This is a genomic window from Thalassotalea loyana, assembly GCF_030161435.1.
Classification (GTDB): Bacteria; Pseudomonadota; Gammaproteobacteria; order Enterobacterales; family Alteromonadaceae; genus Thalassotalea_G; species Thalassotalea_G loyana.
The window spans coordinates 57,672-115,342 of the sequence record NZ_BSSV01000007.1; the positions used below are offsets into that span (position 1 = coordinate 57,672).

Annotated in this window: 49 protein-coding genes (2 of these 49 cut by a window edge); 20 read left to right on the forward strand and 29 right to left on the reverse strand. The window is 39.8% G+C overall.

What is annotated here, in order from left to right; all coding sequences use genetic code 11:
* The 5 genes from QQK05_RS14640 to rfbB form a co-directional block, all read left to right on the forward strand.
* On the forward strand, positions 1-749 hold the 3' portion of the coding sequence (locus tag QQK05_RS14640) for a polysaccharide deacetylase family protein (protein ID WP_284299896.1). The gene continues 103 nt to the left of window position 1, outside the view; only the last 749 of its 852 coding nucleotides appear in the window; its start codon lies beyond the left edge, outside the window; the stop codon is at positions 747-749.
* 5 nt (positions 750-754) lie between these two features.
* Positions 755-1,633: a glucose-1-phosphate thymidylyltransferase RfbA gene (gene rfbA, locus QQK05_RS14645; protein WP_284299898.1), complete on the forward strand. Its 879-nt coding sequence runs from the start codon at positions 755-757 to the stop codon at positions 1,631-1,633.
* A 161-nt stretch (positions 1,634-1,794) separates the two neighbouring features.
* Entirely contained in the window at positions 1,795-2,340 is a 546-nt protein-coding gene (gene rfbC / locus QQK05_RS14650) for a dTDP-4-dehydrorhamnose 3,5-epimerase (RefSeq protein ID WP_284299900.1), read from the forward strand.
* A 9-nt stretch (positions 2,341-2,349) separates the two neighbouring features.
* On the forward strand, positions 2,350-3,225 hold the full coding sequence (gene rfbD, locus QQK05_RS14655; protein WP_284299902.1) for a dTDP-4-dehydrorhamnose reductase: 876 nt from the start codon (positions 2,350-2,352) through the stop codon (positions 3,223-3,225).
* Complete coding sequence (gene rfbB, locus QQK05_RS14660) at positions 3,222-4,325, forward strand: dTDP-glucose 4,6-dehydratase (protein WP_284299904.1); 1,104 nt, start codon at positions 3,222-3,224, stop codon at positions 4,323-4,325. Before rfbD ends, rfbB begins: the two co-directional genes overlap by 4 nt.
* 29 nt (positions 4,326-4,354) lie before the next feature.
* Here the strand turns inward: rfbB and QQK05_RS14665 are convergent, their stop codons facing one another.
* Positions 4,355-5,014, reverse strand: coding sequence for a cyclase family protein (locus QQK05_RS14665; RefSeq protein ID WP_284299906.1), 660 nt, complete (start codon positions 5,012-5,014; stop codon positions 4,355-4,357).
* 147 nt (positions 5,015-5,161) lie between these two features.
* On the opposite strand from QQK05_RS14665, the gene galU reads away from it, so the two are divergent.
* The 7 genes from galU (at position 5,162) to galE (ending at position 13,568) form a co-directional block, all read left to right on the forward strand.
* Positions 5,162-6,061 (forward strand): UTP--glucose-1-phosphate uridylyltransferase GalU, encoded by a 900-nt coding sequence (galU, locus tag QQK05_RS14670; protein WP_284299909.1) that lies wholly within the window; start codon positions 5,162-5,164, stop codon positions 6,059-6,061.
* Between the two features lie 510 nt (positions 6,062-6,571).
* Positions 6,572-7,471, forward strand: a complete 900-nt coding sequence (cysD, locus tag QQK05_RS14675; protein ID WP_284299911.1) for a sulfate adenylyltransferase subunit CysD — start codon at positions 6,572-6,574, stop codon at positions 7,469-7,471.
* Entirely contained in the window at positions 7,471-8,883 is a 1,413-nt protein-coding gene (cysN, locus tag QQK05_RS14680; protein WP_284299913.1) for a sulfate adenylyltransferase subunit CysN, read from the forward strand. Before cysD ends, cysN begins: the two co-directional genes overlap by 1 nt.
* Before the next feature lie 95 nt (positions 8,884-8,978).
* Positions 8,979-10,727, forward strand: coding sequence for an SLC13 family permease (locus QQK05_RS14685; protein WP_284299915.1), 1,749 nt, complete (start codon positions 8,979-8,981; stop codon positions 10,725-10,727).
* A gap of 49 nt (positions 10,728-10,776) precedes the next feature.
* The gene (cysC, locus tag QQK05_RS14690; RefSeq protein ID WP_284299917.1) at positions 10,777-11,385 is read left to right on the forward strand and encodes an adenylyl-sulfate kinase; all 609 of its coding nucleotides are present in this window, start codon (positions 10,777-10,779) and stop codon (positions 11,383-11,385) included.
* 1 nt (position 11,386) lies between these two features.
* Positions 11,387-12,343, forward strand: a complete 957-nt coding sequence (locus QQK05_RS14695; RefSeq protein WP_284299919.1) for a DHH family phosphoesterase — start codon at positions 11,387-11,389, stop codon at positions 12,341-12,343.
* A gap of 214 nt (positions 12,344-12,557) precedes the next feature.
* On the forward strand, positions 12,558-13,568 hold the full coding sequence (gene galE / locus QQK05_RS14700; RefSeq protein ID WP_284299922.1) for a UDP-glucose 4-epimerase GalE: 1,011 nt from the start codon (positions 12,558-12,560) through the stop codon (positions 13,566-13,568).
* Between the two features lie 31 nt (positions 13,569-13,599).
* Here galE and QQK05_RS14705 read toward each other — a convergent pair whose 3' ends face one another.
* From QQK05_RS14705 to QQK05_RS14755, 11 genes are all read right to left on the reverse strand, one after another.
* Positions 13,600-14,502 carry a DMT family transporter gene (locus tag QQK05_RS14705; protein WP_284299925.1) on the reverse strand — a complete coding sequence of 301 codons (903 nt, stop codon included), beginning with the start codon at positions 14,500-14,502 and terminating at the stop codon, positions 13,600-13,602.
* Positions 14,503-14,529: 27 nt separating this feature from the next.
* Positions 14,530-15,756, reverse strand: coding sequence for an EAL and HDOD domain-containing protein (locus QQK05_RS14710; RefSeq protein ID WP_284299927.1), 1,227 nt, complete (start codon positions 15,754-15,756; stop codon positions 14,530-14,532).
* 100 nt (positions 15,757-15,856) lie between these two features.
* The gene (gene putP, locus QQK05_RS14715) at positions 15,857-17,320 is read right to left on the reverse strand and encodes a sodium/proline symporter PutP (RefSeq protein WP_284299929.1); all 1,464 of its coding nucleotides are present in this window, start codon (positions 17,318-17,320) and stop codon (positions 15,857-15,859) included.
* Between the two features lie 95 nt (positions 17,321-17,415).
* Positions 17,416-18,129, reverse strand: coding sequence for a DUF3379 family protein (locus QQK05_RS14720; RefSeq protein ID WP_284299931.1), 714 nt, complete (start codon positions 18,127-18,129; stop codon positions 17,416-17,418).
* Positions 18,122-18,637 carry a sigma-70 family RNA polymerase sigma factor gene (locus QQK05_RS14725; protein ID WP_284299933.1) on the reverse strand — a complete coding sequence of 172 codons (516 nt, stop codon included), beginning with the start codon at positions 18,635-18,637 and terminating at the stop codon, positions 18,122-18,124. The genes QQK05_RS14720 and QQK05_RS14725 overlap by 8 nt, the downstream gene beginning before the upstream one ends.
* Before the next feature lie 102 nt (positions 18,638-18,739).
* Positions 18,740-20,437: a BatD family protein gene (locus QQK05_RS14730; RefSeq protein ID WP_284299935.1), complete on the reverse strand. Its 1,698-nt coding sequence runs from the start codon at positions 20,435-20,437 to the stop codon at positions 18,740-18,742.
* Positions 20,431-22,332: a vWA domain-containing protein gene (locus QQK05_RS14735; RefSeq protein WP_284299937.1), complete on the reverse strand. Its 1,902-nt coding sequence runs from the start codon at positions 22,330-22,332 to the stop codon at positions 20,431-20,433. The genes QQK05_RS14730 and QQK05_RS14735 overlap by 7 nt, the downstream gene beginning before the upstream one ends.
* Entirely contained in the window at positions 22,325-23,332 is a 1,008-nt protein-coding gene (locus QQK05_RS14740; RefSeq protein ID WP_284299939.1) for a vWA domain-containing protein, read from the reverse strand. Before QQK05_RS14740 ends, QQK05_RS14735 begins: the two co-directional genes overlap by 8 nt.
* A complete protein-coding gene (locus QQK05_RS14745; protein WP_284299941.1) occupies positions 23,325-23,783 on the reverse strand; it encodes a DUF4381 domain-containing protein in 459 nt (152 codons plus the stop codon). Before QQK05_RS14745 ends, QQK05_RS14740 begins: the two co-directional genes overlap by 8 nt.
* On the reverse strand, positions 23,771-24,757 hold the full coding sequence (locus QQK05_RS14750; RefSeq protein ID WP_284299943.1) for a DUF58 domain-containing protein: 987 nt from the start codon (positions 24,755-24,757) through the stop codon (positions 23,771-23,773). Before QQK05_RS14750 ends, QQK05_RS14745 begins: the two co-directional genes overlap by 13 nt.
* 26 nt (positions 24,758-24,783) lie before the next feature.
* The gene (locus QQK05_RS14755; protein ID WP_284299945.1) at positions 24,784-25,740 is read right to left on the reverse strand and encodes an AAA family ATPase; all 957 of its coding nucleotides are present in this window, start codon (positions 25,738-25,740) and stop codon (positions 24,784-24,786) included.
* Positions 25,741-26,004: 264 nt separating this feature from the next.
* On the opposite strand from QQK05_RS14755, the gene fadI reads away from it, so the two are divergent.
* The 3 genes from fadI to QQK05_RS14770 all read left to right on the forward strand — a co-directional run bounded on the left by fadI (position 26,005) and on the right by QQK05_RS14770 (position 29,823).
* Positions 26,005-27,312 (forward strand): acetyl-CoA C-acyltransferase FadI, encoded by a 1,308-nt coding sequence (gene fadI, locus QQK05_RS14760; protein WP_284299947.1) that lies wholly within the window; start codon positions 26,005-26,007, stop codon positions 27,310-27,312.
* Entirely contained in the window at positions 27,312-29,441 is a 2,130-nt protein-coding gene (gene fadJ / locus QQK05_RS14765; RefSeq protein WP_284299951.1) for a fatty acid oxidation complex subunit alpha FadJ, read from the forward strand. The genes fadI and fadJ overlap by 1 nt, the downstream gene beginning before the upstream one ends.
* Positions 29,442-29,622: 181 nt before the next feature.
* A complete protein-coding gene (locus QQK05_RS14770) occupies positions 29,623-29,823 on the forward strand; it encodes a hypothetical protein (RefSeq protein ID WP_284299953.1) in 201 nt (66 codons plus the stop codon).
* 243 nt (positions 29,824-30,066) lie between these two features.
* Here the strand turns inward: QQK05_RS14770 and QQK05_RS14775 are convergent, their stop codons facing one another.
* The 3 genes from QQK05_RS14775 to QQK05_RS14785 form a co-directional block, all read right to left on the reverse strand.
* The gene (locus tag QQK05_RS14775; protein WP_284299955.1) at positions 30,067-30,402 is read right to left on the reverse strand and encodes a hypothetical protein; all 336 of its coding nucleotides are present in this window, start codon (positions 30,400-30,402) and stop codon (positions 30,067-30,069) included.
* 204 nt (positions 30,403-30,606) lie between these two features.
* Entirely contained in the window at positions 30,607-35,094 is a 4,488-nt protein-coding gene (locus QQK05_RS14780) for an EAL domain-containing protein (protein WP_284299957.1), read from the reverse strand.
* Positions 35,095-35,225: 131 nt separating this feature from the next.
* Positions 35,226-38,012 carry an insulinase family protein gene (locus tag QQK05_RS14785; protein WP_284299959.1) on the reverse strand — a complete coding sequence of 929 codons (2,787 nt, stop codon included), beginning with the start codon at positions 38,010-38,012 and terminating at the stop codon, positions 35,226-35,228.
* Positions 38,013-38,395: 383 nt separating this feature from the next.
* On the opposite strand from QQK05_RS14785, the gene sixA reads away from it, so the two are divergent.
* Positions 38,396-38,872: a phosphohistidine phosphatase SixA gene (gene sixA / locus QQK05_RS14790; protein WP_284299961.1), complete on the forward strand. Its 477-nt coding sequence runs from the start codon at positions 38,396-38,398 to the stop codon at positions 38,870-38,872.
* Here the strand turns inward: sixA and smrB are convergent, their stop codons facing one another.
* Positions 38,873-39,412 (reverse strand): endonuclease SmrB, encoded by a 540-nt coding sequence (smrB, locus tag QQK05_RS14795; RefSeq protein ID WP_284299963.1) that lies wholly within the window; start codon positions 39,410-39,412, stop codon positions 38,873-38,875.
* Between the two features lie 83 nt (positions 39,413-39,495).
* Between smrB and prmB the strand changes: the two genes are divergently transcribed.
* Positions 39,496-40,431 (forward strand): 50S ribosomal protein L3 N(5)-glutamine methyltransferase, encoded by a 936-nt coding sequence (gene prmB / locus QQK05_RS14800; RefSeq protein WP_284299966.1) that lies wholly within the window; start codon positions 39,496-39,498, stop codon positions 40,429-40,431.
* Between the two features lie 3 nt (positions 40,432-40,434).
* Positions 40,435-41,520, forward strand: coding sequence for a chorismate synthase (gene aroC, locus QQK05_RS14805; protein ID WP_284299968.1), 1,086 nt, complete (start codon positions 40,435-40,437; stop codon positions 41,518-41,520).
* Between the two features lie 63 nt (positions 41,521-41,583).
* Here the strand turns inward: aroC and lipA are convergent, their stop codons facing one another.
* The 13 genes from lipA to leuS all read right to left on the reverse strand — a co-directional run bounded on the left by lipA (position 41,584) and on the right by leuS (position 54,823).
* Positions 41,584-42,552 (reverse strand): lipoyl synthase, encoded by a 969-nt coding sequence (gene lipA / locus QQK05_RS14810; RefSeq protein WP_284299970.1) that lies wholly within the window; start codon positions 42,550-42,552, stop codon positions 41,584-41,586.
* On the reverse strand, positions 42,542-43,165 hold the full coding sequence (gene lipB / locus QQK05_RS14815) for a lipoyl(octanoyl) transferase LipB (protein ID WP_407704899.1): 624 nt from the start codon (positions 43,163-43,165) through the stop codon (positions 42,542-42,544). Before lipB ends, lipA begins: the two co-directional genes overlap by 11 nt.
* Before the next feature lie 118 nt (positions 43,166-43,283).
* A complete protein-coding gene (ybeD, locus tag QQK05_RS14820; protein ID WP_284299974.1) occupies positions 43,284-43,547 on the reverse strand; it encodes a DUF493 family protein YbeD in 264 nt (87 codons plus the stop codon).
* Positions 43,548-43,750: 203 nt separating this feature from the next.
* Positions 43,751-44,938 carry a serine hydrolase gene (locus QQK05_RS14825; RefSeq protein WP_284299976.1) on the reverse strand — a complete coding sequence of 396 codons (1,188 nt, stop codon included), beginning with the start codon at positions 44,936-44,938 and terminating at the stop codon, positions 43,751-43,753.
* Between the two features lie 98 nt (positions 44,939-45,036).
* The gene (locus QQK05_RS14830) at positions 45,037-45,867 is read right to left on the reverse strand and encodes a septal ring lytic transglycosylase RlpA family protein (RefSeq protein ID WP_284299978.1); all 831 of its coding nucleotides are present in this window, start codon (positions 45,865-45,867) and stop codon (positions 45,037-45,039) included.
* Positions 45,868-45,925: 58 nt separating this feature from the next.
* Positions 45,926-47,044: a rod shape-determining protein RodA gene (rodA, locus tag QQK05_RS14835; RefSeq protein ID WP_284299980.1), complete on the reverse strand. Its 1,119-nt coding sequence runs from the start codon at positions 47,042-47,044 to the stop codon at positions 45,926-45,928.
* A complete protein-coding gene (gene mrdA / locus QQK05_RS14840) occupies positions 47,044-49,011 on the reverse strand; it encodes a penicillin-binding protein 2 (protein WP_284299981.1) in 1,968 nt (655 codons plus the stop codon). Before mrdA ends, rodA begins: the two co-directional genes overlap by 1 nt.
* A 1-nt stretch (position 49,012) precedes the next feature.
* Positions 49,013-49,483 (reverse strand): 23S rRNA (pseudouridine(1915)-N(3))-methyltransferase RlmH, encoded by a 471-nt coding sequence (gene rlmH, locus QQK05_RS14845; protein WP_284299983.1) that lies wholly within the window; start codon positions 49,481-49,483, stop codon positions 49,013-49,015.
* Between the two features lie 45 nt (positions 49,484-49,528).
* The gene (gene rsfS / locus QQK05_RS14850) at positions 49,529-49,846 is read right to left on the reverse strand and encodes a ribosome silencing factor (protein ID WP_284299985.1); all 318 of its coding nucleotides are present in this window, start codon (positions 49,844-49,846) and stop codon (positions 49,529-49,531) included.
* Between the two features lie 81 nt (positions 49,847-49,927).
* Positions 49,928-50,566 (reverse strand): nicotinate-nucleotide adenylyltransferase, encoded by a 639-nt coding sequence (gene nadD, locus QQK05_RS14855; RefSeq protein WP_284299987.1) that lies wholly within the window; start codon positions 50,564-50,566, stop codon positions 49,928-49,930.
* Between the two features lie 26 nt (positions 50,567-50,592).
* The gene (gene holA / locus QQK05_RS14860) at positions 50,593-51,633 is read right to left on the reverse strand and encodes a DNA polymerase III subunit delta (RefSeq protein ID WP_284299989.1); all 1,041 of its coding nucleotides are present in this window, start codon (positions 51,631-51,633) and stop codon (positions 50,593-50,595) included.
* Between the two features lie 2 nt (positions 51,634-51,635).
* Positions 51,636-52,160: an LPS-assembly lipoprotein LptE gene (locus QQK05_RS14865; protein ID WP_284299991.1), complete on the reverse strand. Its 525-nt coding sequence runs from the start codon at positions 52,158-52,160 to the stop codon at positions 51,636-51,638.
* Positions 52,161-52,243: 83 nt separating this feature from the next.
* Positions 52,244-54,823, reverse strand: a complete 2,580-nt coding sequence (leuS, locus tag QQK05_RS14870; RefSeq protein ID WP_284299993.1) for a leucine--tRNA ligase — start codon at positions 54,821-54,823, stop codon at positions 52,244-52,246.
* A gap of 198 nt (positions 54,824-55,021) precedes the next feature.
* Between leuS and QQK05_RS14875 the strand changes: the two genes are divergently transcribed.
* Positions 55,022-55,507, forward strand: coding sequence for a zinc ribbon-containing protein (locus QQK05_RS14875; RefSeq protein ID WP_284299996.1), 486 nt, complete (start codon positions 55,022-55,024; stop codon positions 55,505-55,507).
* Between the two features lie 290 nt (positions 55,508-55,797).
* A protein-coding gene (locus QQK05_RS14880) for a Lon protease family protein (protein ID WP_284299998.1) crosses the window boundary here: on the forward strand, positions 55,798-57,671 show its 5' portion. Its footprint extends 520 nt past the window's final position; the window shows 1,874 of its 2,394 coding nt (coding positions 1-1,874); its start codon is at positions 55,798-55,800; the stop codon falls past the right edge of the window.

A 57,671-nucleotide genomic window follows, 5' to 3' on the forward strand; every position in this document is an offset into this window, starting at 1 on the left:
ACAGTGTAGAGGTAATACTTCATACGCTAGAGAAACGTAACTTAAGAGCGACATTTTTTATCTTGGGATGGGTGGCTGATAAGTATCCAGATATAGTCAAAAAAATTGATAAATCAGGGCATCATATAGGGACTCATTCTTATGCACACCAATTAGCATATAAGCAATCTCCTCGGGAATTTGAAGATGATCTTAGACGCTCTATTGGTGCTTTGGAAGAGTTAACAAGTAAACCTATAAATTGTTATAGGGCACCAGGTTTTTCAATAGTTGAAGAAAATTTATGGGCATTTGATATTTTAGTAAAAAATGGAATCGAAATAGACTGCAGTATATTTCCTGCAAGTCGCGCACACGGTGGGCTGCCAAACATCGAAATAAAAGGACCTAGTGTAGGCATTGTTGGGAAGGACGAATTAAAACTTTTTCCTATAAACTCTAAGAACATTTTTGGTAAAGACTTTATTTATTCTGGTGGCGGCTATTTCCGTCTACTCCCTAAAGCATTATTGAAAAACTGGTTTCGCAATTCAACTTATGTAATGACATACTTTCATCCAAGAGATTTCGATGTAAATCAGCCTGTACTAGAGGGGCTTAGCCTCAGCAGGCGATTTAAGAGTTATGTGGGCATATCTGGCTGTTTAAATAAGCTGGAAAGTATGTTAGATGACAATCAATTTATATCGTTAGAGTCAGCAACGAATAATGTTGATTGGGCTATTGCACCAAGACTCAAGTTAAGGTAAGTAATATGAGAAAAGGAATTATCCTAGCTGGAGGAAGCGGTACTCGCTTGTATCCGCTAACTAAAGTAGTAAGTAAACAATTGATGCCGGTTTATGATAAACCGATGGTTTATTATCCACTTGCAACACTCATGCAGGCTGGTATTAAAGAAGTATTAATAATAGCAACACCTAGCGAAATTCATCGTTTTGAGGATTTGTTGGGAGATGGCTCTAGCTTTGGCATTGAAATCAGTTATAAAGTTCAGCCAAGCCCTGATGGTTTAGCTCAAGCATTTATTTTGGCAGAAGAGTTTTTAGATGGCGCAGCTGCAGCTTTAGTGCTTGGTGATAACTTGTTTTATGGTCATGATCTCGTTAAGTCGCTTCAAGCAGCTAATCAACAGTCTTCAGGTGGTACGGTGTTTGGCTATCATGTTTCCAACCCTCGAGCATATGGTGTTGTAGAGTTTGATTCAAACGGCAATGCGATAAGTATTGAAGAAAAGCCACAAATTCCTAAATCAAATTATGCGATCCCAGGTTTATACTTTTTCGACTCACGAGTTGTTGAGATTGCAAAGCAAGTTAAACCGTCAGCTCGTGGTGAATTAGAAATAACCGACGTAATTGAACAGTATCTAAAGCTTGGTGAACTAAAAGTTGAAATTATGGGGCGCGGTACAGCATGGCTAGATACTGGTACTCATGATGATTTACTTGCTGCTGCACACTTTATTTCGACTATCGATAAACGACAAGGGCTTAAAGTCAATTGTCCTGAAGAAGTTGCTTTTCGAAACGGTTGGCTAACTGAAGATAAACTACGAGAAATAGCGGAGCCTTTAAGGAAAAGTGGTTATGGTGAATATTTACTTCGTCTTATAGATGAACGAGTCTTTTAGGTTTCTTAGGTGGGGTTTGAGATTCCGAATCTCGCCTCAGGCTCTTCCGGAAGGGGGGGCTAGTTTTGGTCTTGTCGAATGATCAATTTTAATTAACCTTTCGACAGCGATAAAAATGTTTGGAGTTTCTCAATTAAGATATTTGGGAATAACGTATAAAAATGAAAATAATCGATACAGCGATTGCTGATGTAAAAATTATTGAACCTCAGGTTTTTGGTGACGACAGAGGTTTTTTTCTTGAAACATTTCGTGAATCTTGGTTTAAAGAGAATATTGCCAACGTTAATTTTGTGCAAGATAACCATAGTAAATCATCCCACGGTATTTTGAGAGGGTTACACTATCAGCTAGAGCAAACTCAAGGAAAGCTCGTTCGAGTAACCTCTGGTGAGGTTTATGATGTAGCTGTCGATATGAGAAAAGACTCAAGTACTTTTGGTCAACATGTAGGCCTTGAGTTATCTGCTGAAAATAAACGCCAATTATGGGTTCCTGCAGGTTTTGCTCATGGCTTTTACGTAAAGAGTGATAGTGCTGAATTCGTATACAAATGCACGGACTACTATCACCCTCAGTCAGAAGTTTCTTTACTCTGGAACGATAAAAATCTTGCTATTGAGTGGCCACTTAAAGACGAACAAGAACCATTGTTATCTGAAAAAGATAAGGTTGGTCTCTCTTTAGCTGCAGCACCCACATTTTAGAGTTACTTCATGAAAATACTAGTAATTGGTAAATCAGGGCAGCTTTCATATGAACTGTCTAAGTTGGTTGAGTCCACTAATGAGTATGTTTTTCTGGGTAGGGATGCGCTTGACTTAGCAAATGTTAATGGTATTAAGCCTATCTTAGAAAGTGTCTCTCCTGACGTTATCATTAACGCGGCAGCTTATACCGCAGTAGATAAAGCTGAATCAGAGCCGTCACTGGCCTTTAATATTAATTTTTTAGCGGTCCAGGAAATAGCAGCCTTTTGTGCCTTGCAAAATATTCGCTTAATCCATGTCTCGACAGATTTTGTCTATGACGGTCAAAATAACACGCCGTATAAGAGTGATGACTCAACCAACCCCATAAGTGTTTATGGCGAAAGCAAGCTTAAAGGCGAGCAGGCGATTAAAAAGTTATTGCCAGAGCAGCACTGCATTATTCGGACTTCTTGGGTTTATTCCACTCATGGTGGCAATTTTGTTAAAACGATGTTGTCTTTAATGGCCTCGAAACCTGAACTGGGCATTATTTCAGATCAAATAGGCTCGCCAACTAATGCAAAAGGATTAGCTAAGGCCTGCTTAAACGCAGCATTAAATAAAGTGTGTGGCACTTTCCACTATACAGATTTAGGTGTAGCAAGTTGGTACGACTTTGCCGTTGAAATTCAAGATATTGCGTTAGAGTTAGCGCTTTTACCTAATGCTATAAAAATAAAGCCAATTTCAACTCAAGAGTACCCAACTCCAGCTAAACGACCTCATTACAGTGTACTTTGTAAAAAAGCGACAATGAAAGCATTTAGTGATGTTGAGTTTTTACATTGGCGTCATCAATTACGACGCATGATGCTTGAATATAAAGAGAATCAATTATGAATAAAATTTTAGTTACAGGCGGAGCTGGCTTTATTGGCGCAAACTTCGTTCACTATTGGTTAGGGCATTATGCCAACGATAAGGTCATCGTATTAGATGCATTAACATATGCCGGAAATATGGCAAATTTAGAGTCAGAATTATCAAATGCTAATTTAACTTTTGTTAAAGGTGATATTTGTGATCAAGAACTAGTCGAAACTTTATTAATTGAACATGATATTGACACTGTTGTTCACTTTGCTGCCGAAAGTCATGTAGATCGTTCAATTACAGGGCCAGATGCGTTTATAGAAACTAATATTATTGGTACCTATTCTTTACTTAAAGCAAGTAAAAAGGTTTGGTTAGATGGCGATAATGTAAAAGAAGGTCATCGTTTCCATCATGTATCAACGGATGAAGTCTACGGGACGCTCTCAGCAACTGATCCTGCTTTTACTGAAGAGACAGCGTATGCACCTAATTCTCCTTATTCAGCGTCAAAAGCGGCGAGTGATCATTTAGTTAGAGCGTATCATCATACATTTGGATTAAATGTCACCACAAGTAATTGCTCAAATAACTATGGTCCGTTGCATTTCCCTGAAAAGTTAATTCCATTGGTGATCACTAATATTTTACATAACAAGCAACTACCTATTTATGGTGATGGCCAACAGATCAGAGATTGGTTATATGTTGAAGATCATGCATATGGCATTGACTTGGTATTGAAAAAAGGTCGCCTTGGTGAAAATTATAATATTGGTGGTAACAATGAATGGGCTAACATCGATATCGTTAAATCAATTTGCCACCTAGTTGAACAAGAGTTTAGTTCTAATGCTGAGCTAGCAGAAAGGTTTCCAGAAGCTAAAGCGGCTATCGAAAAAGATACTGAATCTTTAATTACTTATGTTAAGGATAGGCCAGGACATGATCGCCGTTACGCAATTGATGCAAATAAAACTAATAATGAATTAGGATATGAGCCTAGAGAGTCTTTTGAAACGGGTATCAAAAAAACTGTTCAATGGTATTTAAATAACGAAAGCTGGTGGCGAAGTGTGATGGACGGAAGTTACCAGGATTGGGTGACAAAACAATATAAACAATAATAAAAAAAACGGTGCTTGGCACCGTTTTTTTATGAATGAATAACAGCCCTACATGGACTTGCGCATATATTTTTAATTTTTAATGGAAAGCACGTTAAAAGCACTTTTCTATTAAACTTAACACTTTTATCTAGAGAAATTGGAGCCAGTAAGAGGGTTGAAGGGCTTGAATCGAACAACCCTGCGACAGCATTATATGGTTTTTTTTGGTTGTCAATTATCGGCGTATCAACTGCTAGTATATTGAGCTCCAGTGAAGCAAGGTATGTTGTTAATTCATTCTCAAAATATGGTGCACCGCTCAAATAATTCGCATGATTTGCACTCTCAAAAGTCCAGCCAGAGTTTATCAAAATTGAACATCCCTTCTTGATGTCTATTTCTGAAACACTACATACTTTTTTAAAATTTTCTAAAGTAATGCAGTTCTTATCATCTGGTGGCAAATGAAACACGAGAACTTCAGTATGAAATCTGTCTAATTTTATATCATCCAAATTTATATTATTATCTAATTTATGGCGAGAGGTCTCAATGTATGTGCATGAGTGACTGCAAAGGTCTAACCTGTGAACTGTACTGTTGTCTCTATTTTTAGTTGAACTTATAGTCGAGATTTTATTTCCCCAACTTTCGCGATATCTAAACGTGCTCTGACTTGTTTCTACTGTTATGTCTATTAATGCCATATTTAATTAATATTAGACTAGCTTTTGTACTTAAATAGATTTTACCTTGGAAATAGAGCTTATGTGAATAATTTTCATCTATAAACCTCATGACATCGTAAAAAACAACCAATACAATGAAAACAAATTGTTTTTTAAAGGATGAGTATGGTTAATAAAATCAAAAAGGCAGTGATCCCCGTCGCAGGGTTAGGTACCCGAATGCTGCCAGCAACGAAAGCTATTCCAAAAGAAATGCTGCCAATCGTTGATAAGCCATTGATACAATATATCGTTAATGAGTGTATTGATGCGGGCATTACCGAAATAGTGCTTGTTACTCATTCATCAAAGAATGCGATTGAAAACCATTTTGATAAGTCATTTGAGTTAGAAACAACACTTGAAAAACGCGTGAAGCGCCAATTGTTGGAAGAGATTCAAGCTATCTCACCAAAAGATGTTACGATTTTACATGTTCGCCAAGGCGAGGCAAAAGGTTTAGGCCATGCAGTTTTAAAGGCTCGTCCAATTATTGGTGATAACCCATTTGCGGTCGTTTTGCCGGACGTCGTATTAGACGATGCTTGTGCTAATTTGAAGTCAGAAAATCTTGCGGCTATGCTTAAGCGATATAAGGAAGTTGGTGGTTACAGTCAAATTATGGTTGAGCCAGTGCCAATGGAGCAAGTGAGTAACTACGGTGTTGTTGATTGTGGTGGTGAGGAGCTGGTGCCAGGAAAGTCACGACCTATGACTGCTATTGTTGAAAAACCACCGGTTGACGAGGCTCCATCAAATCTTGCCGTTGTGGGACGCTACGTACTTACCGAGAAGATTTGGGATTTACTTGAATTCACGCCTCCAGGCGCAGGTGGTGAAATTCAACTAACTGATGCTATTGCAAGTTTAATGAAGTTAGAGATGGTGGAAGCTTTTCATATGAGTGGTAAGGCCCACGACTGTGGCTCTAAGCTTGGCTATATGAAAGCCAATGTTGAATATGCTTTGCGTCACCCTAAATTAGCCGAAGAGTTTAAGGAATATCTAAAAGAATTAGACCTATAGGGTTTCAGCCCTACTTAAGAAAGCAGCACCATTTTTTGTGTTGCTTTTTTGTTGATTAGAATAACCCTTTAAGATGAAGTTTTCTCTTAAAGTAATAAAGAGTGAGGGGGGATAAAACAGAGGTGACCTTCCTTGCTCACTAACATTCCCTGTTTTAACCATAGCTCCTTGCCATAGCACGTTATCCTTAACGTATCCCGATTCGCTTCCTGCGATTTCGCTGTCCTCAGCAAGAATAAAATTAGTAGAGGACTACCAATAATGCAAAGTTTATTTTAATAAAAATGTCATATTCTCACTTAGTTATTAGTTTTCAATAAGTTAAATTTTGGATCTTTCTAAGTGATGGCGATAGAAGAGTTTTGTATTATTAAGAACTCACTTTTATTCTTGCATCCAATAGGGCCTCTTATTTTAAATTGTTATAAGTAGGTATTTTCTTATATGGAATGTTGTTTTTTTCTATGGCAGAATCGTGAGTAATTATTTAAACATGAATGAATATTGGTAATGAATCTTACGCATTTAAAACAGCTAGAAGCTGAATCAATTCATATAATCCGGGAAGTTGCTGCAGAATTTGATAACCCTGTGATGCTTTACTCTGTCGGTAAAGACTCTGCGGTATTGTTGCATCTTGCTCGCAAAGCGTTCTACCCGGGTAAAATCCCATTTCCGTTGCTGCACGTTGACACCACGTGGAAGTTCAAAGAAATGATCGAGTTTCGCGATCGAATGGCGAAAGAGTATGGATTTGATTTACTCGTCCATATCAATCAAGAAGGTGTTGATATGGGAGTAGGACCATTTAGCCACGGCAGCGCTAAACACACCGATATTATGAAAACCCAAGCGTTAAAACAGGCGCTTAATAAATACGGTTTTGATGCTGCTTTTGGCGGAGCGCGACGTGATGAAGAGAAATCTCGAGCGAAAGAGCGTGTATATTCATTCCGAGATGAGAACCATCGTTGGGATCCAAAAAATCAGCGTCCTGAATTGTGGAATACCTATAACGGTAAAATAAACAAAGGCGAAAGTATTCGTGTTTTCCCATTATCAAATTGGACTGAATTAGATATTTGGCAATACATTTATCTAGAAAACATCGATATTGTACCACTTTACTTATCTGAAAAGCGTCCTGTTGTTGAACGTGATGGTACGCTAATCATGGTCGACGATGAGCGCATGCCATTGGAAAAGGGTGAAGAGGTACAAATGAAAGATGTGCGTTTCCGCACGCTTGGTTGTTACCCATTAACAGGAGCGGTTGAATCAACAGCATCTACATTACCTGAAATCATCCAAGAAATGTTGTTAACGAAGACATCAGAACGCCAAGGTCGAGTCATTGATCATGATTCTGCTGGTTCGATGGAGAAAAAGAAAATGGAAGGGTACTTCTAATGAGTCATCAATCAGATTTAATCGAAACAGATATTCAAGCGTATCTCAAGCAGCACGAAGAGAAAGAGCTCGTTCGCTTTTTGACTTGTGGTAGCGTTGATGACGGTAAATCAACGTTAATCGGTCGTCTATTGCACGATTCTAAAATGATTTTTGAAGACCAACTCGCCGCAATTGAAAATGACAGTAAGAAGTCAGGGACAACAGGGGAAGAAGTTGACCTTGCATTACTGGTAGATGGTTTGCAGTCAGAACGAGAGCAAGGCATTACCATTGATGTCGCTTACCGTTATTTTTCTACGGAGAAGCGTAAGTTTATTATCGCTGATACACCAGGCCATGAGCAATATACTCGTAACATGGCTACTGGTGCGTCAACGTGTGATTTAGCTATTATCTTGATTGATGCGCGTCGCGGTGTGCAGGTGCAAACTCGTCGTCATTCATTTATCTGTTCATTACTTGGCATTAAGCATGTATTAATCGCGGTAAACAAAATGGACTTGGTTGACTATAACCAAGATACCTACCAGCAAATCAAACGAGATTATCGTGAATTTGCAAAAGATCTTGCATTCGAAGACGTACGTTTTGTGCCAATTTCTGCGCTTAAAGGCGACAACGTTGTTGAAGAAAGTGAAGAAATGAGCTGGTACCCTGGTGCTACTTTAATGAAACTTCTTAATACCATTAAGGTGCAACAGGTTGATTCATTTAACGAATTTCGCTTCCCTATCCAGTATGTGAATCGTCCAAATTTAGATTTTCGTGGGTTTACCGGTACAGTCGCTGCAGGTGATGTGCGTGTGGGTGACACCGTTGTTGCGCTTCCATCGTTAAAGGAAAGTAAAGTTAAGAGTATTGTTACCTTTGACGGCGAGTTAGAGCGTGCTGATAAAAATATGTCAGTGACCTTAACGTTGGAAGATGAGATTGATATTTCACGTGGTGAAATGTTAGTGAAAAAGGGCAATTTGCCTCATTCTTCTAAAGAGTTTAATGCAACTGTCGTTTGGATGCATGATGACTCACTTCAAGCTGGACGTGAGTACTATATTAAGCATGGAACTAAGCTAACGACAGGATATGTTGAAAAGGTAAACTTTAAAACAGACGTTAATACGCTCGAAATGTCGCAAACGAACCTGTTGCAGCTTAATGAAATTGGCAATGCGCAATTTTCGGTTGCTGAAAAACTACACTTTGACGCGTACGAGCAAAATAGAGAAACGGGTTCGTTTGTCATCATCGACCGAATTTCGAATATCACGGTTGGTGCAGGCATGATTACTGAACCGGTTGAGGAGCAATCTCAGCAACAGTATTCTGACTTCGAAGTTGAGTTTAACGCATTAGTGCGAAAACATTTCCCACATTGGGGAGCTAGGGATATTAAGAAACTTCTGGGTTAATACAAAATAACGCCTACGTCAGTAGGCGTTATTGTTTTAGTGATAAAAATGACGAATTCGAAGGTGCGTTATTTTCGCTATCAAATGAGATTTTAATGTTAGAAATCAGTACAACAAGCACAACATCACAATGGCTTATGATTGCGATATTTATTGCAACCTTTATCGGCCTAGTTAGGTTTCACCGTGTGCCCGAGCGAGTATTTAGTATTGCCATTTTAGCAACCCTTATCACCAATATGGCAACTACTGAACAAGTGTTAGCGAATGCAATTAACCCCGGATTAGTAACATTATTACTGCTTGTTTTGTGTTCATTCGCTCTTGAGCGCACGTCTTTGCTGCGCAAAATATCTTCACATTTATTCAATGGCTCAAAAATTAGCGCTGGTTTAAAAACACTATCATTAACTGCCATCGCGTCTGCATTCTTAAATAATACTGCTGTGGTTGCGACCTTATTGAATACGGTAAAGGGCAATAAACTAATAAACCCTGGAAAGCTGCTAATCCCGTTATCTTATGCCGCCATTTTAGGCGGGACGTTAACGCTTGTTGGTACGTCTACCAATTTAATCGTTAATTCACTATTTATTGAAGCTAACCAGCAAAGCCTTGGCTTTTTCGATTTTATCTCTGTTGGTATTGTCGCTCTCATTGCTTGTTTAATTGTTATTTTCTTACGAATGAAGTCATTACCACCAATGGCTGCAACAGACTTTGCTGCTCAACAATATATTGTTGAAGCAGAAGTCAAAAGTGACTCAAGGCTTATTGGTCGCACTGTAGAAGAGAATGGGTTAAGAAACTTAGATAACTTGTTTTTAGTTGAAGTGGTAAGAAAAGGCCGGTTAATTTCTCCGGTCACGCCCGATGAAGTGTTAGAGGCGAATGATAAACTTATTTTTTCCGGCGATGTATCCAAGGTGTTGACGCTAAATCAGTTTGACGGATTAACATTGTTTGCTCAAATTGATGGTTTGTTAAGAGATAACCTGACCGAAGTGATGATAAAGCCTGGTTCCGCGGTGGTTGGTAAAACGTTGAAATCAGCAGGTTTTAGGGCGAGATTCGATGCAGCTGTTGTTGCATTGAGACGAGATGGTGGCGCTATTTCCGGAAAGCTTGGTGATGTTGTGATAAAAGCTGGTGACATACTTGTATTGGCAGTAGGACAAGACTTTAGTTCACGCACCAACTTGACTAAAAATTTTTATATATTGTCTGATAATCAACCTGACAATATGCTGCACGGATGGCGAAATGTATTGACTGTCGGTGGTTTTATTTTGTCCATCGGTATATCGGTAATTACCGGTATTTCTCTAATATCAACGTTAATGTTCTATTTAGCAGCGTTAATTTTTTCTAATAGCTTGACGGTAAATGAAGTAAAACGCCGTTTTCCTTTAGAAATTTGGATGATTGTTTTAGGTGCATTGACATTAGCCGATGGAATTGAAAACTCAGGTATTGCTTACATGATTGCGCAAAATGTTGAAACGGTTTTGCAGCACCAAAGTATAGTACTCGCTTTTGTGATTATTTTTTTCGTGACAGTATTATTAACTGAGTTAATCACTAATAATGCAGCAGCTGCACTGGTATTCCCTATTGCATATAACGTAGCCCTTGGGTTGGGCGTTAGTCCAATGCCATTTATTATGGCCGTTGCATTTGGTGCAAGTGGAAGTTTTATGAGCCCATATGGTTATCAGACTAATGTAATGGTTTACAACGCTGGTAATTATAAGTTTATGGATTTTGTTAAGTTTGGTATTCCTGTTTCCATTGTATACAGTATTACTGTGCTTATTATGATCCCAGTAATTTTCCCATTTTAGTCGCATTATCGTGACTTAATAATTTATATTTATTTTTTGGATGAACAGCATGAAAACTGAGAATACTGTTTGGCACAATCAGGTGATTTCAAAACAACAACGTAGCGAACAGAAAAAACAAAAACCTTGTTTACTCTGGTATACAGGATTAAGTGGCTCAGGTAAATCTACAATAGCTAATGCGGTTGATGCTCTATTGTTTGAAAAAGGGTGCCATTCATACCTGCTTGACGGAGACAATGTACGTCACGGTCTTAATGGTGACTTAGGGTTTAGTGATGAAGAAAGAGTCGAGAATATTCGCAGAATCTCTGAAGTTGCGAAGTTATTTACGGATGCTGGCTTAATTGTATCTACTGCATTTATTTCTCCATTTGAGAGTGATAGAACGCTCGCCAAAGAAAAGCTGACAGCTGGTGAATTTATCGAAGTTTATATTGATACGCCACTTGCTGTTTGTGAATCAAGAGATCCTAAGGGCCTGTACAAAAAAGCGAGAGCCGGCGAGATAAAGCACTTTACTGGAATAGACTCACAATATGACGTACCGAGTGCACCAAACATTCATGTCAAAACTGACGAGCAAGATATTCAGTCTTGTGCGCAACAAATCGTAAATTACCTAATAGATCAAGGCTTTATTCACGGAGACAGTTAACGTGCATTATGATGTATTTAATGGCGATGCAGATGGGATTGTCGCATTGATTCAATTACGGCTCGCTAATCCAATTGAAAGCGAGCTAATTACGGGCGTTAAGCGAGATATTTCGCTCCTTCAGCAAGTTGATGCTACAAAAGCTAAGTCAGTTACAGTATTAGATGTTTCGATGGAAAAAAATATCGATGCCCTACATCAATTGTTAGAAGCGGGCATAGATATTGACTATATTGACCACCATCGTCCTGGTGATATCCCTAGGTCTGATCATTTGACCGTCAATATAGATACTGATGCGAATACATGTACCAGCCTATTGGTCAACGAGATGCTTAACGGTAAATATGCTTATTGGGCTATTGCTGCTGCATTTGGTGATAACATGATCCAAGCTGCAGAGAAACTCGTCGAGCAATATCAATTGAATCAAGGGCAAGCAGAGCTGCTTAAAAGGTTAGGGGTTTATATAAATTACAATGGCTACGGCCAATCGATTAATGACTTACATTTTAAGCCAGATGAATTGTTCAAAGCGTTAGTTAAGTTTGAAAATCCTTTTGAATTAATTGAGCTAGATAACTCTATTTTCCATCAGTTAGCTGATGCTTATCACGAAGACATGATGAAGGCAAAATCGTCTCCTACATTATACGACTCAACGGTATTATCCGTTGTTGAGCTAGTTGATGAGCCCTGGTCAAGAAGAGTCAGTGGCGTTTACGGCAATGATTTGGCAAATCAATCGCCCAATAAAGCACACGCTGTATTTACCCTGAACAACGATGACACTTACACAGTGAGCTTGAGAGCGCCATTATCAAATAAACAAGGTGCAGGGGACCTTTGTGCGAAATTTGCAACAGGTGGTGGCAGGGCAGCAGCTGCTGGCATAAATAGATTACCCAAGTCTGAAATAGAGCTATTTATTAATACGGTCGAAGCCTACTACCGATAGCCGGGGTTGAGTACAATCAACTGAGCACAATAAAAAGTACAAAGCGGTGCTAAAAAGCTATGTGGTCAATTAAATGATGTTTATTAAAACAAAGCATGCGACAATACATTTTTTATTTATCATACAAATAGGTTGTTGCTTTACTTTTAACGAACATAATTGCACATAGTAGATGCTAAAATAAATGAATAGTAAGGCTAAAAAGGAATAAAGCATGAGTTTATTAATTACCGGTGGTACTGGATATATTGGTAGTCATACCGTTGTAGAGTTGCTGAATTTAGGTGAGGATGTCGTGATCGTCGATAACTTATCTAACTCATCAACCAAAGTGTTAAATAGAATCGAATCAATCACAGGCAAAATGCCAACGTTTATTGAAGCTGATATCTGTGATGCAAAAGCGATGGATGATGTGTTTAAACAGCATAATATTAGTGCGGTTGTTCATTTTGCAGGTTTAAAAGCTGTAGGTGAATCAAACGACATCCCGCTGAGTTACTACCACAATAATGTGTCAGGCTCTGTAACGCTCTTTCAAGTAATGGCTGATCACGGTGTTAAAAACTTAGTTTTTAGTTCTTCAGCAACGGTATATGGCGACAAGAACGTTTCCCCATTGGACGAATCGATGCAGACGTCTGCAACAAACCCATATGGCCAAACAAAGTTAATGATAGAGCATATTTTGTTCGACTTAGCTAACAGCGATAGCGATTGGTCAATTGCTTGTTTGCGTTATTTCAATCCTATCGGCGCTCACAAGTCTGGCTTGATTGGTGAAAACCCTAATGGAATTCCAAATAACTTGCTGCCTTATGTGTCTCAAGTCGCAGTAGGACGCTTGAAGCAACTTCAGGTTTTTGGTGATGATTACGATACAATCGATGGCACGGGTGTGCGAGATTATATTCACGTCGTTGATCTTGCCCTTGGCCATGTAAAAGCATTGCAAAAGCTCGATGCTATCACAGGCTGTCAGCCAATAAACTTAGGTACAGGTAATGGTACGTCGGTACTAGAGATTGTTAACACGTTTAAAGAAATTAGTGGCCAAGAAATACCATATAGTATCGCGCCTCGAAGAGCTGGTGATATTGCGACAGTTTATGCTAATGCTGATATTGCAAACAATCTACTGGAGTGGCATGCTGAACGTGACTTGACGGCAATGATTGAAGACACTTGGCGTTGGCAGTCTCAAAATCCTAATGGGTTTGAATAAGCAAATTTATCAACTTAATGTGTTCAAAAAGTCAGCGTATTTTACGCTGACTTTTTTTATTCATCACTTGTTGTGTGATTAAACCAGTAACAATCAAACAAAGACCGATAATAGTTGAGTACAGTATTTTTTCACCTAAGAAAAGGTGAATAAAGTATAAAGATAAGAAAGGTGAGATAAAAATTAACATACTTATCTGCGAGGTATTTGTTGCCCTTTTTAGCGCATATAACCAAAGTATAAAGGTAATCCCCATCTCAAATAATCCAACGTAAATAGCGCCCAATAGACCTTCAGTACTAGGTATTTGCCAACCATCTTGTACAGTTAAAACCATGGCGATTGCTGGAACTCCTATAGAAAAACAAATAAATAAGCTGATGATAGGATCGGCATTGTTTTTTGTATTAAAAATCCAGTAAATCGCCCACAGAACAGTCGATATGAGTGCTAGGAATACGCCTAAGCCACTTGCAAATTCAAGCTCGAGAAAATTACCTTGGGTAGAGATGAAAACAACGCCAAGGTACGCAAGAACAAGACCTAGAATATCGTATTTGGTCAGTCTTTGTCCTAACATGGGGACAGCAAGCAAGCTAAGCGTAATAGCCCAAGTATAATTTAAGGTCTGAGCTTGTTGGGCTGGCAGTAAGTCATAAGCTTCGAATAGGATAAGATAATATATCGCTGGATTAATTAGACCTAGTTTAACGAACAGCCAAGGGGAAGATGAAAAAGCATTTCGTACATTTGAAAGTTTTCTCTGACCAAGCAAAATGACAAATAACACAAGCCACGTTGTGATAGAAGCGTAAAATAACAATTGGGTTGGCGTTAAATGAGCGAGCGATAGCTTAAACGCAGTGGCTACGGTAGACCAAAGTAAAACTGCACCTAAGCCCAGCTGCACAGCGATATGCTGATTTTTTTCCATTATCGTATTACGTTAATTAGTCAGCTATTAGCCGTTTGTCATCTGGGTTTGTTCGTCAGCCCAAACCAATGCGTCGTGGTAAGCTTTTACTACAACATCTTTTTCCAGCCCTAGCTTATCAATAATCGCCTGCACTGATTCAAATTCTGCTTTCTCGATTTTCTCTGAAAGTAAAATTAAAGCAGCCATTACGCCTTTACCCGTGATTAGCGGTGCTTTAATTTCTTGAGCAAGTGGTAACTTATCCAGTACGACTTTGATTTCTTCATCTAAAATCGCATCGATTAAAGATAATAATCCGATTAGGAAGGTGGTTGATGTATCAACTTTATTCGGGATGGTCTCGCCAATATTCTCGCAAAACTTAGCCCTAGCCATTGACAATTTGACTAATTCAGATGGTTTATCTGGGTTCATATTTGATGCAAACAAAACCCCTAAAAATTTCTTCAATTCCGCTAAACCAAGGATAACTAGCGCCTGTTTAATTGTTGAAATTTCATTACGACGTCTAAATATTGGCGAGTTTACGTAGCGTAGTAACTTATATGACAAGGTCACGTCTCGTTCAAACACTGAAGTAATCGCTGCTAGGTCAAGTTCAGGCTTAGACATTTCATAGAGCAACTCAGCCATTGCTAATTGTGAAGGTGACAGGTTTTTCGCTTTGACGACTTCTGGCTTTGAGAAAAAGTAACCTTGAAATAATTCAAAGCCTAACGCTAAACATTGTTCATATTGCTCAGGTGTTTCTACTTTTTCGGCTAACAACGTGATGTCTGGATATTGTGCTATTGCATTTTTAATATCATGGATTTCATCAACACTTGTGTTGAGTATATCGACTTTAATAATGCTGATGTATGGGTAAAAGTGTGCCCACACTTTTTGGTGTTTATAGTCATCAAGAACTAATGTGTAGCCTAGTTCATGTAATTTTTGACACTCAGCAAGCAACCGTTTACCTGGTTTCACTGTTTCAAGTATCTCGACAACAACTTCATCGTTGGCGAGCATTGTCGCATAGCCTTTGAGAATGGTGTCTAAAGTAAAATTGATAAAGGCAGGGTTGCCATGCGTAAACTCTGTAATGCCGGCGTTGAAACGACTTGCTTCGATCATTTTAGTTGTCGCTTCGTCACCATCAATGTGTTCCGGAAAGACATTATCTAGCCCTTCTCGAAATAACAATTCATAGCCGTGAAGCTTTTTGTTTTTATCTAAAATTGGTTGCCTAGCAGCGTAAAAATACATGAACTTTAAACCTATTACCTTAAAACTTATCTACCTTGAACAAGTACTTCATTAAAGTGTCTGGCTATAGTGCACTTCTATATGTGCACTATAGTCTTCATTATTCTTGTTTTTTGTTTAGTTGGTGATAAACCGCTTCTGCAGGGTTATCTGCCTGAGTCAGTAAGCTTACAACATAACCGACTATACTTGCCATGATAAATGCAGGAACTATCTCATATAAGTCGAAAATGCCACCAGATAGTTGTTTCCATACAATAACGATCATGGCACCACTTACTATAGTAGCTAATGCACCATGTTTTGTATATTTTGGCCAATATAAACTAAATAAAATTGCTGGGCCAAACGCTGCACCGAAGCCTGCCCAAGCATAGCTAACGAGCTCGAGTACTGAGCTCTCAGGGTTGGTTGCTACCCATGTTGCAATTAAGGCTATTGCGAGAAGAGAAAAACGCGTGAGCCACACTAGTTGATTTTCAGACGCTTCTTTTTTGGAAATATGCTTATAAAAATCCTCAACAATAACACTCGAACAAACAAGTAATTGAGAGTCAATTGTACTCATAATCGCTGATAAGATTGCCGCAATAAGTACACCAGCAACCCAGGGGTTAAACATTGCTTGAGTTAGAAAAATGAAAACTGTTTCGGGGTTGTTTAATGGCTGTTCTGCAAAATAGGCAGAACCTACAAGGCCTACGCCTAGTGCTCCTATTAGTGATATGACCATCCAGCTCATCGCAATATTTCGAGATTTAGGAATGTCTTCCGTAGAGCGAATTGCCATAAAACGAGAAAGAATATGTGGCTGGCCAAAATACCCTAGGCCCCAGGCAAAAAGCGAAATAAAACCTAACCAAGTGAAGCCCTTGCTTAACGATGCATAATCCGGGTTAATGTCATGTAGAATCGTCGTTGTGTTTTCTATGCCACCAAGGTCATTAATAGCAACAATAGGAAGAATGATTAGTGCTAGGAGCATTAAACAGCCTTGGAAAAAGTCGGTCCAGCTTACAGCAAGAAATCCCCCTAAAAACGTGTAGGAAACAATGACTAATGCACCAATAAGTAAGGCGTTAAGGTAGTCTAAACCAAAGACTTCTTCAAATAGTATTGCACCACCAACGAGACCCGATGAAACATAAAACGTGAAAAAAACGAGAATAGTTAACGCTGAGACAAACCTGAGGGTATGTGATGAATCATTAAAACGTCGTTCAAGGAATTCAGGAATCGTTAGAGAGTCATTCGCACGCTCTGTAAAGCTTCTTAACTTAGGTGCGACGAGGAGCCAGTTAAAAAAAGCGCCGACAACTAAACCAACACCTATCCAAACTTCACTCACACCAGAGAGGTACACCGCACCGGGCAAACCAAGTAACAACCAACCACTCATGTCTGAAGCACCAACACTTAACGCAGTTACGGCTGGACCAAGTTGTCGTCCACCAAGAATATAATCGCTTAAGGTATCAGTCGCTTTGTAGGCTACAAAGCCAATGCCAAGGGTTACAAAAAGATAACCAATAAAAGTTATGAGGGTAGGGAGTTCGAATGTCATACAGCTAAGTTAGTTATAATAATTTGTGTTAACTTATCATAATTAACTTAGCATGTACTCACCAGTTTTATCAGATGGTTCGTTATAATTTTGAGCTAAGTCGACCAGCGTACGTTTTTCTCAACATTTTCTTGCCACTTAGTTAACTCTTCGTTTTCATCACCAATAATGACAACATTAGAGTTTTGGTATGATACTGCGCGACCTTTAAAGTTCTCGTCGGCAAACTGTGACTCAATGGCTAAGTCTTCGTTTTGTGGAACAATAAATACCGTCACAGGGCTCGTTTTACCCCTAAAGACTAAATGAAGGCTTTTCATTCCATCAAAGCGACAAAATTCTGCTGAAATTAAATCACCGATTTGTGACGTAAAGTTACCGTCAAATGCTGACATTTTGTCGTTTAATGACGCCAACGTTACATTCGCAGGCATAGTATTAGAGAATTCGCCGTCTTCGTGATAAATATGCGCTAATGCATGGTCAGAAAGCGTGTTGTATGCAGATGAAAATTGCAAAATATTCAAGCTCAGGCCTAGTGCAAATGCTACTGACGCAGCTAGCGCTAAGTGCACACGCTTTTTCTTTTGCTGCTGACGATGACTAGCAAATGTTTGCTTGAGGATAAGCTTTTGAGTTAGATCCTCAGGTACATCAACACTCAATGCACGTTTAATATCATGATCAAGTGATTCAAGCTCATTAACAAATTGCTCACGAGACGCATCTTCGTTAATCGCTTTACGTGTTTCTTCATCTAAGTTTGACGGATCTGCATATACATTACGTCTAAATTGCAAATCATCCATTATAAAAACCTCTTGATTTTGGTTCTTCATCTACTAATTCTTTCAACTGATTACGTGCTCTAAATAGGCGCGTCATTACTGTATTCTTGTTGAGTGACAAAATACCAGCGATCTCATCGCCACTAAAACCACCCAATACCTGCAATACCAACGGCTCTCGATATTCTTCAGGTAATGATGCTATCTTTTCTCGTAACCAATGATTCTCTATTTGCTGTTCATTTGACGTCGCGCGAACATCATCAATTGTTGATTCTTCATACTCGCCCATATCAAATTGTTTACGTTCAAAACGTCTTGCATTTTCACGGCGTAAAATTGTAATCAACCAAGATTTTGCGGCTTTTTCATCTTTTAATGAGTCAAGAGAACGCCAAGCGCGCAAGAATGTTTCTTGCACCACATCTTCAGCAACGTGTTTATCTTTGCAAAGCCAGTACGCATAGCGAAACAAGTCAGCGCTCCATGCTTGTACTAAAGCTTCATATCTGTGTTGTTTTGTCGTCATGCTGGAGTAGACCTGAGACTTTTGAAATAAATTTCTAACTTTTTTCATTTTATGAAAAAAATTGGGATTAAAGTAAATTTACCTTAATCCCAATTCTAGTACCTAATTTGGGTTGAGACTGAATGTTTTCGATATATCGTTATTTAGTCGAGACTTTTGAACTTGTTGAATAGCAGTAAATAACCGCTTTCCGTTCCATTGTTTTTGCTCTTTTCCGTAATAAGATGCTTGAAGTTCGTCAAAAGCCTGAGCAAATCCTTCATTTTTAATCACGCTATTTAATTGGGCGACATTTTGTACCTTCGCAGAACTAGGTGATTCCTGCTGAAGTTTTAAGTTAATCCAGGGAACAAGCAAGCTTTGCACTTTAGTACCATCACCTTGTTTACATGCTGACAGTAACTGTAAGTAGTATTCATTGATAGTTGTAGGGGTAGTATTAACGAGTTTTTCTTTTCTGCCTCGCAAGAAAGAAGTCAAAGCCCAAAGCATCATAGTTACAATCCATAACGCTAAAAACAGCCATTGAAGCCAAGAAGCCTTTGTCACTGTAACGACCTGAGGCGTTACGCTTATGTCTGTTGCTGGTTGTAAACTTGTGTCTGGCACGCTGTTGCTAGCTGGCAAAAGCGCTGGCGAAGTGATATTTGGATTTGGCTTAACGGTAATAGTTTGTGCGTCTATTTTTGCCACTTCCTGACGATTTGTTACTGCATTCCACCATGGAATTTCTAATGAAGGAATTTGGTATTCACCTGGTTTAGAGGCAACAACTGCAAAACTTTGCACTTTTTGTGAGACCAAGTTTGATTGTTTCATCGACGTATGCAAATTAGCTTGATCAGGGTATAGCTTCAAATCAGGCAGCTCTGGCAACTCAATTTTTGGAAGTTGTTCTTGTGATAAACCTGCAGCAGTAATAGTTATCGTACGTGTAATTGGTTCACCCACTTTGAATTCTTCTGGAGAAGGTTGCCACTCGTCATGAACCGTGAGTAACTCGGCTGGTAGCCACTGGCCAGAAACAGTCTCAGGTATCGGTCTTATATCAAGTTCTATGTCTTCACCGATTACACTGACTGATTTAGTTTCACCAAATGAGAAAAAGCTTGAGCGACCACCGGATGTTTGCAGTTGAATCTCGCCAGAAAATAAGGGTGATTTCAAGGTAAATTGACCGCTTTCTTGAGGGCTAATCGTGTAAGTTCTCTCAATGACGCGAAAACGTCTGCCATTGATAATGGCATCAGACTCTTGGTCTTGTCCTACTTGTTTGATAATTGCGTTTTCTAATTGTGGTTCCGATAAACTGCCACGCTTTAAATTAGCTGCAAAATGTAACTTTACACGCAACGTTATGTTTTGCTGAACATAAAGTTCAGTATTTGAAATCTCATTGGTAATAAACAAGTCTCTATTGGCAGAGGATTGATTGTCTTGTGGTGAAAGTACTTTGAGTTGAATCGGTTGAGTATATTGATTTTCAATTCTCAATGCAGGAATGACAAACTCACCTGTTTTTTTCGCGATCAAGACAGTGCTCCAACGTGTAGAGCGTGTAGTTTTAAAGTTTATCATGCTCGTTTGAGGGCTGACGGACGTTCGCCCAACAATAAAGTCAGTGAGTAATGCTGAAGTATCCAAAGCATCCGATTCAACATCATCATCAGCAACGACTTCTAAAATGAACGACTCGCCCTTAACAACCGGATTTCGATCTACGGTAGCCGTTACATTATCTACCGCGTAAGTTGTTACGCTAATAACCAATAAAAGAAAAGTTACTAAAATTCTTACCACTTTTTCTTCGCTCCTGAATTTTGGTGTCGTCGTTTTTGATATTCTAATTGCATCTTATTGCGCAGTAGCAAATGAGGGTCATCGGTGACCTTATTTAATAGTTGCATGTGCTTTTGTTCTAGCTCTTTTTGCTTTTGCTCATCTTGTTGAGCATTTGCTTGTGTCATGTTCTGAGCTTGTTGCTGTTCTTGTTCAGCATTCTGCTGTTGCTTTTGGTTTTGTTCTTCTTGTTCTTTTTCAGCGTTTTGCTGCTCTTGTTGTTGACTATTTTGTTCGTTATTTTGGTCTTCTTGTTCTGAAGCATCCTGTTGCTGATCTTCATTTTGTTGTTGATCAGACTGGTTTTGTTCACCATTTTGCTTTTGATCTTGATTTTGGCCATCTTGTTGGCCTTGTTGATCCTGGTCTTGCTGTTCTTCAGACTGATCGTCTTGTTGCTGTTGGTCGTTTTGCTGCTCTTGTTGTTCTTGCTGTTGGTCTCTTAATTTTTCAATCAGTGCTTTGTTTTCTCGTGCATGGTCGAAGTCAGGCTGATTTTTCAAGGCTTGTTCATAAGCCTCTATTGCTTCATTTAGCATACCGAGCTTGGCTAAAGCATTACCTCGATTATAATGCGCATTTGCTGATTCTAGCCCTGACAGCGCTTCAATAGCTGCCTCGTAATTACCTGCACGATAGTGGGCACTTGATTGCCATAATGGGTTTCTAAATTGCTCAGCAGCTGCAGAAAATTGTTTATCATTGTATTTGCGTTGAGCTTGTTGATCGTGCGTTTGCCACAAATTCTGCCACGTTTGCTTGAGCTCTGATGGCGCTTGCTCAGACACTGTTTTACTTTGCTCATTATCAAAAGACTGCGCTATAGCTGGCGTTGGAGAATGTAAAACCATGAGCAATGGTGCTATTGATAATATGACACCACGGCGAAAGTAACTCAGAACGAAAGGCAATATGGCAAAAACGACATAAGGACCTAATTCTTGCCAACTGTCGCCAAGTTTTGTTTGTTCTTCCTCTAGTTCCTTAGATTGGCTAGCTAATTGATAAGTCGTGAGTGCTTCAATGTCTGTGCTATTGTGACTAATTGTTTGATACTTGCCCCCACTTTGTTGGGCTAACCCTTTTAACCTAGCAACGGGTAACTTAGGAATAACAATTTGGCCTGTATCGTCTTTTAAGAGTTCACCGTTAGGCAGGGTGATAGGAGCTCCATCGCTAGTACCGACACCAAGAATGTTAAGACGGTGAGGGTAGTCTTTGATAAATTCCTGAATTGCTTCTACATCTAATCTATCGGCATCGTCCGTCAGCCAGTAAATATCGCCTTTTAAGTGACCTGCGTTGACGAGCATGTCGTTAGCTGTCAATAAAGCAGGAAATGGATCACTGCCCACTTCAGGCATTATTTCTGGTGTTAAGCTAGGGAGTAATAACTTGATATTATTTATATCTTGAGTAAGTGGGCTGATAACAAAAGATGCGCCTGCATAGGCCACTAACCCGATATCACCTTCGTTAATATTATCCAAGATATCGATTGCTTTGAATCGAGAACGCGTGAGTCGATTTGGCGCGATGTCAGTTGAATACATCGAGAAGGACATATCCATGACTAACACTGATCCTCGTTCTACATTGAATACCGGTTGAGGTAGCTTTTGGTATGTAGGACCTGCCAATGCAGTGATTGTTAACACAAAAATAATACACGGTACTAGCGATGAAGCTTGCTTTCGAGTTTGACTCTGGGACATTAGTACTTTTTGCAGGTGTAGAGGTATAACTTGCTGCCAGCCAGAGTATTGGTGACTTAGTTTTCTGATAAGCCAGATAATAAGTGGTATTGCTAACAGGCCAAAAAACCACATAGGGCGTAGAAAATGGAAATCAGCCATGATCAAGCTCCTGTTTTTGTCGTAGCGAGGTTGGCAACACTTTGACCAACAATGCAATAGCTGCAATCGCCAACGCTAATGATAGAGAGTAAAAGAAAAGAGCTGTGCGTGGGCGCATTTGCTGTTGCTCTTGCTCTACTGGCTCTAAGTTATCAAGTTGACGGTATATTTCATTCATACTTTGGCTATCGCGAGCTCGAAAATATTGCCCACCAGTTTGCTGTGCAATGTTTTTCAGAGACTTTTCGTCTAATTCAGCTGATGGATTTACTTTACGCGTGCCAAAAATTGTTCGTTGAAGCATTTCATCGGCACCTATGCCGATAGTGTAGATAGTCACATTTTGTGCAACAGCTAATTCAAGCGCTTGCTCAGGGGTAATTTTTCCTGCTGTATTCTGCCCATCAGTTACAAGGAGTAATACCCTGTTTGATTCGTCTTTTTGATTGAACCGTTTGACTGCAAGCGCCATAGCATCACCAATTGCCGTTTTTTTACCAACTAAACCGATCACCGCTTCGTCTAACATTTGTGCAACGGTAGCGCGATCAAATGTCATTGGTGTCTGCATGTAGGCATCGTCTGCAAATAAAATTAGGCCAAGGCGATCTCCAATGCGACGTTGAATAAAGTCCCCAAGCACTTCTTTTAACATATCGAGGCGATTGACATTTGCACCGTGCAAAGACATATCTTCGATTTGCATCGACCCTGATAAATCTACTGCAATCATCATTTCTCGAGATTGGTTTGGAATATTAATAGGTTCACCAAGCCATTGAGGACGAGCAGCTGAAAATACGAGTAGCAGCCATATCAATGTCAGCAATAATAACGAGCCAGTTGAACGTGTTGTTTTATGAGTATGTGATGTCAGTCCATCAAGCTTTATCGGTACTTTTAATGCCGATTGCTGGCTCTTAGACTGGCTTGGTAGCCAATATACGAGCAACGGCAGGATAATGAGAGATAATGCCCAAGGCCATTCAAAACTAAACATTACCGCCTCCTTTTACAGGCAGCGCGTGAAGCAACCAATATTTTGCTGCATGAGCTAACGATGACTCTTGCGCTGAGTCCGCTTGATACAAATTGTCAAAATGCGTATCCGCTAGCAGTGTAAATTGAGCTTGTTTTTTCTCTGGAAGCGTTTTGCTTAAAAAGTGCTTGAGGCTTTCGCCATGGAGACTTGCTATCTCATTACGAGGGAAATACGACATAGCAGCCCATTTCATTATTGAAATAACTTCTTGGTTTGACTTGGCTTTTGATATTGAAGCTAAGGCCATTTGTTGATTTTTTTTAAGTGCCTTTAGTTTAAATAAATGTCTAACTGCTAACACGATGAGTAGTAAAATCATCGCAATTAATATGTACCAACCAATGGCCAGGGGAAATTGGCCAATTTGCTCAGGTGTTTGAATATCATGTAATTGTGCTAACGGGTCCATGCGTTAACCTCTGATTTTATTTGATCTTCAAGTAATTGAGCCGAAGAAATACTAAGCACACGACCACCTGATTTCGTTAATAATGCTAATCGTTGTTTGTGCAAACCTGTCGCCAATAACTGATATTGTTTCATTGATTCTTTGTCGCCAAGTATCATTTGTTGTTGATTTATACCATCCGAAAGCGTTACCGACTGTTTTTGAATTGAAGCCGGGAGTTGAAGTTCTAATGGATCAGAAATTAGACAAATCACTAATTCACAATGGCGAGAAATCATAAGTAAATCGTATATGTTGTCGTCACTTAAATGATGGCCATCTGTAATCAAATAAACAAGCGCACCAGGTTTGGCTAACTGTCTCAAGCGTCTAATATTTTCTTGAAAATGGTTTTCTGAAGAGGCGTCGGTTACTTGGTTTTGAATTTCACATAGTGCATGAAGGTAATGTAAAACACCTTGTTGGCGTGAGCGAGGCTTTAATTCAATATGCTGCTCTTCATTAAAGACAATACCCCCAATTCTATCCCCTCGAGATTTGGCATGCCATGCCAATAAAGATGCTAGATGAGCAGCCTGTACCGACTTAAACAACAGTTGGCTACCAAAATTCATGCTTTGGCTAAAGTCAGCAGCGATTAATACCGGTCGTTCGACTTCTTCTCTAAATAGCTTGGTATGTGTTTTACCTGTACGAGCCGTAACTCGCCAATCAATTGTGCGGATATCATCCCCAGTTTGGTAATGACGAACTTCGTCAAACTCCATACCCCGTCCCTTGCTTCTTGCAAGATAGTTACCGGACATTTTTCCGTGAAGTTGCTGGCGTGGCGCTAGGTTAATTAATGCAGATTTTGTTTGATATGCAATTAATTCATCTATCGTAACTTGTATCCCATTACTTTTAACATGAGTCAGTTGCCGCTCAACTGACTCGAGGTGACGGGTATTATTGTCTTTCTTACTAAACCACACGTGACGTACCTTTTGTCTATTTACCGTTAACCAACGGCGACAAGTGATAATAGGTGATCTAAGATTTGGTTCGCTGTCAGGCCTTCAGCTTCAGCTTGATAACTTAATAAAATACGATGGCGTAGTACGTTATGAAATACCGCTTGAACGTCTTCAGGGCTTACGAAGTCTCTGCCATGCAACCATGCTCGTGCACGAGCACAACGATCCAATGCGATAGTAGCGCGAGGGCTCGCGCCAAATGAGATCCATTGCTTCAATTTATCATCATAGTTTTCAGGAGTACGGGTTGCGATAATTAAGTCGACAATATACTTCTCTACAGCATCAGCCATGTGAATACTTAGTACTTGTTCACGTGCTGCGAAAATATCATCCTGACTAATTTCTTTTACCGGTGCTGTCGTTTTGTTTAACGCCTCACCTCGATTCAATTTTAAGATCTCTAATTCGCTGGCAGCATCAGGGTAATTAATGTCTAAGTGCATTAAAAAACGGTCTAGCTGTGCTTCTGGTAACGGATAGGTACCTTCTTGTTCAATTGGGTTCTGCGTTGCCATGACAAGAAATAAATCAGGCAATTTATAGGTATTTCTACCAACGGTAATCTGCCCCTCAGCCATAGCTTCTAATAAAGCTGATTGGACTTTAGCAGGCGCACGGTTGATTTCGTCAGCAAGTACCAAGTTTCTGAATAACGGTCCCGCTTGGAAACTAAAAGTACCATCTTCAGGGCGGTATATATCGGTACCGGTTAAATCGGCAGGTAATAAATCAGGGGTAAATTGTACTCGATGGAAATCGGCTTCTAAGCCTTTCGCTAATTCGTTAACCGCGCGAGTCTTTGCGAGGCCCGGTGGCCCCTCTACAATAAGATGCCCATCAGCAAGTAGCGCAATAAGTAAGTTTTCTACCAGAGATGATTGACCAATAATTTGGCTCGCTAAATGTTGTTGTAGGGTATTAAAAGCTTGTAATGACATATCTTTTTAAAATCTTATTATGGGTTAATGGCATTCGTACCATTTTATATGGGGTGGTTGAGATTAAACACAAGTATTTGACCATATTTTTTAATAAATTTGTAAATAATATTTACGGTTTAAATAACGTAATCTTGGGAAATGGGTGCTAGATTTGTTAGTTACTTATCAATTCTTATATCAGTTCAACATTGAAAATTTTTCTTAAGTGAGTAGAATCAAGCTATCTTGACAGAGGTCAGACCTCTTAATTAAGGAATGAGTATGACAAAAAATACATTAACAACCCGCAACGGAGAACGCATCGCCATTGTTGCTGGTTTACGTACGCCGTTTGCTAAGCAGGCAACAGCATATCACGGTGTACCTGCCGTAGACCTTGGTAAAATCGTCGTAAACGAGCTAGTTAAAAAGCACGATTTAGATCCGAAAGTTGTTGATCAGTTAGTATTTGGCCAAGTGGTTCAAATGCCTGAAGCGCCAAACATTGCACGTGAAATTGTTCTTGGTACAGGTATGAGCGTTCATACCGATGCCTATAGTGTTTCTCGCGCATGTGCGACGAGTTTTCAGTCAACGGTAAATGTAGCTGAGTCTATTATGGCTGGTACTGCCGATGTAGGCATAGCGGGTGGTGCAGATTCTTCATCAGTGGCACCAATTGGTGTCTCCAAGAAGCTGGCAAGAACGTTACTTGATTTGTCAAAAGCAAAAACCTTTGGTCAAAAGTTTGGATTAATTCGTCAACTAGGGTTAAAAGATTTGCTACCTGTACCTCCTGCAGTAGCAGAATACTCTACAGGTTTATCAATGGGACAAACCGCAGAGCAAATGGCGAAAACTCACAACATTTCTCGTGCAGATCAAGATGAGCTAGCTCATCGTTCGCATACATTAGCTACTGAAAACTGGGCGAAGGGTAATCTTGATGGCGAAGTAATGACTGCTCATCCAGAGCCATACAAATTATTTATTGATAAAGATAATTGTATCCGTGAAAACTCTGTCCTTGAAGGCTATGCGAAATTACGTCCAGTTTTCGATAGAAAGCATGGTTCTGTAACTGCGGCTAACTCAACACCTTTGACTGATGGCGCTGCAGCGATCTTATTAATGCGTGAAGGTAGAGCAAAAGAATTAGGCTACCAGCCATTAGGTTACATTAAGAGCTTTGGTTTTGCCGCAATCGATGTATGGGAAGATATGTTGATGGGCCCTAGTTACGCGACTCCTTTAGCACTTAAACGTGCTGGAATGGAATTAAAAGATTTAGACTTGATTGAAATGCACGAAGCATTTGCAGCGCAAGCACTAGCAAATATGAAAATGTTTGGGTCTAAGAAATTTGCCAATGAAAAGCTAGGGCAAGACCAGGCTATTGGTGATATTGATATGACCAAGTTCAACGTCATGGGGGGCTCATTAGCTTATGGTCATCCATTTGCTGCAACAGGTGCACGTTTAATTACCCAAACGTTAAATGAATTAAATCGTCGTGGTGGCGGTGTCGGTTTGACCACAGCATGTGCAGCAGGTGGTTTAGGTGCAGCTTTGATTGTGGAGACAGCATAATGACAGAACAAAAACAAAGTGCTTTTGAATTAGTGAAGCAAGATTCAGGCATCGCGCATCTGATTATGGATGTAAAAGGCGATACGATGAATACGCTGAAAGCTGAATTTGGTGATGAAATCTCACAGGTATTGGCTGATATCAAAGCAGATTCTTCTCTTAAAGGTATTGTATTAGTCAGTGGAAAAGCTGATTCATTTGTCGCTGGTGCAGATGTAAATATGTTAGCAGGCTGTGAATCTAAAGAAGCGGTTCTAGAAATCGCGCTTCAAGGCCATGCGATTTTTGATCAGTTAGTCAATTTACCCATTCCAATCGTTGCTGCCGTTCATGGTGCATGTTTAGGTGGTGGATTAGAGCTCGCATTAGCGTGTCATGGTCGTGTTGCTTCAGACAGCCCTAAAACAGTCATGGGATTACCCGAAGTTCAGTTAGGTCTATTACCTGGCGGTGGTGGTACACAACGTCTACCTAAGTTGGTAGGTATCCAAAAAGCACTTGATATGATGTTAACGGGCAAACAGTTGCGTGCAAAGCAAGCTTTAAAAGCGGGTATTGTTAATGATGTTGTCCCTGAATCCATTTTAATGCGTACTGCCGAAGAAATGATTTTGTCGGGCAAAGTTAAGCCTAAAGCGCGCAAGATGACATTTATGGATAAAGTGCTTGAAGGCAACGCTTTAGGTCGTAAGGTTGTTTTTGACCAAGCAACAAAAACTGTTCTAGCAAAAACTAAAGGTAATTACCCAGCACCGCTTAAAATTATTGAGTGTATTCGTGCAGGTGTTGAGCAATCACCTGCGAAAGGGTTTCAAGTAGAAGCAAATAACTTTGCTGAGCTTGTAATGACTGCTGAATCAGAACAATTGCGCAATATTTTCTTCGCAACAACTGAAATGAAAAAAGAGCAGGGCGTTGAGGGCGTAAAACCAGCAAAAGTTACACAAGCAGGTGTGCTTGGTGGTGGCTTAATGGGCGGCGGTATTGCATTTGTTACAGCGACAAAGGCTAAGCTACCTGTACGCATTAAAGACATCAACCACCAAGGTATCAGTAACGCATTAAAATATAGCTTTGATATATTGAACAAAAAGGTTAAACGTCGTTTTATTCGTCACAGTGAAATGCAAAGTCAGATGGCTCAGATTACAGGTACGCTCGATTATTCGGGTTTGAATAATGTGGATATCATCGTAGAAGCTGTTTTTGAAGACTTATCTCTTAAGCAAAAAATGGTTGCTGATGTTGAAGAAAACTGTAAAGAGACAACTATCTTTGCAAGTAACACATCAAGTCTACCTATTGGCCAAATAGCAGCTAATGCTAAACGTCCAGAAAACGTTATTGGGTTACATTACTTTTCACCAGTAGACAAAATGCCGCTTGCTGAAATTATTGCTCACGAAGGTACAAGTGATGAAACAATTTCAACAACGGTAGCGTTTGCTAAGAAACAAGGTAAAACGCCAATTGTTGTTAAAGACAAAGCTGGTTTTTACGTCAACCGTATTTTAGCTCCATATATGAATGAAGCTGCAATGTTGTTGTTAGATGGCGAACCTGTTGAGAAGTTGGATAAAGCACTTGTGAAATTTGGCTTTCCAGTAGGTCCAATGCAACTACTCGATGAAGTTGGTATTGATGTTGGTTCAAAGATTGGTCCTATCTTACAAGCTGAGTTGGGCGATCGATTTGCTCCACCAGCAGCTTTCGACAAGTTAATTGCTGATGGTCGTTTGGGTAAGAAAGCGAAGAAAGGCTTTTATCAATATGGCACGGGTAAAAAAGGTAAGCAGGTTGACGAGTCAATCTATGGTTTACTTGGCATTCAACCACAAGCCAAAATGGGTGAGCTTGAAATGGCAAAACGTTGTGTTTACATGATGCTCAATGAAGCGGCTCGCTGTTTAGATGAAGGTATTGTGCGCAATGCACGTGATGGTGATATTGGCGCAATCTTTGGTATTGGTTTCCCACCATTCTTAGGTGGACCATACCGTTACATTGATACCGTTGGCGCAAGTAATGTCGTTTCACAGTTGAACCAATGGGCAACAGCTCACGGTGAACGTTTTACTCCATGTGAAGCACTTGTCAAAATGGCCGAAGAAGGCAATACCTATTATTAATGTTTTTACTGATGGCGGCAATTAATTGCCACGCCGGTAAATAGTGTTGAAAAAAGAGGCAATTTTTGCCTCTTTTTTATTGAATAACTTTTAACCAATCAATCCATTTGTTATCATAGCTTCCTCTTTAGTAGAGTTCTTACTCTAATTTATCTCTAGTTCTAAAAGTTAAGTAGAAGTTATGTTGTTACTTGTCGTTTTCGTTAGTATTTTAAGTGCTTGTTTTTTCTATGTTCAAGCTGTGTGCAATGGCCTTGGTAAGAAGCGCTGGGCGTTCGCTGGTTTAGTGTTTGGGCCGTTGTTATTGCCAATGTTTAATATGCAAAAGCGAATGAAGGTATATCGTCAGTACGGTATTCCAGGGCTTTTGTTTAACGCTTGATTAGTGAGAGTAAACGATTCCTTGTTATAGATGCGCTAACTTCCTTGTAGCGTGTCTAGAGGTTTGATTTTGGTACTTAATAGAGTGTTATTAAGATTTTGGGTTAGCTCCACCAAGTGGTAGCTGATACTTCTTTGATTTCAATGCGAGCTGCAATAGGATTTTCTTCAATCTCTGTCACAAATAAGTTTTTAATAAATTTAATCATGATACTACCTTCCGATTAACTATTGATTTCGGTGTCTAAACTTTAACGCCACGACCTTTTGCTACTTTAACGCCACGGCCTTTAGCTGCTTCTTCATAGTCGCTTACCTTAACGCCACGACCTTTAGCTGCTTCTTCATAGTCGCTTACCTTAACGCCACGACCTTTAGCTGCTTGTTCATAGTCACTAACTTTAACGCCACGACCTTTTGCTGCATGAATCATGTTGTTTACTTTTACGCCACGACCTTTTGCGATTTTTTCGATTGAAGAAATTGTGCCTTGAGATAGGTTTTGCTGTTCTAACTGAGTTTGGTTGTCTGCAAGTGGAGATGTTGACAAACCAAGTGCTAAGATAATTGAACTAATCATTTTTGTTGTTCCTATTGATTGAAAGTCGATTAATAGTTAGCAGGATTGATGCCAAACTAGTTTCCCCATGTTTTTATTGGGCTAGTAGGGGAAAAACCATTGGAGTTGGGGTGGCGTCAAATTTTTGAATCATGACCTGAGTGATAAAAAAAACGCACTGACAAATTAATGACAGTGCGTTTTCTTAAACTTCTTAAACTCAGCTTAGGTCGTAAACTTAGTTGATTTGTCGGTGGTCCGATACGATACCAAATAATTTTGAAAGTCTTTTTCTGACAGTGGCTTGCTGTACAAATAACCTTGCATTTGTTCGCAACGAAGCCCTGATAAGAAACTTAACTGAGGTTCTGTTTCAACACCTTCAGCGACAACGTTTAAACCTAGGTTATGTGCGATAGTGACGATGGTAGCTACCATGTTTCTGCCTTGATCAGATATTTCAATATCATCAACAAACGCTTTATCAATCTTTAACGTGTTTAATGGGAATTTCTTCAAGTAGGCGAGTGAAGAATAACCTGTGCCGAAGTCATCTAATGATAAGTTAATTCCCATAGCGCGAATTTGCAACATGGTGTCAATCGCTTCTTGTGGAGAGTCCATTACCGTTCCTTCGGTAATTTCAAGCTCTAAATACTTTGCTTCTAAACCAGTCTCTTCGAGAATGTCGCTGATAACCTTCACAAGGTTTGGTTGAGTAAATTGAACTGCAGACAAGTTAACGGTAATTCGGCCATTGAATAACCCAGCATCTACCCATTTTTTAGTTGCGATACATGATTTTCGTAATACGACTTCACCAATACCAATAATCTGTCCTGTTTCTTCTGATACAGGAATAAACACACCCGGACTAATGATTCCTTTTGTTGGCGTTTCAAACCGTACTAACGCCTCCATACCAGAAATTTTACCTGTGCTTATCTCAATCTTAGGCTGATAAAAGACTGAAAAATAATCCTCTTTTAAACCATGGCGAATAAGGTTTTCAATTTGCAAACGTTTTACTGCTTGTTTGTTCATCGATTCGCTAAAGAATTGGTACTTATTACCGCCTTGATCTTTTGCATGGTACATTGCGGTATCCGCATTTTTTAGTAGCTCCTGAGGGGTAGCACCATCTTCAGGGAACAAAACAATACCAATACTGCTATATAGCACAAGTTCTTGGTTCTTCAGTTTTAATGGCTGTGCAATTGTTTTAAGAATGTCTTTTGCGATTGTTGTTATCGTGTGAATATCATTCGTATCTTCGATAATTAAACTAAATTCGTCACCACCTAAGCGATATACTGAGTCTTGTTTTCGTCCTACGTTCAATATACGCTCTGCAACTTTACATAAGAGTACGTCACCGACCTCATGGCCCATTGAGTCATTGATTTTCTTAAAGTTATCTAAGTCGAATACAAGTAGAGCGTGCGGTGTTTTGTTCTTTACAAGCTTCGCTTGGTTTGCCTGGAAATATGATCGATTTGGCAAGCCAGTTAAGGTATCTGAATTAGCTAGCTTTCTTAACTCAGCTTCTGTTTTCTTACGTTGTGTGATGTCAGAAAAAACACCTACAAAGTGAGAAATATTGTTGTTCTCGTCTCGAATTACGTCAATATTTAAATCTGTTAGATACAGGTCATTATTGTTTCTTAAGCTTTCTACTTCGCCGTGCCACGACCCTTTAGTGATTAAATGCTTTTTAACGTTCTGATTAAATGCTTCAGAATAACGCGTGAACTTCATTGACGTACCAAGCATTGATTGACGGTTTTTTCCTGTTATTTTTTGGTAGGCCTTATTGACATCTACCGTGATAAACTGGCGATCGTAGATTATGACGGCATCTGAAATGTTTTCGATACACTTTGCGAATAATTTCAAGCGCTCTTCGGCTGTTTTGATATGACTGATATCTTTGAGCGTCCCCGTCATACGGGTTGCTTCGTTATTTTTATTGCGCTCAACGATTTTTCCGCGATCAAGAATCCACATCCATTTATCATTTTTACCCTTTACGCGGTAGGTCGCTTCAAAGTGAGTTGAATCATCTTCAAAATGCTCATTTAATGCTTCACGTACCCGTGGAATGTCTTGAGGGTGAATATTTGTTTGGTCTGTGCCAAGGTTTCGTCGACCATCTTGTGGGAAGTCTAAAATACCCCAAATATTAGAGCGATAGATTTTACCTGTCGAAATATTCCAGTCCCACATTTCGTCGCCACTTCCCCATAATGAAAGTTTTAGGCGTTCTTCACTTTTCTTTATTTGGAGGTTGTATTGTCGCTTGTATCTGGCTTGTTGAATAAAATAAGCAACAATTGCCAGAAACATTAATATGTATACGAATAATGCTTTACTCGATAACCACCAAGGCGGCAAAATATTTATTTTAACAGAAGCGCTTTTTACGACATCAGGATAGTATTTATCGAAAGCTTCCACGTTGAACGTGTAAAGTCCTGCACTAAGATTTGTGTAGGTCGCTCGCTTATTTGAGTGATCAGTTTCTATCCATTCTTCATCTAACCCTTCTAGCTTGTATCTATAAATCAACTGCTCCATCAAGGTAGGGTTAGGAGATACAAATTCTATAGTGAAAGGTGAGTCTTTATGATTTAACGTAAATGTTTCAGTTTCACTTAACTGATTCTTTAAAATAGATTTTTTACCAGTTAATGGCACTATGTTCTTGTTTAATATTCGCAAGTTACTTAGTACTGGCTGGTGTATTTCTTGTTTGATTGATAAGGCTAACTCAGTATCAACTTTATGAATTCCGTTAAGTCCACCGTAATAAAAATGATGATCTTTTGTAAATATTGCAGATGAATACATTGCTTCATTAATTTGCAATTTATAATCAGTATAAAAGTTAACGCTTTTGCCTGTCTCAGGACTTAATACGCTCACACCATTTGTGGTAGACACCCAAGCATTGTGATTGTCATCAATAACTAATGAATTAATCATATTATTGATTAACCCGTTATTGGTGTTATACGTTTGTTGACTACCATCAGTTTTAATTAAGAGAACACCAATATCTGATGATGTCAGCCATACGTTATCATTATCAACAACCATTTTCTCATAGTCAGATAGAGCGATATCATATTTAGTTGCTATATCGCCTCCAATTGGATTCCTTCCGTAACTATTTGCTGTGTATATTCCACTTTCGTTGAAAAACCATAACTGCCTGTTTTGCATGAATAAAGACTTTGCAGTTATATCATGTAGAATTGGTGAAGAGTTTTCTGCTTGGAGATTCAACGAGTTTAATTGATTTTGGGAATCTACAAACCATAGCGTTTCCCCATCAATCGCTACCTGACTTGGCGTTAAATAATTAGTACTGATATCAATGGCACTAAGTTTTACGAACGAGAAGTCTTTGACTTTTATTTTGTAGATTTCTTGTTGGTATGTAATTGCTAGAACATATTCGCTGTTAATGAGCTTTAAGGTGTTAATTGAGTCTGCGAAGGGAAGAGTAACAGGCACTAAATTAGTTCCAGTCATTTTGTTCAGTCCAGTAGTTTCTCCACTCAATAAAATCGAACCATCTGGTAACTCCAATAACTGTTCAATTGAAGCACCGCCTTCAGTATAAGCGATTGGTAAATGCTCAAATAGAGAATACATTGGGCTAAAAACTGAAAGACCTTTAGAAGAACCAACATACATCGTACCTAAACTACTTTTATAAATTTTTCGTGTTTTGTTACTGGATAACGATGAGCTTATAGACGCTGATTTTTGAATACTAATTTCATTTGAATTGGTGTTGTATATTATGAGGCCATTTGCACTAGCGAACCACAATGTGTTTTCATCGTAGATTGCAATGGACCTTATAGGGAACGAATTTTCTGAACTATTGACTGTTTCAATTGGCTTTAAATTGCTTAAATCTTTATCCAATGAATACACACCAATATCCGTAGCTAACCAATATTTTTCATCGAAGTATGTAATGTCGAACAGACTATTTGCATTTAAGGTAAAATCGTATTTATTGGTACCTTCGCTCAGAACAAATGTAAAGGACAGAGCTTCGTTTGAAATAAAAACACCATTTCCATATGTGCCAAACCAATAGTTACCTTTTTTGTCCTGATAAATATTGATTACTTCCTTTAATTTGTGCTCAAAGCCTCTAATTCTTATTTTACGGAAGTTATTATTTTCTTCATCGAACTTGTGTAGGCCGCTTACTGTCGATACCCAAATATTACCAGAATTATCTTGGTAAATATCCCATACCTCACCGTCAGCTAATGTTCCTGGATCATCGGAGACATGGTAATAATTTTCAAAATTATCTAATTGTCTGTTGTATTTACTCAATCCATTTGCAGTTCCAACCCACAACGTATTCGATTGATCAACCAAGATTGTTCTTATGAAGTTTGAAGCAATAGAGTTGCTATCTCCATTATCACGTTTGTAATAATGGAAATTCTCCCCGTCAAATCTATTTAAGCCCTCTTCAGTAGCTAGCCAAATAAATCCTTGATGATCCTCTGCAATGTCAATGATAGTACTCTGGGAAAGGCCGTGTTCAGTTAAGAATCGATCAAACTTTAATTCTTGGGAAAAGGTTGAAGCATTACTTACAGGTGAAAAAACGAATAACAACGCGAGTTGAAATAAGCATGCGAAACCAACCAAGTTTTTAGAACGGGAAAACAGCACTAATACTACCTTGCTATAAAACAGAAAATATCAACATCACACATTGTTATTGTTTTTAAAGTTAATAAGCCATTAAATGTGATGCGTTGACCTAAGTCAATAAAAATGGCCGATATTATGTTATCGACCACTTAGTATTTTATTTTACCTGTTTTTTGCAAATTTTTACTAACTTCTTGTAAGTCGTTATCTTCGCTGGATAATACAGGCTGATTTAGCTCATTGGCCGTCATTAGACAAATATGGTCGTCGGCGATTTGTTGTTCGCCGTCTTTTAACAAATTCTTTCCTACAAAAGCTTTTATTTGAGCTAATTCCATATGGCTAATGGCATCTATTAATTTTGATTTGTTATTAAATTCTAGGTCTTGGCTAGTAATAGAACCCCAAAATCTTTGGCTTTTTATTCGAAGGCTCGCATCCTTCTCTAAAAGCTGACCTGCTAAACCTGCACGAAGAGAATGCCACTCGGCCTCAGATAATTGGTCAATGAGCGCTATACTCATTCCCACAAACGACTCAATAGCTTCTAATAAGTCCTGGGAATTGGTATGTGGAGACTGGATATAAAGTGCAATACCTGGATAGTAACCCGTGGGCACATAACCAACACCTACTAGGTAACCAAACTGTCTTTCTGTGCGCATTTGTTCAAAGAAATGTGGCGATAATAATTGACTAATGATCATGGCGTACGCCATGGTTTCTACGGTTCTATCATCAAAGGTAAAATAAACAATTGCGGCGTGATCATGCTCTTTCAAATTCAAGTAATGGCATAATTTACCTTGGTCTTTAGTGTCGATTACCGGTACTTCTTGGCGAGCATTATCGTCAGTGACACCATCAAAGGCTTGTTTGACAATACTTGTCATACGTTGTGCATGATTTAATTGCCAGTTGCCATGGATAAACAGTTCCAAATATATCGTGTCAAATAGGGCGCTATAGAACGCCTCAAAATCTTTAAACGTCATGTTATCAAGTGCTTTGATATATTCTTGAGCACCCAATTTTTGAGGTTGAAGCGCACTGCTCAATGCTGAAAATAGCTGAGATATTGATTTACTATCTTGGGTGTTCCTAATGTGCTTTATTAACTGTCTTTTGAATAGTTCGAACTTTTCTTGGCAAAATTGCTGGTTGCGTAGCGAATGAAGCAACTTTTCTAACAATAATGGCTGTTTTTCACTCAAACCAGAAATTTGTAATGTCATGCCACTTTGATGCGGGTATAAGTGATAATGCATTCCCGCAAGTTCTGCGTTGTAATGCTGTTCAGTTACATTATCTGTGAATAAATTGATAAACAGCCTAGTCATTGCAATGTGTTCATCACAACTCACACAAAAAGGGCTATCAATATTTAGATAAATGTAACCTTTGGGTATGTTAAAGCTTTGGTCTTGTTTAAACCAAACGGTTAGCCCAGCATCCTTGTCGATTATTTCAGGTTGTGTTTGTACCTTTTCCTTAATCACAATTGCAGGGTTTTTCACAATATATGGATTTTTTTCAGGCAAAAACAGCGCATCAATTATGTGGGGGTTGTGCCACCGTTCAATTTGCTCTTCATCGATTTGATTCACTCTATATGGCACTTGATACCAGTGGCTGGTTCTATCAAATTCAAGCTGCTTTGATACGTGCATTAGACGTAAATTATTTGGCGATAAATACGCGAGTATGTCGTCTAGAAATTCGTAGTTCATGCCCGCCATGATGTAATCACCATAAATATAGTGTTCACTAGGGTAATAGTGCATGTTCATGACAAGGTGGCTTACTGACTCAATTGGCTTCACTTGTTCTTGAAAGTTAAATGATAAAGAAGCTATCGCCTTTTTTTCTTCGAAATAAGTGCTATCAATAGGCTTGGCTTTTAATAATGCAATATAGCTAAAACATGCTGAAACGATATCATTAACATGTTCCTCCCCCAACTCGGTCAACGCAATAGAGATATTGAAGTCTTTGAAGTTGGAGCCATGAATACCTGATCCAGCACTCAATCGAAGAGCCCAGTGCTGCTGCTTGAGGTAAGACAGCAAACTTCCTGGTCCTTCATGTCCAAGTAAATAGGCAATGAGAGCCTCTGGCTTATACTCATATAAGTCGTCAACACATGGCATGGCGAAGCTTATGATGAGTTGACGATCATCTTTTACTGGGCATACATCAATTTTTATTTGCTGATGTTCAGGTAAATAAATTGGCGCTGTGATTGGTTTACTCGGTTGGTCATTAGAGGTGATGGCACCAAAATATTTATGAGCGAGCCTTTCTAGCTCATCTACCGACATCGGTCCTTCAAGCGCCAGTGTCATGTTCTGGGCGTAATAATGTGTCTGATAGAAAAGGACTAACTCGTCGCGGACATTGCTAGTTTCACGATCAGCTAATGTGTCGATGTTTCCAACACTAAATTGCGAGAAGGGGTGTTCTTGGTTGATCGTTTCTTTGTGGACATCATATAGACGACGAATGTCATCCTTCAATTTCAATTTGAATTCTGCATCGATATTTTGTCTCTCTTTTTCAATGAAATCTTGTGATAGCAAAGGACTAATAAAAAAGTCACTAAACCTTTCTAAGGCAGCATCAAATTGTTGATGAAAAATATCGAGAAAGTAACAAGTATGTTCTGTCGCAGTCCATGCATTGTGGTGGCCACCGTTCTTAGAAATGAATTGTTGATATTCACTACCATCTGGAAAATTTTTGGTCCCCAAAAACAGCATATGCTCTAAAAAGTGAGCCATACCTTGCCTTGATGACGGATCACTAAAGTGACCAACATTTACAGCGAGCGCTGCAGCCGCTTTCTGGCTGTGTTGATTCTCTATTAGCAATACACGTAAGCCGTTGGCTAACGTTAAAGCATGATAATTTTTGTCATCATTGGGGCTTTTTATCAAGCGGTTCTCCAAATTGCCTTTTCATATGACTGCTAACTAATTGTTTTAACTATAAAGCTATACTATTTCTAGATTACTTCAAGCACAATTATGTATCTAAATCGTTATCCTTAAAGAAAAAAATTGTTCAGAGAGAACAACATGTCGACGAAGTTTTGTTACTTAACCTCAAGTTCTTTAACTTTATAGATAAAGTTAGACCAAATTATCGTTAAATTGTTCTAAACAATTTATTTTTTGTGTTTCAGTTAGTAGAAAAGTCTAAAACCTTAATTTTCTTATTCGAATTTGCGTCAATTTCAATTACCATTAATGCAAGTTGAGTGAGAATGCACAATAATAAAACGAAAGTAACTAGCTAGTTGGTGCAGTTAGAGAGAAGTATGCAAATATTAATTATGCGGCACGGCCATGCAGAGCCATTTGGTCAATCCGATGCAATGCGAGAATTGAGCAGACAAGGGCAAATTGAAGCAGAAAAAATGGCTGAATTTTTGCGTAGCCAAGAGCAAATATTTGATGTGATATATCAGAGCCCATATGTACGTGCTCAGCAAACAGCTGACATCGTTGCTAAAACGCTTGGGCAGGAGAGCAAGTTACAAACACTCGATTTAATAACGCCATTGGGTGACGCGAAAGATGTTCATGATTATATTGATGGAATACTTGCAGAACGTGCGTTGGACAATATTTTATTCGTTTGTCATATGCCAATTGTCAGTTATCTTGTTGAGACTCTCACGGCGGGCGTTAACTCTCCTATTTTTCAAACAGCAGCCATTGCACAGATAGAGTACAACCCGTCATCGTGTTCTGGCGAACTAATCGCGATGAATGCGCCATTGTCTATTAGTTAATTAACGCACAAATTTATCTTTAAGTTCGACGAGCACTAAAAGAGCGCCATCTCCACCAAACTCAAGTGGCGCTTGATGGAAAGCCATAACATCAGGATGCTGAACAAGCCAATGCGGAACTTTATTTTTTAAGATACGAGAACCAATTCCATGTACAATACAAACACATTGTGCATGTTCTTTCTGGCATGCATATAACAGTGCAGCAATTTCCTTCTTAGCCTGATGCTGGTCGAGCCCATGTAAGTCCAAAATAAGATCTGGTGTGTAGATGCCACGACGCAAATTTTTCGCTTCAAAACTATCGACATCTTCACGGACAAACTTCATTGGCCCTTGTTGATTTAAATTAGGTTCAAACTCGTCAGAAAAGTGGAATTCCGCAACTTGTTTTTTCGTCTTATTTTGCGCTATTTGCGATTTTGGCTTGCTGGTTCTTTTCGCTGGGTGTATCTTGTCTTGCACCATAGGTTTTATCTTACCTACAGCGTCTTTAAATTGCTGTTTTTCTTGTTCAGATAGTAGATCTTTAAATTTCATAAGCGCAGTCTAAATCATCTGGCTAAAATAACAAGAATTGGCACTTAGATTTTACAATACGACATTTTCACAAGGGGTTATCGGTGACAGACCAATCAACAGAGCAATTAGTAACAGAACTTTCGACAATTAGCGACTTCGTTCGATTTGGTGCGAGTGCATTTAATCAAGCGGGCCTTTATTTTGGACATGGTACTGACAATGCTTGGGATGAATCTGTATTTCTTACCATGTATACCCTCAATTTACCCGATGATCTGTTTAGTCAAGTTGGGCAATGTAAGTTAACCACACCCGAAAAAGAAGAATTATTGGCGATATATCAACGCCGAATTGATGAAGAAATACCGGCAGCCTATATAACAAACCAAGCTAACTTTGCTGGCTTACCCTTTTATGTTGATGAGCGCGTACTAGTGCCGCGCTCACCGATTGGTGAATTGATTGTACAACGTTTCAACAAACAATTACCGGTCGGTACCTCGCCAAGCCGAATTTTAGATCTATGCACCGGCAGCGGCTGTATTGCAATTGCTTGTGCATACCAGTTCCCTGAAGCGGAAGTTGACGCTGTTGATTTAAGTGTTGATGCATTAAATGTATGCCAAATTAACATTGAAAGTCACGGGTTAATGGAACAAGTTATTCCAATTCAATCTGATATTTTTTCTGGGGTTGAGGGCCAAGTTTATGATTTAATCGTGACGAACCCGCCTTACGTAGATCAGGAAGACGTAGACGCATTACCGAAAGAGTTTTTACATGAACCCGAAATGGGATTAGGTAGTGGCCATGATGGTTTAGATATAACACGCAAGATTCTGGCACAAGCCTCACAACACTTAAGTGAACTTGGTGTGTTAATCTGTGAAGTCGGTAATTCTCAAGTGCATTTGCAAGCACAATATCCGGAAGTCGACTTTGAATGGCTTACGTTTGAAAAGGGTGGGCATGGTGTGTTTATGTTAACAAAAGCACAATTAGATCAACATTCAGAAATTTTTAAGGCAAGAGCGTAATAGATGTCAGGTAATACATTTGGAAAATTATTCACCGTAACTACATTTGGTGAAAGCCACGGTTTAGGTTTAGGCGCGATTATTGATGGTTGCCCGCCAGGTATCGAATTATCAGAAGAAGACTTGCAAGTTGATTTAGACAGAAGAAAGCCTGGTACTTCTCGATATACAACAGCTCGTCGAGAAGCCGACGAAGTTAAGATTATGTCAGGTGTATTTGAGGGAAAAACAACAGGTACCCCGATCGGTTTAGTTATTCAAAATACCGATCAACGCTCAAAAGATTATGGCAACATCGCTCAGTCGTTTCGTCCTGGTCATGCGGATTACACGTACAGTCAAAAATACGGTTTTCGAGACTATCGCGGTGGAGGTCGCTCGTCAGCAAGAGAAACGGCAATGCGTGTTGCCGCTGGTGCTGTTGCTAAAAAATTCTTAAAACAAAAGCTTGGTATTGAGATTCATGGTTGTGTGAGTCAAATCGCAGATGTAAAGGCTGAATCGTTTGATTGGCAGCAAGTGGAACAGAACGCTTTCTTTTTCCCTGATGAATCAAAACTTGAGCAATTGGATGAAGTGTTGCGAGGGATTATTCGTCAAAAAGATTCTATCGGTGCCAAAGTAACGGTTATTGCTAAGAACGTTCCTGTAGGGCTTGGCGAACCTATCTTTGATCGATTAGACGCAGATATTGCCCACGCGTTGATGGGGATAAATGCAGTGAAAGGTGTAGAGATTGGTGATGGCTTTGAGGTGGTAAGTCAAAAAGGCTCTGAGCATAGAGATGAACTAACACCTGATGGCTTTGCGACGAACCACTCTGGAGGTGTCTTAGGTGGCATATCTTCGGGCCAGGATATTGTTGCTCATATGGCGTTAAAACCGACCTCAAGTATTGGTGTTAGTGGTAAAACGATTGATGTCGATGGCAAAGAGATGGATATCATTACCAAAGGACGCCATGATCCATGTGTAGGCATTCGTGCAGTACCTATTGCAGAAGCTATGCTTGCGTTAACCTTAATGGATCATTTCATGAGAAACCGAGGCCAAAACGCTGACGTCGTATGTGACACGCCAAAAATTTAATCAGCGATAGACAAAAAAAAGGCAGAGCGTTGACTCTGCCTTTTTTATATCCGAAAAGAAATATTACTTTACTTCTTCGCCTGCTGCTTGTTTGTCAGCATGGTAGCTTGAACGCACAAGTGGACCACAAGCAGCGTGCTCAAAGCCCATTTTGTCAGCTTCGCGTTTGAACATTTCGAACTCATCAGGATGAACATAACGCTCTACCGGCAAGTGATGTTTACTTGGTTGTAAGTATTGACCAATAGTCAGCATAGTAACGCCATGAGCACGTAAATCACGCATTACTTCCAAAATCTCTTCGTTGGTTTCACCTAAACCAACCATTAAGCCTGACTTTGTTGGTACGTCTGGATTGGCTTCACCAAACTTTTTCAATAAATCTAGTGACCACTGGTAATTTGCACCAGGGCGGGCCTTCGTATAGAGACGAGGTGCTGTTTCTAAGTTATGGTTAAAAACATGCGGTGGATGTTCATTTAGGATCTCTAATGCACGGTCCATACGGCCTCTGAAATCAGGCACTAGGATTTCAACTTTAGTGTTTGGCGCATGTTTATCGATTTCTTTAATACACTCTGCAAATTGGCTAGCACCACCATCTCGCAGGTCGTCACGATCAACAGAGGTAATCACGACATACTTCAGTGCCATGTCTTTAAGTGTTAATGCAAGTTTCTCTGGCTCATTGGCATCAGGTGCTAATGGACGGCCATGACCTACATCACAAAATGGGCAACGACGGGTACAAATATCACCTAAAATCATGAAGGTAGCAGTACCGTGGTTAAAACACTCTGATAGGTTAGGGCATGAAGCTTCTTCACAAACTGAATGCAGGTTGTGTTTTCTTAGCGATTGCTTGATATGGTCAATACGCTCAGAGCTTCGTGGTAATTTGATACGTAACCAATCTGGTTTTCTTAACATTGTTTCGCGTTCAGACGGCACAACTTTTATTGGAATGTGCGCCATTTTTTCTGCATCACGTAATTTTGTACCTGGAGTAATGCGTGAAGATTTAGTTGTCATAATCTGCTTTTAACCCTGTTTCATAGCTAACGTCGGTAGCTTTAAAGAGTGATATTAATTCTTGTGTTAATGCATTGCCCGCTTCCTCAACTGTTTGAGGACCGCCAATATTCTTTGTTTGGATCATTTCCAAGCCGGCATAACCACACGGGTTTATTCGTAAGAAGGGCTCTAGATCCATATCAATATTCAATGCAAGACCGTGAAAAGAACAGCCTTTTCTTACGCGTAAACCTAATGATGCGATCTTTTTCTCATCAACATAGACACCAGGAGCGTCTGGTTTTGCATAAGCAGTGATGTCGTATTTAGCTAAGCAAGCAACAATTCCATTCTCGATCAGTGTAACAAGTTCACGCACACCCATTTTTCTGCGACGTAAGTTAATCATAAAATAAATAACTTGTTGACCAGGGCCGTGATAGGTAACTTGACCACCTCTATCAACTTGAACAACAGGAATATTGCCAGGCATTAGCAAATGTTCATCTTTTCCTGCTTGGCCCTGTGTAAAAACGGGTGGGTGCTCTACTAGCCATAATTCATCGGCAATCGAGTCGTCACGTTCATCGGTGAACTTCTGCATAGCATGCCAAACACGGGTATATTCCATGTCGGCAAGTTGTCGAATAATTAATGAATTTTGCAAGCTTTTATCTCGCTTTATTTTGTATTGGGTTATTGTAACCAAATTTTATATTGATATCGACGCGTATTGCGCATGACATTAGTTATAGAACGTAACGTACTTGCTCAATATCGTTGAGTGTTTTGTAGATAAGCTCAATGTGCTCTTTTGATGTTACGCGTACAGGCACAGACACTGAGTGGTAATTACCTTTAGAGCTTGGTTTGATAGTTGTTGTATAGTCACCAGGTGTGTGTTTTTGCAATTCAGCGACAATTAAATCAGGTAATTCATCACATGCAACACCCATTACCTTAAAGTTCAATACGGTAGGGAAGTCTAAAAGTTCGTCAAACTTGGTTTTCATCTCAGTACTCTTAATCAATCAAGCGTGTTTATCAGCCAATTAAATTCAAACTGACGACTGATAAAAATTGGCGCTATTCTAACATAAGTTGCGATATGGGGCTATGACAGGCTGATTTAAAGTATAGCGTATGATTTTAAGACGAAAAAAATCCCAGCATGCTGGGATTTCTTTCTATTCAAGATAAAAGTATTTGAATTTTATTAGTTTTCAAACTGCAGTTTAAAGTAGTCCATTAATTGAGAGAACATGCTACCTTCATTGACTTCTTTTAATGTCACTAATGGGTAAGAAGCAATATCTTCACCGTCCAATTGTAAAAATAACTTACCTACAACTTTACCTTTCTCAATCGGTGCAATTAACTTTTCATTCAACTCAAAGTTAGCCTTTAAGTTTTTACGTTGGCCACGTGGAATCGTGATCGGAGTATCAGTTAAAATACCTAGTTCGATTTGCTCTACATCTCCCATCCATACGCGATGTTCAGCGAACTTATCACCCGCCTTATATGGCGTAATTGTTTCAAAAAATCTGAAGCCGTAGTTAAGTAATTTTTTACTCTCAACCTTTCGAGCACGTTCACTTTCTGTACCCATTACAACACTAACAAGACGCATACCACCTTTAGTAGCTGATGTAACTAAACTGTAGCCAGCTTGCGATGTATGACCCGTTTTAATGCCGTCAACATTCATACTTTTATCCCACAATAAACTATTGCGGTTGTATTGTTTGATGTTGTTATAAGTGTAAGATTTTTGTTTGTACAACACATATTCATTTGGTACATCACGAATTAACGCAACTGCCAATGTTGCCATATCACGAGGTGTAGTGAAGTGATCTTGGCTATGCAAACCATGGCTGTTTTCAAAATATGAGCTTGTCATGCCAAGTTGTTCTGCATGTGCATTCATAAGATCTGCAAAGGCGCTCTCACTACCAGCAATATGTTCTGCCATAGCTACACAAGCGTCGTTACCTGAAGCAACAATAATACCTTGGTTCAAATCGTCTACAGTAACTTCTGTACCGACTTCGATAAACATTTTTGATGAGTCAGGAAAGTTTTTTGCCCAAGCTTCCTCGCTAATTGTTACTTTGTCGGTCGGGCTAATATTACCATCAGCAATCTCCTTACCAATGATGTAGCTAGTCATCATCTTTGTTAGACTAGCTGGAGCAAGTTGGCTATCTGCATTGCCTTCAGCAATAACCTTACCGGTTGTGTAATCAATTAGAATGTGGCCTTTAGCATTAACTTGCGGTGGCTCAGGAATAATTGCAGCTTGAGCAACCGAAATTGCTGAGAAAGTAACTGCGCTAATAAGGGAAAATAAAGTAAGGCGAGATTTTGCTGATTTTCTTGCAGCCAACGTTTGCGACATGGTTTACCTATATAATTCTTATCAAATAAAGACTCAAAATTGCCGATTAGTATATCACTTTTACTAAGCTTGGCTACGTGCAGACGAGCTTGAATTTCCTACATTACAACTTTTTTACTAAAAGCTTTCGGATAACCGGAAGATTTTAATGTCTCGAGAATTTCATTTGCTTCGTCTTGTGTTGATATTGGACCAAGCTGAACACGAAAAATTCCATCTTTTTCATTTGCTTGTACAGGTTTTTGATAAAGAGAGGTTAGTGCGCTTGCTAGCGAGTTTGCCATTGTTGAACTTTTGGTGGCGAATATTTGAATTATGTAAGCATCTGTTAATGGTGTATTTGATGCGACCGCATTAGTTTTGTCTTTCTTGGCAACGGTTGTTGGCGCAGTTTTCGTTGAGGCTGTTTTAGCACGCTCAATAATATCAACGCGAACATTTGCTGTGCCGTGTTTTAACATGTCGAGTTTATATGCTGCACTAAAACTCAGATCTATGACTCTACCGGGGTGAAAAGGTCCTCGGTCATTTACCCTTACAACGACGGTTTTATTGTTGTCGAGGTTTGTCACTTTAACGTAAGAGGGAAGAGGTAAGTGTTTATGCGCTGCACTCATTGCGTACATATTATATATTTCGCCGTTCGACGTTAAATGACCATGAAATTTTTCGCCATAGTAAGAGGCAATGCCAGTTTCGGAAAATCCTGCCGCAGAAGGCATGACTTTGTAATGTTGGCCGCGAACTGTGTAGTCTCTGTTGCCACCACGTGAAGGAGGCTCAAACGTTGGAATCGCATCTTCAAGCTCAGTCGCTGTAGGTAAACGGGAAGGGGTTGTGTCATGTTTTTGGCTGTAACGACCATTGCTAGCACACCCTGAGATCAATATTAACGCTACAACGCCAATTAACGACTGTTTTAAAACCATGAGATCCTTGAAAACGACAGCTATTCATGTACGTATAAGATCATCGTTGGTGAATTCGCTATGCGATAAATCTTCTACGTGTACCAATTGCCATTAGCATGCCAAATCCTGCCATTAATGTCACCATGGATGTGCCACCATAACTCACTAATGGTAAAGGAACACCTACAACAGGGAGTAAGCCTGATACCATACCAATATTAACGAAGACATAAACAAAAAAGGTTAGGGTAATACTGCCAGCTAATAGTTTTGTAAAAGCATGTTGCGCTTTAATTGCTATCCACAAACCTCGCATTACGATTGCAAGGTACACTAACAAAAGAGCGAGAACACCGATTAAGCCAAATTCTTCACTGAAAACAGAAAAAATAAAGTCGGTATGTCGTTCTGGTAAGAATTCAAGTTGTGATTGGGTACCTTGAAGCCAGCCTTTCCCCCAAATTCCTCCAGAACCTATCGCAATTTTTGATTGGATAATGTGATAACCAGAGCCGAGAGGATCCTGTTCAGGGTTCAAAAACGTCAATACACGTTGTTTTTGATACTCTTTCATCAAAAACATCCACATAATCGGCGTAAATGCTGATGCTAAACCAACACATGTACCAATAAGCTTCCAACTCGCTCCCGCCAAGAATATGACGAAAATACCTGAACTAGCGATAAGCAAAGAAGTACCTAAGTCAGGTTGTTTGGCAATTAACAATGTTGGGATAAGCACTAAAATAAAGGCCACAATAATGTGATGTAATTTAGCGGGGAGATCGAACTGGCTGATATACCATGCAATCATTATAGGCACGATAAGTTTCATAATCTCAGAGGGTTGAAACTTCATGAAACCTAAGTCTAACCAGCGTTGTGCGCCTTTGCCAACGTGGCCAAATAGCAGTACGCCAACTAGCATGAGCCCGCCAACGAGAAATAAGGGCACTGCCCATTTACGATAGATCAGAGGGTTGATTTGTGCGATGGCAAACATCACAACAAGGCCAACACCCAGTCTTGTCACTTGGCGTTTTACAAGGTCAATATCCTGACCTCCAGCGCTGTATACAACAAATAGGCCCAATGTCATTAACACGAGTAAGCCGATCAATAGCGGTACATCAATATGAATTTTTTGCCAAAATGTTTGCTTTTTTGCTTGGTCGTGGCCAATTCTTGATGCCATTAGTGTCCACCTTGTGAAGGATGCGCATGATTGTGATCTGTGTCATCTGAATTGAATGCAACGACTTTACCTTCTATGACTCGATTACCAAAATATTGGTCCATTATTTGTCTAGCAACTGGGGCGGCATTTGTTCCACCGCCACCTTTGGCAACATTTTCAATGGCAACGGCAACAACTATCTCTGGGCTTTCATATGGGGCAAAGGCAATAAACATGGCGTTATCACGCTTGTTTTCTTGAATTTTATCAGCTTCATATTCTTCGTCTTCACCCAAGCTTGCGACCTGAGCTGAGCCTGTTTTACCGGCAGCGTCGTAGGTTGTACCAATAAAAGCGTCGTGAGCCGTCGCACCTAATTTTTGAACGGTCGTGTGCATTGCATCCAACACGTAATCCCAGTTTTTACTATTTTTGAGCTCAATAGGTGGCATATCATCTAGTTCATATGGAATTTGAACAGCATCTTGATAATCAGTACTAAAGCCTGCTTGTGCTTGGCTTGTGGACTTTAGCAAGTGAGGAGGTTTTATTTCGCCTTTGTTTACTAATATCGACGTTGCTTGGGCTAATTGTAAAGGTGTAACTGTCCAATAGCTTTGGCCGATTCCAACCAATACCGTTTCACCAGCATACCAAGGCTGATTGAATCGACCACGCTTCCATTCTTCGCTCGGCAATATTCCACGTGATTCTTCGTGAATATCGATACCAGTATATTCACCGAAGCCAAATTTTGCCATCAGATCACTAATTCGGTCGATACCAAGCTTATAAGCAAGATCATAAAAATATACGTTACATGACTGCTCAATGGAGGTTTTTAAATCTACCCAGCCATGGCCCCAGCGTTTCCAATCACGGAACTTCCTTTTTACACCTTCAATTTGATACCAGCCTACGTCGTTAATTTTGCTCTCAGGTGTCACTATATCGTGATCTAATCCTGCCAAGGCAATAAATGGCTTGATTGTTGACGCGGGCGGATAACCTTGCACTGAACGATTTAATAGTGGTAAATCTTTCGAGTTTAATAGTTTTTTATAGTTCTTTGAGCTAATTCCGTGAACAAATAGGTTGCCATCATAACCAGGGTTTGAGTACATCGCCAAAATGCCCCCGTCTCGAGGGTCAATTGCAACAACAGCACCACGTTTTCCTGAAAGCGCACGTTTAGCAATCATTTGAAGTTCAATATCTATCGTCAGGGTCAGGTCTTTCCCTGGGATTGGTGGAGTCGAACTTAACGTCCGGATAACACGCCCTTTATTATTGATTTCGACTTCTTGGTGACCAATTGTGCCATGCAATATATCTTCATAGTACCGCTCTAACCCCAATTTACCGATATTACGGGTGGCGGCATAATTTTCACTTTTCCCTTCTTCTTCGAGTTTTATCACATCTCGAGAATTGATTCTTGCAACGTAGCCAAGTGAATGTGTTGTTAAATCTGCAAATGGGTAATATCGCTTTAAACGGGCTTCGATCGTTGCGCCTGGGAATTTATGCTGATTCACACTTAAAAGTGCGACTTGCTGATCACTTAATCGTGTCGATAACTCAACCGGTTTAAACCGTCGATTACTGCGTAATTGCTTAAAAAATTTAGCTTTCTGCTCAGGTGATATATCGAGTAGCTGTGCAAGGCCGTCGACGGTAGCTTGAATGTCTTTTGTTTGTTCAGGAATGATCTCAAGTGAATAAATGGGTTTGTTTTCAGCGAGTAAAACCCCATTTCTGTCATAGATTAGGCCACGGTTAGGCGCGACTGGCAGAAGTTTAATTCGGTTCGAGTTAGAGCGAGTTTGGTATTTTTCGTAAGAATCCACTTGCAGGGTATAGGCGTTACTAAATAATACAAGTAACATTACAACGACGCCAATTAAGGCGAAGAATGTGCGGCGAGCGAATAGATTAGCTTCGGCGCTGTGATTTCTTATGGTGACGCGTTTACTACGAGCCATATCACTCCCTGTGATAAGGATGGTTATTGTTTAAGCTCCACGCTCGATACAAGCTTTCTGCTAAGAAAATTCTTACCATTGGGTGCGGGAGCGTTAGATTTGATAACGACCATTTTTGTTCTGAGGCTGCAATACATGCAGGCGCTAAACCTTCTGGGCCGCCTACAAGTAACGCAACATCACGACCATCGTTTTGCCACCTGTCTAGTTGCTTCGCAAGCTCTGGGGTGTCCCAAGGTTTGCCCAATACTTCTAGTGTTACTATGCGCGAACCTTTTGGTATTGCCGCAAGCATTTGCTCGCCTTCTTTTTCCAAAATGCGCGCAATATCAGCATTCTTGCCTCTTTTTCCTGGTGGAATTTCCACTAGGTGAAACGACATATCTCTTGGAAAGCGACGGGTGTACTCGGTAAAACCTTCAGTAACCCATTTCGGCATTTTGTTGCCGACAGCATAAAGGGTAATGCGCATAGTAATGTTAAACCTGTTGGGATCTATATCTCGTTCTAGTTAGGCTTATGACCACAGTTGTTCTAATTGGTATCGATCACGCATTTCATCAGTCATTACGTGAACAATAATGTCGCCTAAATCAACAAGTGACCATTCACCGACATCGTTACCTTCTGTGCCAAGTGGTTCATGACCTTGAGCACGGCACTCGATAACTACGTGGTCAGCGATTGATTTTACATGGCGGTTTGAATTACCTGAACAAATGATCATCTGTGAAGCAAAGCTCGCTTTTTCTTCAATGTCTAAAACGGTAATGTCTCGGCCTTTCATGTCGTCAAGTTTGTCGACGACAAATGCACTTAATGCGTCTAATTGCAAAGTTTCTATCCTGTTAAGGGGAAAAATAAGCGAGAGTTTAGCATTTTTCCCTGTTGCTCGTCATCACATAGAAACGAGTTTTTAGCGATAGAGATTGTGAGATTTTATGTATTGCTCAACGCACTCTGGAACAAGTGAGCTGATATCTTGATGTTTGGCAACCATCTCTCGAATAGTTGAGGAAGCAATATCGAAGGATTGTGGAGGCATTAAAATGATGTTACCACAAGACTTAGATTGCCTGTCATTTAGGAATTGGCCTGCGTCAATAAGCTCATTTTGAAGGTCAGTTTGAACGTTTGATAGATCATAACCAGGACGCGTTGTGACGACTAAATTTGCTAACTCAAGTATCTTTTTATAATTCTTCCATAAATGGAAGTTAACGAGCGAGTCCATACCGATAAAAAAGAAAATGTCTAATTCGCGTTGTTTGTCTTTGAATGCCTGTAATGTTTTTACTGTGTAGGAGGTTTCACCTTGTTCAAGCTCATAGGTTTCAAGGTAAAAACAAGGATGTTCTTCACATACTAGCTTAAGCATGTTTACTCTGTGCTTGGTTGAAATAGTTGGCGCTTCCTTAAGAGGCGGAATATTTGCTGGCATTAGCGCAACTTTTTCAAGGCCCAGCAATTTAGCGCTTTGGCTTACAGTGTGAATGTGGCCCAAATGAATTGGATTAAAGGTACCGCCGAAAATGCCTATGCGTGAGTTTTTCATTTTTTACCCAGGACTTAGTTTATTGATTACCTTGAAAAATCTAACGACAGCTTATCTGTTACTTCACCATGAAAAACGCTAATGCAGACATCGGAAATTAGCAGCATATCGTCAAACTCGCTCGATGACTTTATTTGCTGATCCACGTCGGCAAGGCGCGATAGCGCGATGTAAACATTACTTAGTGAGGTATTGTTAATCGCTTGCTGATAGATGGGTTTGCGCTTATCCCAAATGCGATGATCTTTGCATAACTGATTGAAGTCGACACCTTGTGCCATTTGCTCATGCATTTGCGCAAGTTGACTAATCTCCTTATGCAATATCCATAACAACTGGCTGGCGTGAACACCGTCATGGCTCAAACTTTCAAGCATTAATAGCAGCTTTTTGAAGTTACCACTTAATAAAGTGTCAATGAGCTGAAACGGATTGAATTTTGCCTGCTTAATGGTGAGAGCTTCTACTTGTTCAATATCAAGCTGTTGATTTGGGTAGAGTAGGGCAAACTTTTCCAATTCTTGCGACATTGCAAGCAGGTTGCCTTCAAGGATTGTCACCATATACTGGTTGGCATCTGGCGTTAACGATAGGCCAAATTGTCTGGCTTGTTGCGTAAGCCATTGGCTTAAATGACGACCTTCTACGTCATAAATAGCTACATAGATACCTTGTTTATCTAAACTTGTGAACCACTTCTTCTTGGTTACTCTGGTTTCAAGCTTATCACCATGGAGCAATAATAGATTATCAGGAGTTAGGTCATTGGCTACCTCAGTGAGCAACTTGCCACCTTGCTCTGAAATTTTGCCGTTAACTAACTCTATTTCAATCACTTTACGGCCAGAGAACAAGCTCATTGCATAGTATTCATTATGAACCTCTTGCCAATCAAACGAGGCATCGGCGCTAAACTGAATAACTTCATCAAAACCTTGTGCTTTGGCTTGTTGTTTGATTTGCGCAAGGCTGTCTATTTTCTGCCAAGGCTCATCACCGAAAACCAAACAAACTAAGGGTAATCCTTGGCTAAGCGATTGCGATAGTTTGTTATGGTAGATGCGCATGCTTATTCACCGTTTACGTTGACTGACGCTAGTTCACGTAAAATACGTTCTGCAGCGGTTTTACGCATTTCGCTTAATAACAGGTTTAATTCTCGAGACTTTGCCAACGCAAAGTTAGGATCATCTTGGTATTCACGATACAAATCAAAACTAAAGTCTTGTACTTCTTGCTCAGGCACGATGATTTGATAGTTTACCGTGTAAATGAGTTCGTATTCTGCAACTTGGCCGTTAGGAAATACCGATAGTGTCCGGCGGTTTAGTTGGTCACGTAAAATGCGTAATTCAGGCGTATTTGTCTTGGGTTTTTCCAATACCGAAACATCATTAATCGTTAGGTGCTGTTTTACTAAACGTGTTAATTCACCAAAATTATCTTCAGAGCTAATGTACAAGGTTTGTAGCTCTTGAGGAAGCAGATATTGGCCACGTAACTGAAAGCCACAGCTAGCGATAGAAAATATGAGCAAAAGTATGAAAAATAGCTTTGGCGATTGCTTTAATGGCATAGAGAATAACGTTGGCATTTTAGAATTATTATCCTGAGTTATAGTTCTTATAAACAAAAAGGAGCGTATTAAACGCTCCTTTATCTTAGCTTATTTAATGCTTAATTAGCTACAATATTTAGTAACTTACCTGGCACGAAAATGACTTTGCGAATTGTTTTACCTTCGGTAAATTTCGATACGTTTTCGTCATCCATAGCAAGCGCTTGCACCGCGTCTTGCTGAGCATCAGCGCTTACCGTAATCTTTGCACGTAACTTACCGTTCACTTGAACAATGATAAGCTTTTCATCTTCAACTAATGCTGATTCATCAATCGCTGGCCATAAGGTATCTTCAACCGCAGTGCCATCGCCAATAGCATTCCAAACTTCGTGAGCAAAGTGAGGTACGATAGGCGTCAACATCAAGATAATGCCACGAACAGCTTCTTGCATTACAGCGCGATCTTCTGGTGTTTCCATCGACTGTTTCGTCACATGGTTCATTAATTCCATGACTGCCGCAATAGCGGTGTTGAACGTATTACGACGGCCTATATCATCTGATACTTTAGCGATCGTTTTGTGTAGTTCACGACGTGTTGCTTTTTGTGCTGAGTTTAATGATAAACCTTCAAGCGCTGGTGCATCGCCAGATTCGCTGAAATCGTGTGCTAACTTCCAAACACGTTTTAAGAAACGGTGCGCACCTTCAACACCTGAGTCAGACCATTCTAATGTTTGCTCTGGTGGTGAAGTGAACATAATGAATAAACGAACAGTATCTGCGCCGAATTGATCGATAACCGATTGAGGGTCAATACCGTTGTTTTTCGACTTTGACATTTTGCTCATGCCGGCAGAAATCACTGGCTCGCCATCAATTTTTGATTTGGCTGCTATGATTTTACCTTTTTCGTCACGTTCAACTTCAACGTCAGTTGGTGAAATCCATTCTTGCGCGCCATTTTCTGCTTCACGGTAGTAGGTATCAGCTAATACCATACCTTGACATAACAGGCTCTTGAATGGCTCATCAGATTCCACTAAACCTACATCACGTAATAATTTGTGGAAAAATCGCGCGTATAATAAGTGCAAGATCGCGTGTTCAATACCACCAATGTATTGGTCTACTGGTAACCAGTAATTCGCTTTTTCTGGATCGAGCATTTGGCCGTCTTCTGATGGGCTACAGTAACGTGCGTAGTACCAAGATGATTCCATAAAGGTATCGAAAGTGTCAGTTTCTCGAAATGCTGCTTCGCCGTTGTAGGTTGTTTTTGCCCACTCCGGATCGTCTTTGATAGGTGATGTAACACCATTCATCACAACGTCTTCTGGTAACTCAACTGGTAATTGGTCAGCCGGTACTGGTACTGATTCACCATTTTCTAGGTTAATCATTGGAATTGGTGTTCCCCAGTAACGTTGGCGTGATACACCCCAGTCACGCAAGCGGTAGTTAACTTTAATTTCGCCTTTACCTTCTTGCGATAATTTCCAAGCAATTTGTTTGAATGCTTTCTTGAAGTTTAAGCCGTCAAACTCACCTGAGTTAATTAACTTACCTTTTTCAGTAATTGCCGCAACGCTGATATCGTCGTTTTCTGAGCCTTCAATTACTTGCTTGATTTCTAAACCGTACTTAGTTGCGAACTCAAAATCACGTTGATCATGACCCGGTACAGACATCACCGCACCTGAGCCGTAGTCCATTAGAACAAAGTTTGCAGCCCATACTGGTACCAACTCACCTGTCAATGGGTGAACGGCTTTAAGACCTGTATCAACACCTTTTTTCTCAATGTTAGCCATGTCTGCTTCAGTCGCATTTTCCGCTTTACATTGCTTGATAAATTCAGCCAACTCAGCGTTGTTTTCAGATGCTTTAATCGAAAGAGGGTGGGTTGCTGCTAGCGCCACGTAAGTAACACCCATAATGGTGTCAGGGCGTGTTGTGTAGATTTCAAAGCTATCGTCAGAATCCGCAACTTGGAAAGTCATCTCAACACCTTCTGAGCGACCAATCCAGTTTTTCTGCATTGTCTTAACTTGCTCAGGCCAGCCTTCAAGTTGGTCTAAGTCGTTAAGTAGTTCTTCTGCGTAATCAGTAATTTTGATAAACCATTGTGGAATTTCTTTCTTCTCAACAATAGCACCTGATCGCCATCCTCGACCGTCAATCACTTGCTCGTTAGCAAGTACTGTTTGGTCAACAGGATCCCAGTTTACGGTAGCGTTTTTCTTGTACACTAAGCCTTTTTCATAAAGTTTAGTGAAGAACCATTGTTCCCAACGGTAATATTCTTTTGAACAGGTCGCTAATTCACGATCCCAGTCGTAACCAAAACCCAAAGATTTTAATTGGTTACGCATGTAATCAATGTTTTGGTACGTCCATTTTGCAGGCGCTGAATTGTTTTTAATCGCAGCATTTTCCGCAGGTAAACCAAACGCATCCCAACCCATAGGTTGCATAACGTTTTTGCCTTGCATGCGCTGGTAGCGAGAAATTACATCACCGAGAGAGTAGTTGCGTACGTGACCCATGTGCAATCGACCACTAGGGTATGGGAACATAGATAAACAGTAAAACTTCTCTTGGCCTGGCTTTTCTTGCGCTTTAAACGTTTTATTTTCCGCCCAATGCTTTTGCACTTGCGCTTCAATCGTTTGCGGGTTGTAAATGGATTCCATTAAAACTTTCTCGAAATAATCATTAATTGTCGTAATTAGTTGGTGTTTTGATTAAAAAACAACCAAAAATTACGGAATAAAAATATCGCGATAGAATACCTTATTTAGCGCATTAATTGCTAGCGACAATTACCCGACTACATCAAAAATTGTTGAACTATACTCAGAGGTATAAATGGAATCATAAGTGAGGTTGAAATGGCTGATTACAAAGAAAAGTTTGAGCAAGTAAATCAAAAACTCGCGGATTGGTTGCAAGATGTAAAAGAGCATGAACTAACGGACTTCATCGAAGTCATCAATAAAGCTAAAGAATACGTAAAAAAATCCGAAGAGATGTCGGAGCAAAAAGCAGATCAATTTATCGATAACTTGAAGTTTGACTTAAAAGAATTTCAAGCCAAACAAAAACGCGATATCGACAACTCGCCTTCAGTTGATGTTTTCAACGAATCCTTGTGGCTTGCTCTGGAAAAAGTCACCGATAAATCTCAAGTGGAATGGGCTGAACTTCAAGAAGACTTTGAACATCAGGGCATTTATCAAAGTGGCGACTTTATTGGCTTTGGCGTGCTTGTTTGTAAGGAGTGCGGACATCCGCACCACCATAGTCATTTTAGTGAAGTCGTCGATTGTCTAGAGTGTGGGCACTCGTCGTTCACCCGACAACCTCTAATGCCTTAGCTGTGTTTATTTGGCCTTTATTCTTTGTTAGTGTTCGTTCGCATAGTTGCATTATGCGTCACTCATACCGCCTCGACTAAAGACCAACTAACCGACAGCAAATATTTGTACTGGTAGCTTTGTTTTGTATAAACCGCTAAAAACTCTTTTCTAATATTGGAGCTTCGTAACACTCTGTTATCCCAAATATTTGAACTCTTTTCTTTTTTGCTATTATTGGCGTCAACACAGTACAATGGTGAAAGAATAACAATTGTCTGCCCTAACGTGGCACTTTTAAAGAGTTTTATATGCCTCAAACTGCTCAAATCAACAGGCTTAATGCTGATCAACTAACTGCCTCAATTCCTGTTTCTATTTTTGATACGATTGATGATGATTCAATCAACGAACAATCATTTATCGGTCATGAACGTGCAAAGGAAGCATTAGAGTTCGGTCTTTCCATGCCTTCAGTAGGCTTTAATGTATTCGCCATGGGGGAGCATGGTACTGGCAGACAAACACTCATCAAACAAATGCTAAATCAGTTAGCTAAAGCACAGGCGACGCCTAGTGAGTGGTGTTATATCAATAACTTTGATGATGGCCATGCGCCGTTTTCTCTTTATTTAAACCCTGGTGAGGGTAAATTATTGGTGAGTCGTTTAAATACGTTTATCGACGATTTGATAGGTTTATTCCCTGAGATTTTTGATAACCCGGGTTATCAACGTCAAAAATCTGCAATCGATCGTGCGTTTAATAAGCAATACGATGAAGCAATCGATTTAGTTGAACAGCATGCCTTTGAACAAGGGGTCGCGCTATACGAGGAAAAAGGTGAAGTTGGTTTTTCTCCTATGGTCGAAGGAAAACCGATTAACGACAAAGAGTTTGCATTGTTATCTGAACAGCAACGCGGTGACTTTTATCAAAAGTTGGCTGAACTCGAGCACTTTTTAGCGGAACAGTTATTGGAATTACCACTTTGGAAGCGCACATCAGCTGAAAAACAGCGTAAATTAAGATTTGATACAGCAAAACATAGCATTAAACCACTAATCAAAGAGATGGAGCATGAGTTTGCTAGTAACCTAGGCGTATTAAAGTATTTTAAGACGATTAAACAACATATCGTCGACGAGGTTCTAGAAATCTTAGCTAATGAGTCTGTCGAAAACCGAGATGACAAAGAAGCAAGGAAATTAATGGTTGAAAGGTTTGTACCAAACCTCTTAGTAGATCGTGGAAAAGATCAAGGTGCGCCGGTTGTTTACGAGCAAAACCCAACATTTCAAAACTTGTTTGGTCAGGTTGATTTTGCTTCATTTCAAGGAGCGACATATACCAGTTATCGTTTGATTCGCGCTGGTGCTCTGCACAAAGCAAATGGTGGATACTTGCTACTAGATGCTGAAAAACTATTAAACCAACCTATGGTGTGGTCTCGTTTGAAACTTGCGTTAAAAACAGGTCAAATTACGATTGAGAACCCTTACAGTGAGTTTTCGCCACCAAGCGTTTATAGCTTGCAGCCTGAAAAGATTCCGCTCAAGGTAAAAGTTGTTTTACTTGGCGAGCCTGACATTTACTACATGTTACAGGAGTACGATCAAGAGTTTACGGAGTTGTTCCGTGTACTGGCTGATTTTGACCGTCATTTAACGCATGATGATAGTAATCTGCAAGCCTACGGCACGATTATTCGACAGCGAGCAAACAAACTAAATTACCCCAATGTAACGAATGAAGCTTTGGTGGAAATGGTCAGGTACGCACTGAGAAAAGCTGAGCATCAGTCAAAAATCTCAGCCAACATAGTTGTCGTCAATGATTTGCTTGATGAAGCCGTTTATCTCGCTCAAAAGGCAGGCGATACAGGGCAAATAACTGGAGATCATATTCAACAGGCTTTACATGCGAAAAAACGAAGAACAGGTCGTATTAGTGAAACTTGGCTAAGTGATATTAAAGAGCGCCAGGTACTCATATCAACGCAAGGTAAGCAAGTCGGTAAAGTTAATGGCTTAACTGTTTTAGAAATCGGTGAGAGCGTTTTCGGTACGCCTGCAAGAATTACCGCGACGGTCTATGCTGGTTCAAATGGTGTTACGGATATCGAACGAGAAGTTGATTTAGGTAAATCAATTCACTCAAAAGGTGTGATGTTGCTAACTGGCTA

Bases quoted from the DNA above. Each gene is read 5' to 3' on its own strand.
- QQK05_RS14865 (WP_284299991.1), bottom strand. From the start codon at position 52,160: ATGCCAACGTTATTCTCTATGCCATTAAAGCAATCGCCAAAGCTATTT.
- rfbA (WP_284299898.1), top strand. From the start codon at position 755: ATGAGAAAAGGAATTATCCTAGCTGGAGGAAGCGGTACTCGCTTGTAT.
- holA (WP_284299989.1), bottom strand. From the start codon at position 51,633: ATGCGCATCTACCATAACAAACTATCGCAATCGCTTAGCCAAGGATTA.
- QQK05_RS14735 (WP_284299937.1), bottom strand. From the start codon at position 22,332: ATGGCTGATTTCCATTTTCTACGCCCTATGTGGTTTTTTGGCCTGTTA.
- aroC (WP_284299968.1), top strand. From the start codon at position 40,435: ATGTCAGGTAATACATTTGGAAAATTATTCACCGTAACTACATTTGGT.
- QQK05_RS14725 (WP_284299933.1), bottom strand. From the start codon at position 18,637: ATGACGACAAAACAACACAGATATGAAGCTTTAGTACAAGCATGGAGC.
- QQK05_RS14825 (WP_284299976.1), bottom strand. From the start codon at position 44,938: ATGTCGCAAACGTTGGCTGCAAGAAAATCAGCAAAATCTCGCCTTACT.
- putP (WP_284299929.1), bottom strand. From the start codon at position 17,320: ATGACATTCGAACTCCCTACCCTCATAACTTTTATTGGTTATCTTTTT.
- cysC (WP_284299917.1), top strand. From the start codon at position 10,777: ATGAAAACTGAGAATACTGTTTGGCACAATCAGGTGATTTCAAAACAA.
- QQK05_RS14775 (WP_284299955.1), bottom strand. From the start codon at position 30,402: ATGATTAGTTCAATTATCTTAGCACTTGGTTTGTCAACATCTCCACTT.
- galE (WP_284299922.1), top strand. From the start codon at position 12,558: ATGAGTTTATTAATTACCGGTGGTACTGGATATATTGGTAGTCATACC.
- lipB (WP_407704899.1), bottom strand. From the start codon at position 43,165: ATGGAATATACCCGTGTTTGGCATGCTATGCAGAAGTTCACCGATGAA.
- fadJ (WP_284299951.1), top strand. From the start codon at position 27,312: ATGACAGAACAAAAACAAAGTGCTTTTGAATTAGTGAAGCAAGATTCA.
- rfbD (WP_284299902.1), top strand. From the start codon at position 2,350: ATGAAAATACTAGTAATTGGTAAATCAGGGCAGCTTTCATATGAACTG.
- fadI (WP_284299947.1), top strand. From the start codon at position 26,005: ATGACAAAAAATACATTAACAACCCGCAACGGAGAACGCATCGCCATT.
- sixA (WP_284299961.1), top strand. From the start codon at position 38,396: ATGCAAATATTAATTATGCGGCACGGCCATGCAGAGCCATTTGGTCAA.
- ybeD (WP_284299974.1), bottom strand. From the start codon at position 43,547: ATGAAAACCAAGTTTGACGAACTTTTAGACTTCCCTACCGTATTGAAC.
- QQK05_RS14705 (WP_284299925.1), bottom strand. From the start codon at position 14,502: ATGGAAAAAAATCAGCATATCGCTGTGCAGCTGGGCTTAGGTGCAGTT.
- cysN (WP_284299913.1), top strand. From the start codon at position 7,471: ATGAGTCATCAATCAGATTTAATCGAAACAGATATTCAAGCGTATCTC.
- galU (WP_284299909.1), top strand. From the start codon at position 5,162: ATGGTTAATAAAATCAAAAAGGCAGTGATCCCCGTCGCAGGGTTAGGT.
- QQK05_RS14720 (WP_284299931.1), bottom strand. From the start codon at position 18,129: ATGGATGATTTGCAATTTAGACGTAATGTATATGCAGATCCGTCAAAC.
- cysD (WP_284299911.1), top strand. From the start codon at position 6,572: ATGAATCTTACGCATTTAAAACAGCTAGAAGCTGAATCAATTCATATA.
- QQK05_RS14755 (WP_284299945.1), bottom strand. From the start codon at position 25,740: ATGTCATTACAAGCTTTTAATACCCTACAACAACATTTAGCGAGCCAA.
- QQK05_RS14745 (WP_284299941.1), bottom strand. From the start codon at position 23,783: ATGGACCCGTTAGCACAATTACATGATATTCAAACACCTGAGCAAATT.
- mrdA (WP_284299981.1), bottom strand. From the start codon at position 49,011: ATGGCTCGTAGTAAACGCGTCACCATAAGAAATCACAGCGCCGAAGCT.
- rodA (WP_284299980.1), bottom strand. From the start codon at position 47,044: ATGGCATCAAGAATTGGCCACGACCAAGCAAAAAAGCAAACATTTTGG.
- QQK05_RS14685 (WP_284299915.1), top strand. From the start codon at position 8,979: ATGTTAGAAATCAGTACAACAAGCACAACATCACAATGGCTTATGATT.
- QQK05_RS14830 (WP_284299978.1), bottom strand. From the start codon at position 45,867: ATGGTTTTAAAACAGTCGTTAATTGGCGTTGTAGCGTTAATATTGATC.
- rfbC (WP_284299900.1), top strand. From the start codon at position 1,795: ATGAAAATAATCGATACAGCGATTGCTGATGTAAAAATTATTGAACCT.
- QQK05_RS14770 (WP_284299953.1), top strand. From the start codon at position 29,623: ATGTTGTTACTTGTCGTTTTCGTTAGTATTTTAAGTGCTTGTTTTTTC.
- rlmH (WP_284299983.1), bottom strand. From the start codon at position 49,483: ATGCGCATTACCCTTTATGCTGTCGGCAACAAAATGCCGAAATGGGTT.
- QQK05_RS14665 (WP_284299906.1), bottom strand. From the start codon at position 5,014: ATGGCATTAATAGACATAACAGTAGAAACAAGTCAGAGCACGTTTAGA.
- QQK05_RS14740 (WP_284299939.1), bottom strand. From the start codon at position 23,332: ATGTTTAGTTTTGAATGGCCTTGGGCATTATCTCTCATTATCCTGCCG.
- lipA (WP_284299970.1), bottom strand. From the start codon at position 42,552: ATGACAACTAAATCTTCACGCATTACTCCAGGTACAAAATTACGTGAT.
- smrB (WP_284299963.1), bottom strand. From the start codon at position 39,412: ATGAAATTTAAAGATCTACTATCTGAACAAGAAAAACAGCAATTTAAA.
- QQK05_RS14875 (WP_284299996.1), top strand. From the start codon at position 55,022: ATGGCTGATTACAAAGAAAAGTTTGAGCAAGTAAATCAAAAACTCGCG.
- nadD (WP_284299987.1), bottom strand. From the start codon at position 50,566: ATGAAAAACTCACGCATAGGCATTTTCGGCGGTACCTTTAATCCAATT.
- QQK05_RS14710 (WP_284299927.1), bottom strand. From the start codon at position 15,756: ATGTATTTTTACGCTGCTAGGCAACCAATTTTAGATAAAAACAAAAAG.
- rfbB (WP_284299904.1), top strand. From the start codon at position 3,222: ATGAATAAAATTTTAGTTACAGGCGGAGCTGGCTTTATTGGCGCAAAC.
- leuS (WP_284299993.1), bottom strand. From the start codon at position 54,823: ATGGAATCCATTTACAACCCGCAAACGATTGAAGCGCAAGTGCAAAAG.